At 72.0% G+C, this 55,840-nt stretch carries 52 protein-coding genes and 1 pseudogene; 23 read left to right on the top strand and 30 right to left on the bottom strand.

Annotation, left to right across the window (positions count from 1 at the left end; all coding sequences use genetic code 11):
- Positions 1-265: 265 nt before the first annotated feature.
- Together J2Z30_RS37150 and J2Z30_RS37145 are read left to right on the top strand one after the other, a co-directional pair.
- Positions 266-1,153: a radical SAM/SPASM domain-containing protein gene (locus tag J2Z30_RS37150; protein WP_308280217.1), complete on the top strand. Its 888-nt coding sequence runs from the start codon at positions 266-268 to the stop codon at positions 1,151-1,153.
- The gene (locus J2Z30_RS37145; protein WP_209469001.1) at positions 1,150-2,289 is read left to right on the top strand and encodes a methyltransferase domain-containing protein; all 1,140 of its coding nucleotides are present in this window, start codon (positions 1,150-1,152) and stop codon (positions 2,287-2,289) included. Before J2Z30_RS37150 ends, J2Z30_RS37145 begins: the two co-directional genes overlap by 4 nt.
- A 208-nt stretch (positions 2,290-2,497) precedes the next feature.
- Here J2Z30_RS37145 and J2Z30_RS37140 read toward each other — a convergent pair whose 3' ends face one another.
- Positions 2,498-2,713, bottom strand: a complete 216-nt coding sequence (locus J2Z30_RS37140) for a hypothetical protein (RefSeq protein WP_044568618.1) — start codon at positions 2,711-2,713, stop codon at positions 2,498-2,500.
- A 286-nt stretch (positions 2,714-2,999) separates the two neighbouring features.
- Positions 3,000-3,236, bottom strand: a complete 237-nt coding sequence (locus tag J2Z30_RS37135; RefSeq protein WP_037951761.1) for a DUF8836 family protein — start codon at positions 3,234-3,236, stop codon at positions 3,000-3,002.
- Between the two features lie 468 nt (positions 3,237-3,704).
- Between J2Z30_RS37135 and J2Z30_RS37130 the strand changes: the two genes are divergently transcribed.
- A complete protein-coding gene (locus J2Z30_RS37130; RefSeq protein ID WP_044568620.1) occupies positions 3,705-5,096 on the top strand; it encodes a serine/threonine-protein kinase in 1,392 nt (463 codons plus the stop codon).
- 109 nt (positions 5,097-5,205) lie between these two features.
- On the opposite strand, the gene J2Z30_RS37125 is transcribed toward J2Z30_RS37130, so the two are convergent.
- The 9 genes from J2Z30_RS37125 to J2Z30_RS37085 form a co-directional block, all read right to left on the bottom strand.
- Entirely contained in the window at positions 5,206-6,024 is an 819-nt protein-coding gene (locus J2Z30_RS37125; protein WP_044568621.1) for a TrmH family RNA methyltransferase, read from the bottom strand.
- 81 nt (positions 6,025-6,105) lie between these two features.
- Positions 6,106-7,326: a uroporphyrinogen-III C-methyltransferase gene (gene cobA / locus J2Z30_RS37120; RefSeq protein ID WP_044568622.1), complete on the bottom strand. Its 1,221-nt coding sequence runs from the start codon at positions 7,324-7,326 to the stop codon at positions 6,106-6,108.
- A gap of 107 nt (positions 7,327-7,433) precedes the next feature.
- Positions 7,434-11,741 (bottom strand): nicotinate-nucleotide--dimethylbenzimidazole phosphoribosyltransferase, encoded by a 4,308-nt coding sequence (cobT, locus tag J2Z30_RS37115; RefSeq protein WP_044568623.1) that lies wholly within the window; start codon positions 11,739-11,741, stop codon positions 7,434-7,436.
- Between the two features lie 280 nt (positions 11,742-12,021).
- Entirely contained in the window at positions 12,022-13,275 is a 1,254-nt protein-coding gene (gene cbiE / locus J2Z30_RS37110) for a precorrin-6y C5,15-methyltransferase (decarboxylating) subunit CbiE (protein WP_044568625.1), read from the bottom strand.
- A 297-nt stretch (positions 13,276-13,572) separates the two neighbouring features.
- Positions 13,573-14,220 (bottom strand): GNAT family N-acetyltransferase, encoded by a 648-nt coding sequence (locus tag J2Z30_RS37105; protein ID WP_044568626.1) that lies wholly within the window; start codon positions 14,218-14,220, stop codon positions 13,573-13,575.
- A gap of 198 nt (positions 14,221-14,418) precedes the next feature.
- Positions 14,419-15,243 carry a MetQ/NlpA family ABC transporter substrate-binding protein gene (locus J2Z30_RS37100; RefSeq protein WP_044568628.1) on the bottom strand — a complete coding sequence of 275 codons (825 nt, stop codon included), beginning with the start codon at positions 15,241-15,243 and terminating at the stop codon, positions 14,419-14,421.
- 90 nt (positions 15,244-15,333) lie between these two features.
- Complete coding sequence (locus tag J2Z30_RS37095) at positions 15,334-16,116, bottom strand: methionine ABC transporter permease (RefSeq protein ID WP_044568630.1); 783 nt, start codon at positions 16,114-16,116, stop codon at positions 15,334-15,336.
- Positions 16,113-17,168: a methionine ABC transporter ATP-binding protein gene (locus J2Z30_RS37090; protein ID WP_044568631.1), complete on the bottom strand. Its 1,056-nt coding sequence runs from the start codon at positions 17,166-17,168 to the stop codon at positions 16,113-16,115. The genes J2Z30_RS37095 and J2Z30_RS37090 overlap by 4 nt, the downstream gene beginning before the upstream one ends.
- Before the next feature lie 401 nt (positions 17,169-17,569).
- The gene (locus J2Z30_RS37085) at positions 17,570-18,217 is read right to left on the bottom strand and encodes an HAD-IA family hydrolase (protein ID WP_044568632.1); all 648 of its coding nucleotides are present in this window, start codon (positions 18,215-18,217) and stop codon (positions 17,570-17,572) included.
- Positions 18,218-18,366: 149 nt separating this feature from the next.
- Between J2Z30_RS37085 and J2Z30_RS37080 the strand changes: the two genes are divergently transcribed.
- A complete protein-coding gene (locus J2Z30_RS37080) occupies positions 18,367-18,735 on the top strand; it encodes a hypothetical protein (protein WP_044568633.1) in 369 nt (122 codons plus the stop codon).
- Positions 18,736-18,751: 16 nt separating this feature from the next.
- Positions 18,752-19,216 (top strand): hypothetical protein, encoded by a 465-nt coding sequence (locus J2Z30_RS37075; protein WP_044568634.1) that lies wholly within the window; start codon positions 18,752-18,754, stop codon positions 19,214-19,216.
- A 184-nt stretch (positions 19,217-19,400) separates the two neighbouring features.
- Here the strand turns inward: J2Z30_RS37075 and J2Z30_RS37070 are convergent, their stop codons facing one another.
- The 3 genes from J2Z30_RS37070 to J2Z30_RS37060 form a co-directional block, all read right to left on the bottom strand.
- Positions 19,401-19,904 (bottom strand): GNAT family N-acetyltransferase, encoded by a 504-nt coding sequence (locus tag J2Z30_RS37070; protein ID WP_044568635.1) that lies wholly within the window; start codon positions 19,902-19,904, stop codon positions 19,401-19,403.
- Between the two features lie 123 nt (positions 19,905-20,027).
- Positions 20,028-20,549, bottom strand: a complete 522-nt coding sequence (locus J2Z30_RS37065; protein ID WP_044568636.1) for a sigma-70 RNA polymerase sigma factor region 4 domain-containing protein — start codon at positions 20,547-20,549, stop codon at positions 20,028-20,030.
- Between the two features lie 147 nt (positions 20,550-20,696).
- Positions 20,697-21,860 carry a glycerophosphodiester phosphodiesterase gene (locus J2Z30_RS37060; RefSeq protein ID WP_044568637.1) on the bottom strand — a complete coding sequence of 388 codons (1,164 nt, stop codon included), beginning with the start codon at positions 21,858-21,860 and terminating at the stop codon, positions 20,697-20,699.
- Between the two features lie 262 nt (positions 21,861-22,122).
- Between J2Z30_RS37060 and J2Z30_RS37055 the strand changes: the two genes are divergently transcribed.
- On the top strand, positions 22,123-22,797 hold the full coding sequence (locus tag J2Z30_RS37055; RefSeq protein ID WP_020867138.1) for a lysophospholipid acyltransferase family protein: 675 nt from the start codon (positions 22,123-22,125) through the stop codon (positions 22,795-22,797).
- Positions 22,798-23,044: 247 nt separating this feature from the next.
- Positions 23,045-23,851, top strand: a complete 807-nt coding sequence (locus J2Z30_RS37050; RefSeq protein ID WP_044581146.1) for an alpha/beta fold hydrolase — start codon at positions 23,045-23,047, stop codon at positions 23,849-23,851.
- 299 nt (positions 23,852-24,150) lie between these two features.
- Here J2Z30_RS37050 and J2Z30_RS37045 read toward each other — a convergent pair whose 3' ends face one another.
- From J2Z30_RS37045 to J2Z30_RS37035, 3 genes are all read right to left on the bottom strand, one after another.
- Entirely contained in the window at positions 24,151-25,140 is a 990-nt protein-coding gene (locus J2Z30_RS37045; protein ID WP_044568638.1) for an aldo/keto reductase, read from the bottom strand.
- A 38-nt stretch (positions 25,141-25,178) separates the two neighbouring features.
- Positions 25,179-26,609, bottom strand: a complete 1,431-nt coding sequence (gene argH, locus J2Z30_RS37040; protein ID WP_044568639.1) for an argininosuccinate lyase — start codon at positions 26,607-26,609, stop codon at positions 25,179-25,181.
- A 113-nt stretch (positions 26,610-26,722) separates the two neighbouring features.
- Positions 26,723-27,919, bottom strand: a complete 1,197-nt coding sequence (locus J2Z30_RS37035; RefSeq protein WP_044568640.1) for an argininosuccinate synthase — start codon at positions 27,917-27,919, stop codon at positions 26,723-26,725.
- Between the two features lie 181 nt (positions 27,920-28,100).
- Here J2Z30_RS37035 and J2Z30_RS37030 point away from each other — a divergent pair, with 181 nt between their 5' ends.
- Together J2Z30_RS37030 and J2Z30_RS37025 are read left to right on the top strand one after the other, a co-directional pair.
- Entirely contained in the window at positions 28,101-28,718 is a 618-nt protein-coding gene (locus tag J2Z30_RS37030; protein WP_044568642.1) for a carboxymuconolactone decarboxylase family protein, read from the top strand.
- A complete protein-coding gene (locus J2Z30_RS37025) occupies positions 28,708-29,517 on the top strand; it encodes an SDR family NAD(P)-dependent oxidoreductase (RefSeq protein WP_044568643.1) in 810 nt (269 codons plus the stop codon). The genes J2Z30_RS37030 and J2Z30_RS37025 overlap by 11 nt, the downstream gene beginning before the upstream one ends.
- An 85-nt stretch (positions 29,518-29,602) precedes the next feature.
- Here J2Z30_RS37025 and J2Z30_RS37020 read toward each other — a convergent pair whose 3' ends face one another.
- Positions 29,603-30,271 carry a TetR/AcrR family transcriptional regulator gene (locus tag J2Z30_RS37020; RefSeq protein WP_044568644.1) on the bottom strand — a complete coding sequence of 223 codons (669 nt, stop codon included), beginning with the start codon at positions 30,269-30,271 and terminating at the stop codon, positions 29,603-29,605.
- 45 nt (positions 30,272-30,316) lie between these two features.
- On the bottom strand, positions 30,317-31,141 hold the full coding sequence (locus tag J2Z30_RS37015) for an SDR family NAD(P)-dependent oxidoreductase (RefSeq protein WP_044568645.1): 825 nt from the start codon (positions 31,139-31,141) through the stop codon (positions 30,317-30,319).
- Positions 31,142-31,303: 162 nt separating this feature from the next.
- Between J2Z30_RS37015 and J2Z30_RS37010 the strand changes: the two genes are divergently transcribed.
- Both J2Z30_RS37010 and J2Z30_RS37005 read left to right on the top strand, forming a co-directional pair.
- Positions 31,304-32,518 carry a PucR family transcriptional regulator gene (locus J2Z30_RS37010; RefSeq protein ID WP_052701279.1) on the top strand — a complete coding sequence of 405 codons (1,215 nt, stop codon included), beginning with the start codon at positions 31,304-31,306 and terminating at the stop codon, positions 32,516-32,518.
- 306 nt (positions 32,519-32,824) lie between these two features.
- Complete coding sequence (locus J2Z30_RS37005) at positions 32,825-34,249, top strand: MFS transporter (RefSeq protein WP_052701280.1); 1,425 nt, start codon at positions 32,825-32,827, stop codon at positions 34,247-34,249.
- Here J2Z30_RS37005 and J2Z30_RS37000 read toward each other — a convergent pair.
- A complete protein-coding gene (locus J2Z30_RS37000) occupies positions 34,209-34,778 on the bottom strand; it encodes a MarR family winged helix-turn-helix transcriptional regulator (RefSeq protein WP_044568646.1) in 570 nt (189 codons plus the stop codon). The genes J2Z30_RS37005 and J2Z30_RS37000 overlap by 41 nt on opposite strands.
- Positions 34,779-34,843: 65 nt before the next feature.
- On the opposite strand from J2Z30_RS37000, the gene J2Z30_RS36995 reads away from it, so the two are divergent.
- The 6 genes from J2Z30_RS36995 to J2Z30_RS36970 all read left to right on the top strand — a co-directional run bounded on the left by J2Z30_RS36995 (position 34,844) and on the right by J2Z30_RS36970 (position 39,655).
- Positions 34,844-35,560, top strand: coding sequence for an SDR family NAD(P)-dependent oxidoreductase (locus tag J2Z30_RS36995; RefSeq protein WP_044568647.1), 717 nt, complete (start codon positions 34,844-34,846; stop codon positions 35,558-35,560).
- A 79-nt stretch (positions 35,561-35,639) separates the two neighbouring features.
- Complete coding sequence (locus J2Z30_RS36990) at positions 35,640-35,885, top strand: hypothetical protein (protein ID WP_209469000.1); 246 nt, start codon at positions 35,640-35,642, stop codon at positions 35,883-35,885.
- A 113-nt stretch (positions 35,886-35,998) separates the two neighbouring features.
- Entirely contained in the window at positions 35,999-36,853 is an 855-nt protein-coding gene (locus tag J2Z30_RS36985; RefSeq protein ID WP_044568649.1) for an endonuclease/exonuclease/phosphatase family protein, read from the top strand.
- A 195-nt stretch (positions 36,854-37,048) separates the two neighbouring features.
- Entirely contained in the window at positions 37,049-38,377 is a 1,329-nt protein-coding gene (locus tag J2Z30_RS36980; protein WP_044581151.1) for a ferredoxin reductase family protein, read from the top strand.
- Between the two features lie 13 nt (positions 38,378-38,390).
- Complete coding sequence (locus tag J2Z30_RS36975; protein ID WP_044568650.1) at positions 38,391-38,867, top strand: FMN-binding protein; 477 nt, start codon at positions 38,391-38,393, stop codon at positions 38,865-38,867.
- 47 nt (positions 38,868-38,914) lie between these two features.
- Entirely contained in the window at positions 38,915-39,655 is a 741-nt protein-coding gene (locus tag J2Z30_RS36970) for an FAD:protein FMN transferase (RefSeq protein WP_044581152.1), read from the top strand.
- Positions 39,656-39,673: 18 nt separating this feature from the next.
- Here J2Z30_RS36970 and J2Z30_RS36965 read toward each other — a convergent pair whose 3' ends face one another.
- The gene (locus J2Z30_RS36965) at positions 39,674-40,072 is read right to left on the bottom strand and encodes a DUF488 domain-containing protein (protein ID WP_044568651.1); all 399 of its coding nucleotides are present in this window, start codon (positions 40,070-40,072) and stop codon (positions 39,674-39,676) included.
- A gap of 51 nt (positions 40,073-40,123) precedes the next feature.
- On the opposite strand from J2Z30_RS36965, the gene J2Z30_RS36960 reads away from it, so the two are divergent.
- Positions 40,124-40,714 (top strand): pyridoxamine 5'-phosphate oxidase family protein, encoded by a 591-nt coding sequence (locus J2Z30_RS36960; protein ID WP_044568652.1) that lies wholly within the window; start codon positions 40,124-40,126, stop codon positions 40,712-40,714.
- A 66-nt stretch (positions 40,715-40,780) separates the two neighbouring features.
- Positions 40,781-41,809 (top strand): bile acid:sodium symporter family protein, encoded by a 1,029-nt coding sequence (locus tag J2Z30_RS36955; protein WP_044581154.1) that lies wholly within the window; start codon positions 40,781-40,783, stop codon positions 41,807-41,809.
- Between the two features lie 120 nt (positions 41,810-41,929).
- Here the strand turns inward: J2Z30_RS36955 and J2Z30_RS36950 are convergent, their stop codons facing one another.
- The 6 genes from J2Z30_RS36950 to J2Z30_RS36925 all read right to left on the bottom strand — a co-directional run bounded on the left by J2Z30_RS36950 (position 41,930) and on the right by J2Z30_RS36925 (position 47,656).
- Entirely contained in the window at positions 41,930-42,481 is a 552-nt protein-coding gene (locus tag J2Z30_RS36950) for an arginine repressor (RefSeq protein ID WP_044568653.1), read from the bottom strand.
- 8 nt (positions 42,482-42,489) lie between these two features.
- Complete coding sequence (locus J2Z30_RS36945; RefSeq protein ID WP_044568655.1) at positions 42,490-43,692, bottom strand: acetylornithine transaminase; 1,203 nt, start codon at positions 43,690-43,692, stop codon at positions 42,490-42,492.
- Positions 43,689-44,642, bottom strand: a complete 954-nt coding sequence (gene argB / locus J2Z30_RS36940; RefSeq protein ID WP_044568657.1) for an acetylglutamate kinase — start codon at positions 44,640-44,642, stop codon at positions 43,689-43,691. Before argB ends, J2Z30_RS36945 begins: the two co-directional genes overlap by 4 nt.
- The gene (argJ, locus tag J2Z30_RS36935) at positions 44,639-45,793 is read right to left on the bottom strand and encodes a bifunctional glutamate N-acetyltransferase/amino-acid acetyltransferase ArgJ (protein WP_044568659.1); all 1,155 of its coding nucleotides are present in this window, start codon (positions 45,791-45,793) and stop codon (positions 44,639-44,641) included. The genes argB and argJ overlap by 4 nt, the downstream gene beginning before the upstream one ends.
- Positions 45,790-46,818, bottom strand: a complete 1,029-nt coding sequence (argC, locus tag J2Z30_RS36930; RefSeq protein WP_044568661.1) for an N-acetyl-gamma-glutamyl-phosphate reductase — start codon at positions 46,816-46,818, stop codon at positions 45,790-45,792. The genes argJ and argC overlap by 4 nt, the downstream gene beginning before the upstream one ends.
- 70 nt (positions 46,819-46,888) lie before the next feature.
- Positions 46,889-47,656 (bottom strand): SDR family NAD(P)-dependent oxidoreductase, encoded by a 768-nt coding sequence (locus J2Z30_RS36925; RefSeq protein ID WP_044568662.1) that lies wholly within the window; start codon positions 47,654-47,656, stop codon positions 46,889-46,891.
- A 107-nt stretch (positions 47,657-47,763) separates the two neighbouring features.
- Here J2Z30_RS36925 and J2Z30_RS36920 point away from each other — a divergent pair, with 107 nt between their 5' ends.
- A complete protein-coding gene (locus J2Z30_RS36920) occupies positions 47,764-48,351 on the top strand; it encodes a TetR/AcrR family transcriptional regulator (RefSeq protein ID WP_052701281.1) in 588 nt (195 codons plus the stop codon).
- Between the two features lie 6 nt (positions 48,352-48,357).
- Here J2Z30_RS36920 and J2Z30_RS36915 read toward each other — a convergent pair whose 3' ends face one another.
- The gene (locus tag J2Z30_RS36915) at positions 48,358-49,260 is read right to left on the bottom strand and encodes an NADP-dependent oxidoreductase (protein WP_044568663.1); all 903 of its coding nucleotides are present in this window, start codon (positions 49,258-49,260) and stop codon (positions 48,358-48,360) included.
- 70 nt (positions 49,261-49,330) lie between these two features.
- Between J2Z30_RS36915 and J2Z30_RS36910 the strand changes: the two genes are divergently transcribed.
- Together J2Z30_RS36910 and J2Z30_RS36905 are read left to right on the top strand one after the other, a co-directional pair.
- Positions 49,331-49,918 (top strand): TetR/AcrR family transcriptional regulator, encoded by a 588-nt coding sequence (locus J2Z30_RS36910; RefSeq protein ID WP_044568664.1) that lies wholly within the window; start codon positions 49,331-49,333, stop codon positions 49,916-49,918.
- Positions 49,919-50,092: 174 nt separating this feature from the next.
- Complete coding sequence (locus J2Z30_RS36905; RefSeq protein ID WP_078957271.1) at positions 50,093-51,283, top strand: PP2C family protein-serine/threonine phosphatase; 1,191 nt, start codon at positions 50,093-50,095, stop codon at positions 51,281-51,283.
- A gap of 106 nt (positions 51,284-51,389) precedes the next feature.
- On the opposite strand, the gene J2Z30_RS36900 is transcribed toward J2Z30_RS36905, so the two are convergent.
- Positions 51,390-53,609 (bottom strand): NADP-dependent isocitrate dehydrogenase, encoded by a 2,220-nt coding sequence (locus tag J2Z30_RS36900; protein WP_044568666.1) that lies wholly within the window; start codon positions 53,607-53,609, stop codon positions 51,390-51,392.
- Positions 53,610-53,747: 138 nt separating this feature from the next.
- Between J2Z30_RS36900 and J2Z30_RS51895 the strand changes: the two are divergent.
- Positions 53,748-54,211 (top strand): annotated as a pseudogene (locus J2Z30_RS51895) (GNAT family N-acetyltransferase).
- Positions 54,212-54,235: 24 nt separating this feature from the next.
- Here the strand turns inward: J2Z30_RS51895 and J2Z30_RS36890 are convergent.
- The gene (locus J2Z30_RS36890) at positions 54,236-54,808 is read right to left on the bottom strand and encodes a histidine phosphatase family protein (RefSeq protein WP_044568667.1); all 573 of its coding nucleotides are present in this window, start codon (positions 54,806-54,808) and stop codon (positions 54,236-54,238) included.
- Between the last annotated feature and the right edge of the window lie 1,032 nt (positions 54,809-55,840).

Raw genomic sequence — 55,840 nt, 5'->3', positions numbered from 1 at the left:
TCCGCCCGCCTCGGCACATACCCCCGCATCGCTTCCCCTCACCTTCCACTGTGCAGCGACCGCCCATGACCTAAGCGGCACTCGCGAGGTCCTACCCACCCACCCCGGCGAGGGCGGGCCGGCGCCGCCGGAAACCGGCGAGGCACGCCGCCCGTTGACCGCCGACCCCGCGTTTTTACCGGTTCCCCCGCGGCGCGGGGGCGGTGCACCACCCCAGGCGACTGCAGGGCCAGGGTCGCACCCGTCTACTCATGGAGGCACTCACGTGAGCACACCTACCGTGATCGGTATCCAATCCGTTGAGCTGGAGATCACCGGAACCTGCCAACTCCGGTGTACCCACTGCTGCACCGACAGCAGCCCGCAGGCACCCTCCGGGCGCATGACCCGCGACGACTGGTCGCACGTCATCGCGGACGTGGCTGAGCTGGGCATCCCCTTGGTCCAGTTCATCGGCGGCGAGCCGACCCTCTCGCCGCACCTGCCGCAGTTCATCGACGAAGCCCTCGATGCTGGCCTCGAAGTCGAGGTGTATTCGAACCTCACTCACGTACGGCCGTCGCTGTGGGACTCGTTCAGTCGTAAGGGCGTCTGCCTCGCCACGTCCTACTACAGCGACGACCGAGCCCAGCAAGAGGAGATCACCCGCACGCGCGGAAGCCTCGACCGCACCAGGGCGAACATCGTCGAAGCGGTCCGCCGCGGTATCCCCATGCGCGCCGGCATCGTCGAAGTAATCGAGGGGCAGCGCGTCGAGCAGGCCAAAGCGGAGCTGCACCGGTTCGGCATCAAAGAAATCCAGGTCGACCGCATGCGCAAGGTCGGCCGCGCGACCGAGCAGGACACGAGCATGCCGAACGCCGCTGAGCTGTGCGGGCACTGCTTCCGGCATCGCGTGTCCGTCTCCCCCGACGGGGCCGTGTCCGGCTGCATCCTCAGCCGCTTCATGGTCTCCGGCAACGTCCGCGAACAGCGTCTCGCCGAGATCCTGCACAGCGGCCGATGGGGCGAGATGATTGCAGCCGTGCCCGAGCCGCGCGCCGGCGCCTGTACCCCGGACGATTCGAACGACTGCGACCCCGCCCGTACGCCCGCCTGCAACCCCAAGCACTTCGCGCCCGCCCCGCCGCCCTCCCTTGGAGTCCACGCGTGAACTGGTCCACCCGCGCCGTCGCTCTGGCTGGCGCCGCAACACACCGGCACTCCCGATGGGCACCGGCCGTCGCCGCCACGCCACGGCACCTGTTCATCCCCCGATGGTGGAAGCGCGGTTCGGACGGCTGGGAACTGCACGACGGCCCCTCAGACCCGAATCGCTGGCTTGACGCGGCGTACCGCGACACCTCGCTCGTGACCCGTGTCGGTCCCTTACACGCCGACTACGCCACGGCGGCCGACCGGCCGCACGGTCGGCCGACGTCCTCGGCCACCCTGCCGAGCCTGGTCGTGGGCATGTTCCAGCACGCCCGCATCAATGACGGCGACCGGCTGCTCGACGTGGGCACGGGCAGCGGGTACGGGGTCGCCCTCGCTGCCCGCCGACTGAGCGACGAGCAGGTGACGAGCGTCGATGTCGACCTCTACCTGACCGAGATCGCCCGCAAGCGGATGAGCGAGGCTGGGGTCGCTCCCACGCTCGACACGATCGACGCGACCGGGGACCTGCCGTACGAGCCCGCGAGCTTTGACCGGATCGTCGCGACTGTATCCGTACGCACGATTCCCGAAAGCTGGCTCCGGGTGCTCCGCCCCGGCGGTCGGCTGGTGACCACGATCGCCGGTACCTCCCTTCTCGTCACGGCCGAGAAGGACACGGACGGGGGCGCGACCGGGCGCGTCGAGTGGGACCGCGCGGGGTTCATGCACGCGCGCCACGGTGACGACTACCCGCCCGGTGTGGCCGTTCGCCTCGCCAAGGCCGCGGAGCTGGACGGAGACGATGTCACCCGCGCTCCGTACCCCGTCGTCGATGTCACGAACGCGTGGGACCTCGCTTCCATGCTCGACGTCGAGGCGCCCGGTATCGAGCACGAGTACCGGGAGGACGGCGAGCAGCGTGTCGCGCTCATGGCACACGCCGACGGATCGTGGGCCCGGGCGACGGCGACCGGGAACGAGCGGCCCACCGTGCACCAGGGCGGCCCCCGCCGGCTGTGGGACGCCCTCGATAAGGTCCGCGACTACTGGCTCAGCAACGGCGAGCTACCGGTGCGAGGGGCCCGGGTGGACATCATGCCCGACGGTCGTACGTTCCTCGGCCGCGGAAAGTGGTCTGCCGAACTGAGCTGATCCCGGCGGAGGCCGTAGCCCCGGTGCCGCGTCGCGTGAAGCCGCGTAAGGGGTCCTTACAGCGGCGGCCCGAATGAGGCCCAAAAGGCGCGATGCCCGGACAGCTCCCCAGCTGTCCGGGCATTCGTGCCGTCCGCCGCACCCCCGTCCCCACGGGGTTAATGGCCGGAAGTCCCCGGTCCGGGCCGCTCTCCCGGACCCGGGGCGCTCAGCGCCCCAGCATTCCCGCCACGGACGACGCTTGTGTGACGACGGCATCCCAGCCGCCGAAGGTGATGGTCAGGAGGATGGCCATCGGCAGCACCATCGCCGCCGCGACCAGAGGATGGCGGGTGCCGGTCTGCGGGCCGCCGAACGCGTCCACCACCGCGCTCACGGACCTGCGACGTGTTCCGATGACCGTGCGTCCAGCCGTGTCCGCCATCGTCCCTCCTCCGTCACATCTGGGGGCGGCGAGCGTCTGACCTCGGGGGACGAGTGCTGCGCCCGCCGCTTGACGACAACATTAGGCGCGCGGCCCGGTCCTCGGCGTCATGCCTTCGTACCGATTGCCGGGCCTCCCGGAGGATGACCCCGGGAGGCGTTGACTACTCCCCTGGGTGGAGATGCGGCCTCACGCCTTGGGGTCTTCCCGGAGGGGACCGCGGAAGGGATCCTTCCGGGGGCCCTCCGGAGCCCGCGGAGTGTGCCCCTCCGAGCCCCTGCGGGCTCTACTCACCCTCGCCCTCCTCGCTCCGCGGCACCGGCTGCTCGACCAGGGCCAGGACCCGGTTGGCCATGAAGCGGGCAGTCCGCACCACCGACCCATTACGGGTGACTTCGCTCACTTCCACCACCCCCCGCCGGACCGCCGTCTCGACCCTCCGCCCCGCCCTGGTGGCCACCACTTCATATGTCCGCGTCGTGTCCCCCGCGTCCACGACTATCTCCACACGATCACCCTTCACGGTCTCAATCCCCCTTCTGAGACGGCCTTTTGAGATCACGCAGCAGCGGGCCCGAGCGCGGATTGCCACGATTCCGGCCCACTTCTCCAGGATCCCAGGCACCACTGACAATCCATGGGCCGACGCATGCGCGGCCTCTCAGCGCGAGGGGCCGTCAATCCGTAAGCTGTGCACGTCAGACGGACGGCAACGGAACCACAGCGGCGAACCGGCGGCAGTTCGACGGCAAACGGCAAGCAGACGGCAGCGGATGGGGCTCCCCACCAGGGGTTAGGGCCTGTCCGGAGTTGTGATCTGGATCAGGGAGCGGGGCGTGGTGCGTGCGATCGCAAGGCGCCGGAAGGCCCTCGTAGCGGAGCTACTAGGGCATTTCGGCAACGCCGCGAGCGTGCGTGCCACGCCCCGCGAGCCCAGATCACGACTCCAGACAGGCCCTAGGGGCCTCCCCACCGGAGGTAGGGGACGGACATGGCGATGATGCGGCTCCGGCGCGAGGACCCGCGTGTCGTCGGCTCCTTCCGCCTCCACCGGCGGCTCGGCGCGGGCGGCATGGGGGTGGTCTACCTCGGCTCCGACCGGCGCGGGCAGCGGGTCGCCCTGAAGGTGATCCGGCCGGACCTCGCAGAGGACCGGGAGTTCCGGTCCCGGTTCGCCCGGGAGGTCTCCGCCGCGCGGCGGATCCGGGGCGGCTGCACGGCCCGGCTGGTCGCCGCCGACCTGGAGGCCGACCGCCCCTGGTTCGCCACCCAGTACGTACCGGGCCCGTCCCTCCACGACAAGGTGAACGAGGAGGGCCCGCTGCCCGCCGCCCAGGTCGCGTCGATCGGGTCGGCGCTGGCGGAGGGGCTGTTGGCGGTCCATGAGGCGGGGGTCGTCCACCGCGATCTCAAGCCCTCCAACATCCTGCTCTCGCCCAAGGGCCCGCGCATCATCGACTTCGGCATCGCCTGGGCGACCGGGGCCAGCACCCTCACCCACGTGGGCACGGCGGTCGGCTCGCCCGGCTTTCTCGCGCCCGAGCAGGTGCGGGGCGCGGCGGTGACCCCGGCGACCGACGTCTTCGCGCTGGGCGCCACGCTCGCGTACGCCTCGACGGCGGACTCGCCGTTCGGGCACGGCAGTTCCGAGGTGATGCTGTACCGGGTGGTCCATGAGGAGCCGCAGCTGCTGGGCGTCCCCGACGCCCTGGCGCCGCTGCTCCACGCCTGCCTGGCCAAGGATCCGGAGGACCGGCCGAGCACCCTGCAACTGTCGCTGCGGCTGAAGGAGATCGCCGCGCGCGAGGCGCACGGCCACGGCTCCGGCTCCGGTGCCGGTGCCGGTGCCGGTGCCGGTGCCGGTGCCGGGGGCTACGGCGGCGGGCAGGGCCGTCCCCCGGCGCGGCGCCCCGAGGCGTATGCCGACCAGCACACGGAGCGGCGCTCCGGCGGTACGCCCGCGCCGCGGAGCGGGCCCCCGTCGCAGCGGCCGGGGGCCAGTACGGGCGGGGGTTCGGGACGGCCCTCGGGGCGGAACACGCCCGCGCGCCCGGCGCAGCGCCGGGGTGGCCCGAGGCCACCCGCGCGTACGGGGCGCCCGGCCCAGACCGTGCGCACCTCGCCGAACGGACGCCGCCCCAGCGGGCCCAACCGCCGGCTGCTGCGGCAGCGGCTGACCGTGTTCGTCGTGGTGACGCTGCTGGTGGCGCTGGGGATCGCGGCGGCGCAGGGCTGTCAGGGTCCGGCGAACGGCCTGGGCTCGCCGCCGAAGCCGACGGGGGCGGTCTCGTCGGCGGCGCCGGGCTCGGTGGCGGACTCTGGGGCGGACTCGGTGGCGGGCTCTGGGGCGGGCTCGGTGGCGGCCGAACCTGACGGTCGCTAGGGCGCGTCGGACGGATCGTGACGCCTGTGGCGGGCTCCTTTCCCCTCCCCGCCCCTTCCCGAAACTGGGGCTCCGCCCCAGACCCCGGGGTCCCAGGGGCGAAGTCCGGTCAGAGCCCGGGTCTGCCCGAGGTGACCGCGTAGAAGGCGACCGCCGCCGCCGCGCCCACGTTGAGGGAGTCCACGCCGTGGGCCATGGGGATCCGGACCCACTCGTCCGCGGCCATCAGCGCCTGGGTGGAGAGCCCGTCGCCCTCCGCGCCCAGCATCAGCGCGACCCGCTCCAGGCGGTGCGGGGCCGCGTCGTCGATGGTGGTGGCCTTCTCGTCGGGGGTCAGTGCGAGGATCTTGAAGCCCGCCTCCCGGACCGCCTCCAGTCCGCGCGGCCAGCTCTCCAGGCGGGCGTACGGCACCGAGAAGACGGCGCCCATGGAGACCTTGACCGAGCGCCGGTAGAGGGGGTCGGCGCAGTCCGGGGAGAGGAGCACGGCGTCCATGCCGAGGGCCGCCGCGCTGCGGAAGATGGCGCCGGTGTTGGTGTGGTCGTTGACGGACTCCATGATGGCGACGCGCCGCGCGTCCGCCAGGATCGTCTCCGCGTCCGGCAGCGGCTTGCGCTGCATGGAGGCGAGGGCGCCGCGGTGGACGTGGTAGCCCGTCACGCGTTCGGCCAGTTCGGGACTGACGGCGTAGACGGGGGCGGGGACGTCCTCGATCACGTCCCGCATCACATCGACCCATTTGGACGACAGCAGCATCGAGCGCATCTCGTAACCGGCGACCCGGGCGCGCCGGATCACCTTCTCGCCCTCGGCGATGAACAGGCCCTCGGCCGGCTCCCGCTTGCGTCGTAGCTCCACATCGGTCAGACCCGTGTAGTCGCTCAGCCGCGGGTCGTCCGGATCATCGACGGTGATGAGATCAGCCACTTAAGTGATACTGCCTTGTCCTGGATGCGGTGCCAATGAGCCCGACGTGAATAAGTTACCGGCGGTTACGTCCCGATGACGTCACCGGTGGTCACGGGACGAGAGGGCGACGACCTCACCGATCACCACGACCGCCGGGGGCCGTACGCCCTCGGCGGCGACCTTCTCCCCGACGGTGGCGAGGGTCGCGTCCACCCGGCGCTGGACCGGGGTGGTGCCCTCCTGGACCACGGCGACGGGGGTGTCGGCGGCGCGGCCGTGGGCGACGAGGGCCGCGGCGATGGCGCCGATCTTCTCGACGGCCATGAGCAGCACCAGCGTGCCGCGCAGCCGCGCCAGCGCCGCCCAGTCCACCAGGGAGCTGGGGTCGTCGGGCGCGACATGGCCGCTGACCACCGTGAACTCATGCGCGACGCCCCGGTGGGTCACCGGGATCCCGGCCGCGCCCGGGACGCTGATGGAGCTGGAGATGCCGGGCACGACGGTGCACGGGATCCCGGCCTCGGCGAGCGCCTCCGCCTCCTCCATGCCGCGCCCGAAGACGAAGGGGTCGCCGCCCTTGAGGCGGACCACCGACTTGCCCGCCCTGGCGTGCTCGATCAGCGCGTTGTTGATCGCTTCCTGGGCCATGAAGCGGCCGTACGGGATCTTCGCCGCGTCGATCACCTCGACATGCGGCGGCAGTTCATCGAGCAGATCGCGCGGGCCGAGGCGGTCGGCCACCACCACGTCCGCCTCGGCGAGCAGGCGGCGGCCGCGCACGGTGATCAGGTCCGGATCGCCGGGGCCGCCGCCCACCAGCGCCACACGGGGGCCGCGGGAGCGGTGGCGGGGCGCGGCGAGGGTGCCGTCGCGCAGCCCCTCCACCACGGCGTCCCGTACGGCGGCGGAACGGCGCGGGTCCTGTCCGGTGAGGACGGCGATGGTGACGCCCTCGCTGCGCCCGGTGGCCGGGGTCCAGGCGGAGGCGGCCGCGGCGTCGTCGCTGCGCACGCACCAGATGCGGCGCGCCTCGGCCTCGGCGGACGCGGCGGCGTTGGCCTCCGGGTCGTCGGTGGTGATCAGGACGTACCAGGCGCCCTCGAAGTCGCCCTCCTGGTAGCGGCGGCGCTCCCAGCGCACCTCCCCCGCCTCGGCCATGGCCTCGACGGAGGCCGTGGCGGACGGCGAGATCAGCAGGATGTCCGCACCGGCCGCTATCAGCGCGGGCAGCCGGCGCTGGGCGACCTGACCCGCCCCGAGGACGACGACACGCCGCCCGGAAAGGCGCAGCCCGACCGGGTATGCGAAGTTTTCGGACATGGCGGTGCGGCTCTCCTCGTGCGAAGCAACGGCCGCTGCGGCGCTGGAGCGGCTGATCGTCTGTGGGGCGGGGCCCCCGCCGATACCCTACGCGGCGGGGGCACGCATCAGTTCTTCTCCGTGACCCCTGCGGAGTCGAACGTGGCCACCTCGTGCATCGCCCGTGCGGCGCTCTGCACCACCGGGAGGGCGAGCAGCGCCCCGGTGCCCTCACCGAGCCGCAGATCCAGGTCGACCAGCGGCCGCAGGCCCAGCTTGTTCAGGGCCGCCACATGGCCCGGCTCGGCGCTGCGGTGGCCCGCGATGCAGGCCGCCAGCACCTCGGGCGCGATGGCGCGGGCGACCAGCGCGGCGGCGCCCGCGCTCACCCCGTCCAGGATCACGGGCGTACGCAGCGAGGCGCCGCCCAGCAGCAGCCCGGCGATCGCGGCGTGCTCCAGGCCGCCGATCGCCGACAGGACTCCGATGGGGTCGGCCGGATCGGGCTGGTGCAGCTCAAGCCCGCGCCGTACGACATCGATCTTGCGCGCGTGCATCTCGTCGTTGATGCCCGTGCCGCGCCCGGTCACCTCGGCCGGGTCGGCGCCGGTGTAGATGGAGACCAGGGCGGCCGACACGGTGGTGTTGGCGATCCCCATCTCCCCGGTGAGCAGCGCCTTGTTCCCGGCGGCCACCAGGTCGCGGGCGGTCTCGATGCCCACCTCGATGGCGCGCAGCACCTCCTCGCGGGTGAGCGCGGGGCCGACGGTGAAGTCCCCGGTGCCCGCCCGCACCTTGCGCGGCAGCAGCCCGGGGGTGCTGGGCAGATCGCTCGCCACGCCGACGTCCACGACGCACACCTCGGCGCCCACCTGACCGGCGAAGGCGTTGCAGACCGCGCCGCCGCCCAGGAAGTTGGCCACCATCTGGCTGGTGACCTCCTGCGGCCAGGCGGTGACGCCCTGTGCGTGCACCCCGTGGTCGCCCGCGAAGATCGCGACGGCCGCGGGCTCCGGGATCGGCGGCGGGCACTGCCGGGACAGCCCGCTCAGCTGGGCGGAGATGATCTCCAGCATGCCGAGCGCGCCGGACGGCTTGGTCATCCGCTTCTGCCGCTCCCACGCCTCGCCGAGCGCCTTGGCGTCCAGCGGGCGGATGCCGCGCAGGGTCTCCTGGAGCAGATTGTGCGGGTCCCCGCCGGGCAGGGTGCGGCGGCCGTACGACTCCTCGTGGACCACCCAGGACAGCGGGCGGCGCTTGGACCACCCGGCCTTCATCAGCTCCGGCTCCTCCGGGAACTCGTCGACGTACCCGACGCACAGATACGCCACGACCTCCAGATGCTCGGGCAGCCCGAGTTCCCGCACCATCTCGCGCTCGTCGAAGAAGCTGACCCAGCCGACGCCGAGGCCCTCGGCGCGGGCGGCGAGCCACAGGTTCTCCACCGCGAGCGCGGAGGAGTACGGCGCCATCTGCGGCTGGGTGTGCCGGCCGAGGGTGTGGCGGCCGCCACGGGTGGGGTCGGCGGTCACGACGATGTTGACCGGGGTCTCGAGGATGGCCTCGATCTTCAGTTCCTTGAACTGCTTGGCCCGGCCCTTGGGGAGCGACTTGGCGTACGCGTCCCGCTGGCGCACGGCCAGCTCGTGCATGGCCCGCCGGGTCTCCTCCGAGCGGATCACGACGAAGTCCCACGGCTGGGAGTGCCCCACGCTGGGCGCGGTGTGCGCGGCTTCGAGGACGCGCAGCAGGACTTCGTGCGGGATGGGGTCGGGCCGGAAGCCGTTACGGATGTCCCGGCGCTCGCGCATCACGCGGTGCACGGCGGCGCGCTCGGCGTCGTCGTACCCCTCGGCGCGGGGGCCGATGGGGATGGGGACCGCCTCGGGCTCGAATTCCGGCTCCGGCTCGGTTTCCGGCTCCGGCTCGGTTTCCGACTCCGGCTCGGTTTCCGACTCCGGCTCGGTTTCCGACTCGGGCTCGGTTTCCGACTCGGGCTCCGGCTCCGCCGCTGGTTCGAGGGCCGCCTCGGGGTTGGCGTCCTCGGGGGCCGTCCCGGGTTCCGATTCCGGCTCGGGCTCCGGCTCGGGGGCGACGGCCTCGGCGTCGGTGGCTTCGGAGGCGGTGGTCTCGGAGGCGTCGGCTTCGGCGGCGGCCTCGGGCTCCGTGGCTTCGGGCTCCGTGGCTTCGGGTTCGGCGGCTTCCGCGTCCGTGGTCTCCGGTTCGGCGGGCTCGGCCTCGGGCTCGGTCTCGGCCTCGGTGGGTTCCATCGCGCCGGCCTCGGGCTCGATGGCTTCCGGGGCGTCGGATTCCGGGGTACCGGCCTCCGGCTCCGTGGCGTCCTGCTCCGTGGCCTGGGTTTCGGGCTCGGTGTGCTCGGGCTCGGTGGCCGCGCCTTCGGGGGCCGTATCGGGGGCCGCCGCCTCGGGCTCGGCGGGCTGGGCCTCCGTCCCTGCTTCAGCCTCCGCCGTGGACTCGGTGGCCTCCGTATCGGCCTCCGGCACCGCCTCGGCCGCCGCTTCCGCCTCCGGCCCGGCGGGCGCCGCCCCGGCCTCGGCGGTCTCGGGCGCCTCCGCCTCGGGCGCTTCACTCGCGGCGGCCTCGGCGTCCGGGGTGTCTACCGCTTCGGCCCCGGGAGCCTGCTCCTCCGGTGACGGCTCCTCAGCCACGGCCTCGGCCGCCGCCTCCGGGAGCTCCGACTCGGCGGCGGGCTCGGGCTCCGGCACGGCCGCCGTCTGCTCAAGCGCCTCGGCCGCCGTCTGCTCCTCGGCGGGCTCCTCCGGCGTCACGGCCTCGGCCTCAGCATCGGCCTCCGGTACGGCCTCAGCCTGCGGCTCGGCGGGCGCCTCTTGCTGGGACACCTCGTCGGCGGACTCCTCGGGCTGAAGCGTCTCGTCGGCCACTATCGAGTGACCCGGGTCCACGGCGGGCTGCTCCACCGTTTCGGCGGGCTGCTCCGGGAGTTGCTGAGCGACCTCCTGGGCGGGGGGCTCGGCGGCGGGAGCGGGCGGCACCTCGATCGCGATCGGCTCATGGGCCAGCTGCGCCGGAATCTCCGGTGCGGCCTCCGTGACCGGAGCCGGGACGGGCTGGGCCTCGGGCAATTCGGTGACCGGCTCGGTCTGGACCTGGGCCGGGATGTCGACGACCTGCTCCTCGGCCACGGCGGCCTGCGGGGCGGGCTCCACGACGGGCGCCCCGGCCTGGGCCGGGATGGTCGCACCCGTCTGGTGCGGATCTACGGCAGCCGGGTCCACGACCACCGGGTCCACATACCCCTGGTCCACATACCCCTGGTCCATCACGACCGGCTGCGCCTCCGGCGCCACCGCCTCGGGCCGGGCGAACTGCTCGGGAGCGGGCTCCGCTTCGGGCACCTCCGTGACCTGCGGCTCCTCGGCCGGAACCCCCGACTCCACGGGAACTCCCTGCCGCGCCGGCGGTGTGGAGTCCCACGCGTCCCCCGGCGGCGGGGCGTCGACGAGCTGCGAGAGGTCCGCGAGCTGGGGCCCGGGGAGCCGACCCGGGTCTTCGGGCTGCGGGGTGAAGTACTGCGGCCCGGCGGCGTACTGGGGCGCGGTGGAGTAGTCCGCCACCGGCGGCTGCTCGGGCATGACGGGCTGCTGCTCGGGCATGACCGGCTGCTGCTCGGGGACGACGAACAGCTCAGGCCCGGCGAACGGCTGCTCAGCCATGACGAACTGCTCGGGCCCGGCGAACGGCTGCTCGGTCATCCCGCCCTGCTCGGGCGCCGGGACACCCTGCTGCGCCCCCGCCCCGTACTCCGGCTGCTGCTCGGGCAGCAGCTCGGGCTGGGACGCGACCTGGTGCGGCACCTGCGGCTGCTGCTCGGGCGCGAGCTGCGGGTCCGGGACCTCCGGGACGGCCTGCTGCTCGGGCGAGACCTGATGCTCCTGCGGCTGGGGCTCCGGCTGGCGTACGGGCGCGGCGTGCCGACCCGCCGCCGGACCCCGGTCGGCGAGCGAACGCACCACGCCGTTGGAGGTGTCGGGTACCGGCGGGCCCATGTGGAGCGGCCGCCGGGCGGGGGCGGTGGGCGCCGCGTAAGCGGCCGGGGCGGGGGCCTGCTGCGGTAGGGACTGGTCCGCCACGGGCAGTGGCTCGACCATCTGGGCCTCGGCGTACGCGGCGGGGTCGAGCACGCCCGCCTCGTACGCCCCGGTCTGGTACTGGGCCTGCTGCTCGCTCCAGGCACCCTGGGCGCCCGGCATCAGCAGCAGGTCGTCCTCCTCGCCCACGTGTTCGGAGCCGTCGGGGAAGGTGTAGGCGGCGCCGGGAGGGACACCGGGCTGCGGCTGTTCGATGTAACCGGCGTCGGCGGGCGGGGCATGGACATCCGCCGGGTGCGGGTGTCCGAGTCGTCCGCCTGCGTTCTCCGGCAGTCCCTCGCCCGGGACCTGGCCGGTGTCGGTCATGCGTACCCCTCGCCCATCGCTAGTGCTCCTTCCAACCGCCTACCGCCGAGAGCAAGCCCCCTGAGCAAGAACGAGCATGCGCCGTGCGCGGCACGTAGACACGCCCGAGGCTTGCCTACCGCGGCCCCACCAAGGGAGGGGCACATTCCGGCCTTTGGCCAATAAAGCACCGAACGCCGGGCAGCGGTATAGGCAGTACAACGATCCGCCAGCCTACCCCGGGCGATGCCCGGAGCAGGTCACCGGGGCGAAGCTCGGGGCGAACGTCACAAGGACAAAATCACTGGTGCGGGCGGTGGCCGCACAGCATGAAGGCGACCGCGCGCTCCCGTTCGGTCCAGCCCCGCGTGTCCAGTTCGACGGATTGCGACAGCACGCATTCGACGGCGTAGCCGCCGTCCTCCAGCGCCGCGCCGATGGCCTCCGCCTCGTCCCGGGTCACGGCCTGCGTGACGATGCGCTCGGGGCGGCGCGCGGCGCACGCGGCGACCACGGGCGCGCCCCCGCCGCCGATCCGCACCACGTCCGGCTCCGGCAGGTCCTCCAGCACCTCGGGCGCGACGCCCTGGACCACCTGGAGCTGTACGGCGAAGCGGCGGGCCAGGGTGGCGGTGCGCTCGCAGGCGTCGGGATCGCGGTCGACGGCGATGACGGCGGCGCCGAACCCGGCGGTCTCGACGGCCGCCGCACCGCTGCCCGCTCCGATGTCCCAGACCAGGTCGCCCAGGCGGGGGCCGACGCGGGCGAGTTGGAGGGCGCGCAGCTGCGGGGACTCGCTCTCGCTCAGCGCGGTCCCGTACGCGGGGCCGGGCAGCGCCCAGCCGCGGACAGTGCCCGGGTAGCCGGGCTCGCGTCCGGCGATCCAGCCGCCGCCCTGGAGGGCACCACGCCCGGCACCGGCCGGCGAACCGCCGCGGACGGGCGCTGTGCCGGAGCCGCCGATGACGATGACGACGTTGGGGTCGCGCCAGGTGTGGTCGGCGACCTTGTCGGAGGTCAGCACGGTGACCTGCTCGCGCTCGGTGCCCAGGGCCTCGCAGATGACGAAGGTGCGGTGCACCGGGCCGAGCAGCAGCGCGAGTTCGGCGGGCCCCGCACCGGGCGAGGTGAGGACGGCGACCTTGGTGTGGGCGCGGCAGACGTTGACCGCGCGGCGCAGATCGCGGCTGTGGGCGACGACGACCTGGGCGTCGTCCCAGGGCATCCCGGCCCGCGCGAAGGCGGTGGCGACGGAGGAGACGGCGGGGACGACCTCGACCTCGAGCCCGTGCTCGGGGGCGCGCAGGGCGCGGACGACGCCGAAGAAGCCGGGGTCGCCGTCGGCCAGGACCACGGCGGAGCCGCGGTGCTGGGCGATCCTGCGGGCCGCGAGGTCCACGCTGCCGAGCCGGATCCGCTCGGCGCCGGGCGGGACCTCGGGCAGCGCCAGGTGATGGGCGGCGCCGGCCACGAGGGTGGCCGCGCCGAGGGCGGAGCGGGCCGCGTCCGTGAGCGGGGTGCCGTCCCAACCGATCACCGTGACGCGGTCGGCCATCGTCCTTGTTCTCCCCTATGTGTGGCGGGTCGGGTCTGTCGGGTGCGTCGCGGTGGGGTGCGGATGCGTCGCGGTGTGGTGCCCGCGGGGGTCCACGGGCGGGTCGCGGCCGGTGCGCCGCGGATGCGCGGGGCACGGCCCCGGACGCCGCCGAGGCGCGGGTGCTCGGCGCGGACAGAGAGTACCCCGGCTGGTCCGGACCGCCGGAGCGGGGGCGGGCGCTGGGGTGGTGCGCCGAGGGCGCGGACGGCGCGAATGCGCCGGATGTCCGCCCCGGCCGGGGTGCGGTCGGAGGTGTCAGCCCCAGTCGGAGTAGGTGGGGTAGACGCCGAAGCCGTCGGGCCCGGAGATCCGGTCGGGAGTGCCGTCGAGGTCCTCGGCGAGCAGGCTCCAGACGATGAGGTCGGTGCGCAGATCGGTCCAGCCGCCGTCCTCCGTCTGGGTGCGGGCTATCCAGGCGTGGCGCAATACGCCCTCGCTGATGCAGCCGACCTTCTGGGCGACCTGCTGGGCGGCGGTGTTGCCCGCGGCGGTGCGCAGCTCCAGGCGCTCGAACTTCTGGTCCTGGAACAGCCAGCGGGCCACGGCCAGCACCGACTCCGAGGCGTAGCCCTCACCGCGCGCCCAGTGGGCGACGATATAGCTGACCTCGGTGGCCAGCAGCCGCCAGTCGGTATTCCGCAGATGCACGATGCCGACGAGCCGCTGGGTGAGGAATTCGGCGACCGCGAAGACGATTCCGCGGCCGGTGGTCCGTTCCGCCGGGGCGAGTCGCAGCGCCTGGTCGCGGGCGTCGGCGAGCCTGTACGGATAGGGCGCCCGGGTCCAGGCGATGACGCTTTCGTCATTCATCATGTCCGCGAGCGCGGGTATGTCCGCTTCCTCGAACGGGCGCAGCACCAGCCGTTCCGTGCTGATGGAGATGTCCGGGAAGGTGGATGTCATGCGCCGCTCCGTAACCGGGGGTGGTTGTCTGGGCCGTGGAAAGGCCCAGCATGCAGCATCACGCAGGGGAAATGCAGCACGGGGGGTGAATCGGAAGGCTCCGCATCCGGTTCTGGTCCGGATGCGGAGCCTCGGGGGATCCGCCGGCGGGCGGGAAACGTTGGCGAATTCGTTGCGGTGGTGACGGTGTGCCGCGGATCAGAAGGACGGCAGTACGGAGCCCTGGTACTTGTCCTTGATGAACTTCTTCACCTCGGGGGAGGTGAGGAGCTTGGCCAGCTTCTTGACGCGCGGGTCGTCCTCGTTGCCCTTCTTCACGGCCAGGAAGTTGCCGTACGGGTTGTTCTTGGGCGATTCGAGGACGATGGCGTCCTTGGCGGGCTTGAGGTTCGCCTCGATGGCGTAGTTGCCGTTGATGACCGCGGCGTCCACGTCGTCGAGCGACCGCGGCAGCTGGGCGGCCTCCAGCTCCTTGAACTTCAGGCCCTTGGGGTTGGCGGTGATGTCCTTGGGGGTGGCCTCGTTGCCGACGCCGCTCTTGAGCTTGACGATCCCGTTGGCGTCCAGCAGCTTCAGCGCGCGGGCCTCGTTGACCGTGTCGCTCGGGACGGCCACGGTGGCGCCCTTCTTGAGCTCACCGGCCTTCTTCACCTTGTGCGAGTAGAGGCCGAGCGGTTCGAGGTGCACGGTGACGACGGGCACGATGTCGGTGCCCTTCTTCTTGTTGAAGTCGTCGAGGAACGGCTGGTTCTGGAAGTAGTTGGCACCGACCGAGCCGTCCTGGGTGGAGAGGTTCGGCGTGTTGTAGTCGGTGAACTCCTTCACCTCGAGCTTGAGGCCCGCCTTGTCGGCCAGGTGGTCCTTGACGTAGTTGAGGATCTCCGCGTGCGGGACGGGGCTCGCGGCGACGACCAGCGCGCCGTTCTTGTCGTCCGACGAACCCGGGGCGCCGCACGCGGCGGCACCGAGGGCGAGCGCTCCGGCGGCGAGGACGGTGGTGACGGTCTTGGTGGTGTTACGCACGAAAAGTGCCTTTCTTCGGGGGCGCACGAATCCGCCGCGGGTGCGGAAGCGGATTTCGGGCGGGGCGGTACGGGGTGAAGGGGTGGGGGCTCAGGGGACCTTGGTGGGCTCCACGGTCTCGATCTCGGCGGGCGCGGCCCGCCGCTCCGGCGCGGGCTTCCCGGCCCGGGACGCGCCGCCGCGCAGCAGCACCAGCCGCGGGGCGACCGAGGAGCGGCCGCGGTGCGACAGGCCGCGGGCGGCGAGGTCGCCCGCGAACTGGATGACGGCGATGACCACCGCGAGGATGGCGACGGTGATCCACATCAGCTTGGTCTCGAACCGCAGATAGCCGTAGCGGACGGCGAGGTCACCGAGGCCACCGGCGCCGACCGTGCCGGCCATCGCGGAGTACCCGATGAGCGCGACGATCGTGGTGGTCGCGCTGGAGATCAGCGACGGCAGCGACTCGGGCAGCAGCACCTTGCGGACGACCGTCCAGGTGGAGCCGCCCATCGACTGCACGGCCTCCACCAGCCCGCCGTCCACCTCGCGCACCGAGGTCTCCACGAGCCGGGCGTAGAAGGGGATGGCGCCGATGGCCAGGGGCACGATGGCGGCCTCGGGACCGATGGTGGTGCCGACGATCGCGCGGGTGAAGGAGATCAGGGCGACCATCAGGATGATGAACGGCATCGAGCGGGCGATGTTGACGACCTGCCCGACGACCTTGTTCACCACGACGTTTCGGAGCACTCCGCCGCGGTCGGTGAGGACCAGCAGCACGCCGAGCGGCAGTCCGCCGGCGACGGCGATCAGCGCCGACCAGCCCACCATGTAGAGGGTGTCCCAACACGCCTGCTCCAGCAGGGGCTCCATCTCGGACCAGGTCACTTGGCGCCCTCCTTGAGCAGCGGGGTCGGGTTCGCGCGCGGGCCGTCGGCGATGGCCGCCACATCGACCTGGAGGCCCTGCTCCCGCAGGAAGCCGATCGGGACGACGTTCTCCTCGAACCGGCCGGGCAGCTCGATCCGCATCCGCCCGACCTGGTGGCCGCCGACGGTGTCCATGGCGGCGCCGAGGATCGAGATGTCGATGTTGTACGTACGGGACAGCTGGGAGATGACCGGCTTGGTGGCCGCCTCGCCCTGGAAGGTGACGTCCACGACCGTGCGGTCCTCGCCCGAGGGCACCCCGCCGACCGGGAAGAGCTCCTGGGCCAGCTCGGAGCCGGGCGTGGCCAGCAACTCGCTGACCTTGCCGGACTCCACGATCCGCCCGTCGCGCATCAGCGCGGCCGAGTCGCAGATCCTCTTGACGACGTCCATCTCGTGGGTGATGAGCAGCACGGTCAGGCCCAGCTGCTCATTGAGGTCGCGCAGCAGCTGGAGGATCGAGCGGGTGGTCTCGGGGTCGAGCGCGGAGGTCGCCTCGTCCGAGAGCAGCACCTTGGGGTCGCCGGCGAGCGCGCGGGCGATGCCGACGCGCTGCTTCTGGCCGCCGGAGAGCTGCGCGGGGTACGCCTTCGCCTTGTCGGCGAGGCCCACCAGCTCCAGCAGCTCCAGGGCCTTGCGGGTGCGCTCCTTGCCGGAGACGCCGAGGATCTCCAGGGGCAGCTCGACGTTGTCCCGCACGGTGCGCGAGGAGAGCAGGTTGAAGTGCTGGAACACCATGCCGACACGGCTGCGCGCCTGGCGCAGCGCGGACCCCGCACGGTGGCCGCGCCCGGCGAGTGCGGTGAGGTCCTGGCCGGCCACGCTGACCGTGCCGGAGGTGGGGCGCTCCAGGAGGTTGACACAGCGGATGAGGGTGGACTTCCCGGCGCCGCTCTGGCCGACGACGCCGTACACCTCACCCTCGCGGACATGCAGATCGACGCCGTCGAGGGCGGTGACCTCGCGGCCTCGTGAGCGGTAGACCTTGGTCAGGTCCGTGGTGGTGATCACAGGGTTTCCGTCACTGTTGAGTGCACGGCGGTTGGTGCCGCCGGGCACGGCTCGTTCATTTCGGAACGCGGCAGGGTGGACCCGAGGGCATGCCCGGTGTGTGGGCGCGGTTCGGGTTCCGGTGACGCGGGGCGGCGCGGTCCGGCGCGATGGACGCACGGATCCGGCTCAGCGGGTCTCGCTTCGGGGCGCGAGGCTCAGCAGGGGCCCTCAGCGGTCACACATTCGACACCGACAACGAGCACCGGGCGTGGGGATCGCCTCGGTCGCAGGGATGCGGCAGCTCGTCGTGGTCATGGCTGCAAGTAAAACAGACACCGGTGCGGACCTATCAAGCATGTCCGCATAACGGACGGCGCCGCTCGGTCCGTGGACGGGCGGCGGGGCGGCCGGGACCCGGTTCAGACCCGGCAGGTGATCTCCACTCCCCCGTCGGAGACCTGTACGGACACGGCCGACAGGTCCTCGACCACGACATCGGCGACCAGCTCGGCCCGGTCGGTCGTTGTGGCCAATGCCACGGTCCGCATCCCGGCCGCGCGGCCCGCCGCGAGCCCGGCCGGGGCGTCCTCGAAGACCACACAGCGTGCCGGGTCGACTCCGAGCCGCTCGGCGGCCAGCAGGAACGGCTCGGGGTGGGGCTTGCCGCGGGTGATGTCATCGGCGCTGATCAGCGTCCCGGGCCGGATCGCCACCTCCGCCAGGCGGGCCTCGGCCAGCTCGCGGTAGGCGGAGGTGACCACGGCCCAGCGCCCGGCGGGCAGCCCCGCCAGCAGCTCGGCGGCGCCGGGGAGCAGCTTCACCCCGCCCGGTACGTCCTCCAGCTCCAGCTCGTCGATGCGCGCACGGGCCCGCGGGGCGCGGTCGGCGGGGAGCAGCTCGGCGATGATGTCGTCGGCCGGGCGGCCGTGCAGCTCGACCCGGGCGAAGTCCTCCGCCGCAATCCCCTGCTCCCCGGCCCAGCGGGTCCAGCAGCGCAGGACCGAATCCAGGGACGAGACGAGGGTTCCGTCGTTGTCGAACAACAGCGCGTCAGCGGAGATCTTCATGAGCCGCAGCGTACGTGGGGGGTGGCGGAGGCCCTCGGGCGCGGGGCCGAGCGCAGTGCGGCGGGCCGGGCCGATTACCCTCGTCCCATGCTTGTCACTCCCTGTGTGCGCCGCCGTCGGGTGCGCCGCCGCACCGCGCGGAGGTCCCGTTGATCGACGCGCTGACGGTCGCGCTCGGTGTGACCGCGCTCCTCCTCGCCGCGTGGTGCGGCTTCGCCGCCTACCGGGACCAGCCGACCAAGGACTGGCACTTCATCGGCATGGCCGTGGTGGCCCTGCTGGCGGTCGTGCAGCTGGTCATAGGAGTGGTGCGGCTGGCGGGCGGGGACGACCCCCAGCAGGGTGTGGCCATCTTCGTGGCGTATCTCATCGGCTCGGCGCTCGCGGTGCCGATCGCGGCGTTCATGTCGCTGACCGAGCGGACCCGCTGGGGGTCGGCGACGGTCTCCGCGGCGGCCGTGGTGCTGGCCGTGCTCGAGGTGCGGCTCTACGACATCTGGGGAGGCGTCGGTGGCTGAATCACGGGAGGCGTCGATGACCGAGGACCCGGCGGCCGGGAAAGCGGCCGGGAAGGCAGGGAAGACGGCCGGGAAGGCGGAATCCGCTGCGCGCACCGGGCTCGGTCAGGGCCCGGGGCGGCTGCTGGTGATGCTCTACGGGGTGTTCACGGTGGCCGCCGCGTCCCGCTCGATCTACCAGCTGATCGCGCAGTACCAGGAGGCCCCGCTCGCCTACATCCTCTCGGCGGTCTCCGCCGCGGTGTACGCGTTCATCACGGTCTCGCTGGTGCGCGGCGGCGAAGGCGCCCGTAAGGCGGCGATCGTCTGCTGTGCGCTGGAGCTGCTGGGGGTGCTGACCGTGGGCACCTGGACCCTCGCCGATCCGTCGGCCTTCCCGGACCAGACGGTGTGGTCCGACTACGGGATGGGCTATCTGTTCATCCCGATCTTCCTGCCGGTCACGGGCCTGCTGTGGCTCAGGAAGGCCCGCCGGGGCTGACCCCGGCGGGCCCTGGGCCGCGTCCGCCCACGGTCTAAGCAGGTCGGAGGAAGTCCGCTATGGTTCGGCAGCGCCCCGAAGGGGCGCGGGGCTGCATCGATATGTGGCTCCGCCACGGGGCGCGACCGGCCACGACGGCGCCGCGGATGACCGACGACGCATCGCGGCACATCCAGCGGAGTGCTTAGGCGCTGGCGGCGTACGCGGTGGCCGTGGCGTCCTTCTCCAGGGTGACCAGGCTCAGCCGGCGGTTGACCTCCTCGGTGCCCACCTGGGCGTAGCCGTAGCGGCGGTACAGCCGCAGATTGCCCTCGCTGCGGTGGCCGGTGAACAGGCGGTACCGCTTGGCGGCCCGGTCCTCGGAGAGCCGCTCCTCGATCGCCGCGAGCAGCCGCCCGCCCAGGCCGTGCCGCTGCATCCGGGGGTGGACGATCAGCTTGGCGATGGCGGCGGTCCCCTTGTCGTCGACGACTCCGCGGACCGAGCCGACGACCTCCGCGCCGAGCCGGGCGACGAGCACACAGCCCTCGCTCAGTTCGGCGCGCAGGTCGTCGAGCGACTGCGTCAGCGGTTCGATCGAGAAGTCGCCGTAGAGCTCCGCCTCGCCCTGGTAGCACAGATACTGCAGCTTCAGAATCTGCTCGGCGTCGTCCGCGGTCGCCGCGGAGATGGTCACGCTCATGCCCATGTGCGCATGCCTCCCCTATGTCGTCAGTCCACCGGTCGCGGTGAGGGTAGGAGTGCGACCGGGGGTTCATGGCCTGGGTGGAAGCGCCGCGTGGTCGGCGTCCGCCTCCGAGGCGCCGGTTGTCTATCGCTCCTTTCCCCACGGTTCAGGAGCCGCAACCTCCGCCGTGAGCATTCTGCGCAGGCAACCCAGACATCGGGAACGTACCGGGCCCAGACTGCCCTGTGACATTCCCAACTGACCGGCGATTTCGCGATACGTGGGATCCGCGCGGGAGAGCATCGCCGCGAGCAGTGCGGGGCAGCGTCCGGGCAGCCGCCGCACCGCCGCGCGCAGCGTCCGGCGGGTCTCCGCGGCCAGCACGGCGTGTTCGGCCGGACGGGGCTCGGGGCCGCTGGGCGGTCCGCCGGCCACCGGGTCGTACGGCACCTCGCGGCGCGCCCGGCGCCTGGCCCCGCGCACCTCGGCCCGGACGGCGCAGCGCAGCCAGCGGGCGGGGTGGGGCGGCGGTCCGGTGTCCCGGGTGTGTTCCAGCAGCCGCAGCCAGACGGCCTGTTCGAGTTCGGCGGGCTCGACGCCGACGCCGTGTGCCTCGGCCGCCGCTTCGGCGGCCAGCAACGGGCCCAGCTGCTTCACAAGGTCCATGCCGGGCGGGACGAGGCCCGGTCACGGGGTGGTTGCCGGGTGACCGAGGTCTCACCCGACCGGGGAAGCGGCGGGGCCGCGCCTTGACGCTCGCGCGCCCCGCCGCTCGACGCTCGCGCGCCCCCGCCGCCGCCTCTCACGGGCGGATCACTTGCGGAAGTCCGCCGCCGCGAGCAGCGCAGTGTCCGCGTTGTCGGAGAAGATGCCGTCGATTCCGGTCGCGAAATATGCCTTGAACGCCCCGAAAGCGTCACCGTAGGCGTTGGGGTCGCTGCCGCGGCGGAAGTCGGCCGGGAGGAAGGTGTTCTCGTTGCGCATGGTGTACGGGTGCAGGACCAGCCCCGCCGCGTGCGCGTCCTTCACCACGCTGGTCGGCGTCCCCAGCTTGCCGTCCGGCGTCCGGGGGATGATGACCGACAGATCGGGGCCGATGCCCTGGGCGTAGCTCGCGATCCACTTGAGCCCCTCGGGCTTGACCAGGTCCGCGACCGTCCGCGGGTCGTTCGCCTCGACGAAGTCCCAGGGCCGGCTGTCGATGGTGGACAGCAGCACGACGGACGGGGTGTCCACCAGCTTGCGCAGCCGCTGGATGCTGCTCGGCTCGAAGGACTGGAGGAACAGCGCCGAGTCCTCGCGGTGGCGGCCGTAGCGGCGGAGCAGCTTGGCCACCCGCTCCTCGAGACCGAGACCGAGCTTGCGGAAGTAGGTGGGGTGCTTGGTCTCCACGTACAGCCAGATCCGGCGGCCGCGCTCGCGGCCCTCGCGCTCGGCCCACTGGAGCACCTCTTCGAAGGTGGGCACCTCCCAGCGGCCGTCGTAGAGGGTGTTGCGCTGGCGGTTGCCCGGGATGCGCTCCTTGGCGCGCAGCGTCTTCAGCTCGGCGAGGGTGAAGTCCTCGGTGAACCAGCCGGTGAGCTTGGTGCCGTCGACCGTCTTGGTGGTCTTGCGGTCGGCGAACTCCGGGTGGGCGGAGACGTCCGTGGTGGCCGTGATGTCGTTCTCGTGGCGGCAGACCAGATGGCCGTCCTTGGTGGGGACCACGTCCTGCTCGATGATGTCCGCGCCCATGTCCAGGGCGAGCTGGTACGAGCCGATAGTGTGCTCGGGCCGGTAGCCGCTGGCGCCGCGGTGGCCGATCACGGTGGGAACCGGCAGCTCATGGCCCCGGCCGGACGTTCCCGCGGCCGCGCCCGGCGCGGTCCGCGGCTCCGCGGCCGTAGCCGTGCCCGCACCGCTCAGCGCCATCGCTCCCGCGCCGAGGGCCGCGGCCCCCAGCAGGGCGCGCCGTCCGGGCTTCTGCTCCCGCTCCATGCAGCACTCCTTGATGTGGTGTTCAACACCTGTCAAATCCCGTCAGAGAACGGCCTGATGGTAGGCGTGGGCGGCTTTCCTACGGGAGACGTCGGGCGAAACGCGTGGGGAACGGGGGGCAACACCGCGTACCAGGTGGGTGAACCTGGTGTGCGCCGGAGCGCGACCGGCGAGTATCGTCCTCATCGGCGCTCGGGTGCGGTACGAGGTTGACGAACCGTACGCGGTTGCGTCCCAGACCTTGACCCCGACCGGAGGGCCCGTGTCCCGATTCGCGTTTCTGAAGGCAGTACTCGGTCCGCTGATGCGCCTGATGTTCCGCCCACGGGTCGAGGGGGCCGAGGGCATTCCGGGCTCGGGCCCGGTGATCCTCGCCGGGAACCATCTCACCTTCATCGACTCGATGATCCTGCCGCTGGTCTGTGACCGTCAGGTCTTCTTCATCGGCAAGGACGAGTACGTCACGGGCAAGGGCCTCAAGGGCCGGCTGATGGCCTGGTTCTTCACCGGCGTCGGCATGATCCCGGTGGACCGGGACGGCGGCCGCGGCGGTGTCGCGGCGCTGATGACGGGGCGCCGGGTGCTGGAGGAGGGCAGGGTCTTCGGCATCTACCCGGAGGGCACCCGCTCCCCCGACGGCCGCCTCTACCGTGGCCGCACCGGCATCGCCCGCCTCGCCCTGATGACCGGCGCGCCCGTGGTGCCGTTCGCGATGATCGGGACCGACCGGATCCAGCCGGGCGGCAAGGGGCTGCCGCGGCCGGGCAAGGTCGAGGTCCGCTTCGGCGAGCCGCTGGAGTTCACCCGCTACGAGGGCATGGACCGCGACCGCTATGTGCTGCGGGCCGTGACCGACGAGGTGATGAGCGAGGTCATGCGGCTGTCGGGGCAGGAGTACGTGGACATCTACGCCACGAAGGCGAAGTCGGCCGCATGACGGCTGACGGCTGACGGCTGACGGCTGACGGCTGACAGCTGACGTTTCGGGCGAACCGCGGCGGTCCGGGGTTTCCGGGCCGCCGCACTTGTGTGCCCCCGCCAGATTTGGCCGAAAACGCCGCCTCGCGGTCCGGCGAGCCGACGCTCCGGCCGGTGTCACGGGTCACCAGATTTACGGAAGATCTGATTCCGCTACCCGCTGGTCACCACCGGGCACGACCACTATGGTGCCGCGGGTGACCACGATGACCGTGCCCTCCCCCGACTTCGTGATGCTGCGCGGTCGGCGGTTCGCCGTGACCGATTTCGGCGGACCGGGCGACCCGGTCCTGGCCCTGCACGGCCACTTCGGCCGGGGCCGGATGTACGCGCCGCTGGCCGCCGCCCTCGCCCCGGAACGGCGGGTGATCGCGCTCGATCAGCGGGGGCACGGGCTGACCGGCGGCGGTGGCCCCTTCACGCTGGACGAGTATGTGGCCGACGCCGCCGCGCTGCTGCGGGAGCTGGGTCTCGGCCCGGTCCCGGTCGTCGCCCACTCCACGGGCGCGGTCGGCGCGTACGCGCTGGCCGCCCGCCATCCGGATCTGGTGAGCGCGCTGGTCGTCGAGGACATCGGCGCGGTGACGGACCGTCCGGTGGTCAGCCATCCGGTGCTCGATGTCTCCGGGTGGCCGACCTGGGCCGTGGACCGGGAGAAGCTGCGCGCCGCCATCGAGTCCCGGGGCATCCCGGACGCCTCGTACTTCCTGGACAGCGCCGAGCCGGACCCGCAATCGGGCGGCTGGCGGCTGCTGTTCGAGCCCAGCCATATGATGGCGTCCCAGCAGGCCATGTGCGGTGACTTCTGGGACGACTGGCTGGGCTCCTCCTGCCCCGCGCTGCTGATGCGCGGCGAGCACAGCTCGCTGCTGCCGCCGGGCCACGCCCACGAGATGGCCACCCGCCGACCCAACACGCGGCTCCGCGAGTTCGCCGGGTGCGGTCACTGGATCCATGACGACGCGCCGCGGCCGTACACCCGCGCTGTCCGTTCGTTCCTGAGCCTGCTGTAGCGGGGGTCCGGGGGTACGTGTACGCCTGCGGCGGGCCGTTCCCCTACCCGCCCCTTCCCGAAACTGGGGCTCCGCCCCAGACCCCGCTCCTCAAACTCCCCCAGCTACCGCTGGGAGGTGCCCCCTGGAGGGGCTGGAATGCCACACGCCGGAGGGCTGGAAGGCGAGGCTCCGCCCCGAAGGGGCGCGGGGCTGTATCGATGTGCGGCTCCGCCGCGTGGGCGCGACCAGCCACGACGGCGCCGCAGACGTCGACGGCATCTCGGGGCACTCCCAGCAGAGCGCTCAGCCGGGCAGCGTCACGCCCAGGGCAGCCCCGCGCGGTGCCGCCAGTACGTCTCCGGGGGCTCGGCCAGTTCCGCCAGCCGGGCCAACCGCGGCTCGTCCAGGCGGAGATCCGCGGCGGCCAGGTTGGAGCGCAGCTGGTCCGTCGTGGCGGCGCCGGAGAGGACGACCGTCACCCAGGGGCGGTGCGCCACCGCGGCCAGGGCGACGGCGTCCGGAGTGGCGCCCGTCTCCCCGGCCACCTGGCGCAGGGGCTCCGGAAGCCGCTCGGCCGCCTCGGTGAGCCGGCCGTTGGCCACGGCTTCCTTGACGATGACCGCCCGGCCCGCCTCATGGGCCTCGGCCAGCGCCGCCCCGGCCGAGGGCTCCAGCAGGTTGTAGGTGGACTGGACGGTACGGAAGAGCGGACGGCCGTCGACCTCCACGGCCAGCGCGGCACGGATCGCCTCGGCCTGGCGCGGACCGCTGGTGGAGACGCCGACCGTCACGCCCTCCGCGGCGAGCCCGGCCAGCCGCGCGTGCAGCACGGGGTCGGTGAGGGCGGGGCTGTCGGGGGTCACCGAGTGGATCTGGTAGAGGTCCAGCCGGTCGCCGAGCAGCGCGTCGGTCAGCTCGCGCTGCCGGTCGAAGGTCTCGACGCCATGGTCCTTGACCTCATGGGTCTCGGCGTCCGTACGCCACTCGGCGACATACGTATAGCCCCACTTGGAGCCGACGACCACGTCCCGGGCGGCGTCCGGGCGGTCCCGCAGCCAGTCGGCGAGGAACTCCTCGGCCCGGCCGTAGGAGCGCGCCGCGTCCAGATAGCGCACCCCGGCGGCGTACGCGGCGTCCAGCAGCTCATGGCTGCGGCGCCGCATCACCTCGACCGGGCGCTCGGCCGGGAGGTCACGGTCCCGGCCGAGGTTGATGTAGGCGGGGCGGCCGACCGCGGCCAGGCCGAGCCCGATCCGGGCCACCCCCGTCCCGGGGGCCGCGATCTCCACGAGACGTTCGACGCTCATACTCCGTGTCCCCACCTCTCCCTTTCGGTCTGTCGCCGTCAGCGCTTGGCGCCCGCCCACGCGTACTGGGCGGCCAGATCCTCCTTGACCTCCGCAAGCTGGGCCCGCACCGCCACGGGGGCGGTGCCGCCGCGGCCGCCGCGCGCGGCCAGCGCGCCCTGCACATTGAGGACGCTCCGGACCTCCGGCGTCAGATGCGGCGAGATCTTGGCGAACTGTTCGTCGGTGAGCTGGTCGAGCTCGATGCCCGTCCGCTCGCACTCCTTGACGCATTCCCCCGCGACCTCGTGCGCCACCCGGAACGGCACGCCCTGCCGCACCAGCCATTCGGCGATGTCGGTGGCGAGCGAGAACCCGGCCGGGGCCAGCTCCTCCATGCGCTCGCGGTTGACGGTCAGCGTGGCCATCATCCCGGTGAAGGCCGGGAGCAGCACCTCCAGCTGGTCGCAGGAGTCGAAGACCGGCTCCTTGTCCTCCTGGAGGTCGCGGTTGTACGCGAGCGGCAGGGCCTTGAGGGTGGCCAGCAGCCCGGTGAGGTTGCCGATCAGCCGACCGGACTTGCCGCGCGCAAGCTCCGCGATGTCCGGGTTCTTCTTCTGCGGCATGATCGAGGAGCCGGTGGAGAAGGCGTCGTGGAGGGTCACGAAGGAGAACTCCTTCGTGTTCCAGAGGATGATCTCCTCCGCGATCCGCGACAGATCGACGCCGATCATCGCGGTGATGAACGCGAACTCGGCGACGAAGTCACGGGAGGCCGTGCCGTCGAGCGAGTTGGCGGACGAGCCCCGCTCGAAGCCGAGGTCGGCCGCGACCGCCTGCGGGTCGAGACCCAGCGAGGACCCGGCCAGCGCGCCCGAGCCGTACGGCGAAACGGCGGTGCGCTCGTCCCACTGCCGCAGCCGCTCCGCGTCCCGCGACAGCGCCTGGACATGGGCGAGGACATGGTGGGCGAAGAGCACCGGCTGGGCGTGCTGGAGGTGCGTACGGCCGGGCATCGCGACGTCCGGGTGCGCCTCCGCGAGCCCCACCAGGGCCTGCTGGAGGTCGGCGATCAGCCCGCCGACGATCCGGGCGTGGTCCCGCAGATACATCCGGAAGAGGGTGGCGATCTGGTCGTTGCGGGACCGGCCGGCCCGCAGCTTGCCGCCGAGGTCCGGGCCCAGCCGCTCCAGCAGACCGCGCTCCAGGGCGGTGTGGACGTCCTCGTCGGCGATGGTGCCGGTGAAGTCGCCGGAGGCGACATCGGCCTCCAGCCGGTCCAGGCCCGCCAGCATCCGCTCCAGCTCATCGGCGGTGAGCAGCCCCGCCGTGTGCAGCACCCGGGCGTGGGCGCGGGATCCGGCGATGTCGTACGGCGCCAGGCGCCAGTCGAAGTGCACGGAGGCGCTGAGCTTCTCCAGTGCCTCGGACGGGCCGTCGGCGAAGCGGCCGCCCCAGAGCCGGACGTCGCCGCTGTTGCCGTTGCTCACGCTGTTGCTCCTGTCGGCTGTGGGTGTGCGACCGCCTCCCCGCCGCGGGGCGGGGAGGCGGCTCGTGATGCGTCGCGTACGTCGGATACGCGGGCTTGACGCCGGTACGCAGGCTACTGCCGCAGATCCCGCTTCGCGGCGATCTTGCTGGACATCCCGAAGATCTCGATGAAGCCCTTGGACAGCGACTGGTCGAACGTGTCGCCGGTGTCGTAGGTCGCCAGGTGGAAGTCGTACAGCGAGGTGTGCGACTTCCGTCCGGTGACGACGGCCCGGCCGCCGTGCAGGGTCATCCGGATCTCGCCGGACACGTGCTCGTTCGCCTCGGCGATGAATCCGTCCAGGGCCCGCTTGAGCGGCGAGAACCACAGACCGTCGTAGACCAGCTCGCCCCAGCGCTGCTCGACCTGCCGCTTGTAGCGGGCCAGCTCGCGCTCGACGGTGACGGCCTCCAGCTCCTGGTGGGCGGTGATCAGCGCGATGGCGCCGGGCGCCTCGTAGACCTCCCGCGACTTGATGCCCACCAGCCGGTCCTCGACCATGTCGATCCGGCCGACGCCCTGGGCGCCCGCCCGCTCGTTCAGCCGCTGGATGGCCTGGAGCACGGTGACGCGCTCACCGTCGATCGCGACGGGGACGCCCTTGTCGAAGGTGACGATCACCTCGTCGGCCTCGCGCGGGGCGGCCGGGTCGGCGGTGTACTCGTAGACGTCCTCGATCGGCGCGTTCCAGATGTCCTCCAGGAAGCCGGTCTCCACGGCCCGCCCGAAGACGTTCTGGTCGATCGAGTACGGGGACTTCTTGGTGGTCGCGATCGGCAGACCCTTGGCCTCGCAGAAGGCGATCGCCTTGTCCCGGGTCATCGCGTAGTCCCGGACCGGCGCGATGCAGGTCAGATCGGGGGCGAGGGAGGAGATACCGGCCTCGAACCGCACCTGGTCGTTCCCCTTGCCGGTGCAGCCGTGGGCGACGGTCCCGGCGCCGTGCTTACGGGCGGCGGCCACCAGGTGCTTCACGATGGTGGGCCGGGACAGCGCGGAGACCAGCGGGTAGCGGTCCATGTACAGCGCGTTGGCCTTGATCGCCGGAAGGCAGTACTCCTCGGCGAACTCGTCCTTGGCGTCCGCGACCTCCGCCTCGACCGCGCCGCAGGCGAGCGCGCGCTTGCGGATGACGTCCAGGTCCTCACCGCCCTGGCCGACGTCCACGGCGACGGCGATGACCTCGGCATCCGTCTCCTCGGCGATCCAGCCGATGGCGACGGAGGTGTCCAGGCCGCCCGAGTAGGCGAGTACGACGCGCTCGGTCACGGGTGCCTCCTTACGATCCATACGTTTCTCTGCATGAGTATGCATTGGGCCGTATGTTTCGTCAATGTGGCAGGTGGAGCGGCCCTCGCGCCCCCGCACCGCCGTCGCGATGAAGATTTGCCCCCACTTTCACTTGCCGAGCGTTCAGCCAGTTCCTATCGTGGCATTTCAGGAGGTCTTCATGCCCGAAAACGTTCAGGTACCGCACAGCGACACCAGCGGCGGCCGCCCCCGGCTCCAGCCGCTGTTCGAGGACGACTGGGATGCGAGGACGGGCGAGCTGCTCGCCGACGCTCCACGCGATCCCCGGGGGCGGGTGGGCAACGTCTTCACCACCCTGGCCCGCCATCCCGAGCTCTATGAGGCGTTCATGCCTTTCGGGCTCCAGCTGCTCCGCAAGGGCCGGCTGCCGGGAAGGATCCGCGAACTGCTGATCCTTCGCACCTCGCACAACACCGGCGCCTCGTACGAGTGGGGACGCCACGTCCCGCTGGCCAAGGCCGCGGGCCTCACGGACACCGACATCGCCCGCGTCCCCCAGGGCCCGGACACCCCCGGGTGGACGGACCTCGACCGGCAGCTGATCCGGGCGGCCGACGAACTGCACGGCGACGCCCGGCTGTCCGACACCACCTGGGAGGCTCTCGCCGGACACTTCGACGAGGCGGAGCTGATAGAGATCACCATGCTGGTGGGGCAGTACCACATGGTGGCGTTCTTCCTGAACAGCGCCGGTGTGGAACTGGACCCGGGTTTCGACGCGACCGGATTCGCGGAAGGAGCCGCGCATGCCGGCTGAGACGCGGGCGGCCGGCTCCGCGGCCCGGCGGCTGGACGGCCGCAGGGTGCTGGTGATCGGCGCGGGCACCCGTCCCGACGACGACCCGGAGTCGCCGGTCGGAAACGGCCGGGCCATCGCGGTACTCGCCGCCCGTGAGGGCGGGAGCGTGGCCTGCGCCGATGTGGCGGCCGAGGCCGCCGGTGTGACGGCCGGACTGGTCTCCGCCGAAGGCGTCAAGGGCATCGCGGTGGTGGGCGATGCCACGGACCCGGAGCAGTCGGCCGCGGTGGTCGATGAGGCGGTCCGCTCACTGGGCGGACTCGACGGGCTCGTGGTCAACGTCGGGATCGGCCTCGGCACCGGGTTGGCGGGCTCCGCCCCCGAGGACTGGGACCGGGTTCTCTCCCTCAATCTGCGGGCGCCGTTCCTGGCCGCCAAGTACGGGGTTCCGGCCCTGGCGGACGGCGGCTCGATCGTCTTCATCGGGTCGACGGCCGGGCTGCGTGCCGCCACCAACTCCCCCGCCTACGACAGTTCCAAGGCCGGGCTGTTCGGACTCGTCCGCCACGTCGCGAAGGAGGCGTCGGTCCGTGGGATACGCGCCAACCTCGTCGTCCCGGGGCTGATCGACACACCGATCGGGCGCCAGGCGTCGGCCAGGCGGGCCTCACGGACCGCCTCGTTCGAGCGGATCCCGCTCGGACGTCAGGGCAACGCGTGGGAGGTGGCGGAGGCCGTGACGTTCCTGCTCTCCGAGCGCGCTTCCTACATCACGGGCCAGAGCCTGGTGGTGGACGGCGGACTCAACGCGGTCTGACCGGCGGTACCGGGCCACCGATGCCCGGTCGGCCCACTCCTCGGTGCGGGCCCCCGCCATGCCACGGTGCGGGCCCGCGCCCCGCTCAGCCGGTGTCCCGCCCGGCCGCCAGCCCGCGTACGAGCGTCCCATGGGCGGCCCGGCCGATCTCCACCAGAAGGGTGCGCGCCGGATCCAGCTGGTACTGGAGCAGTACCCCGCGGGCGATGCTCTCCACGAGGAACGCCTGCGCGACGGCATCGACATCCGGGCGGACGCTTCCGTCCGCGATGCCCCGGCGGATGTCGTCCTCGACGGCGGTGCGGACCAGGTTGAGATGTCCCGCCATCCGGCTCTGCATCCCGCCGGAATCGCCGGGGCCGCCGAGCGCCTCGACGAAGAGCACCAGCAGAGCCCGCGCCCGTACCCCCGGAGCGGGCTCCGCCAGACGGACGAAGAAATGGTCGACTTTGGCCAGCACGGCTTCGAGACCACTCATCCGGTCGTATCCGGGCAGTGCCCGGAGCCGGTCGATGAACCCCTCGCGGATGTCGGTGACCACGGCTTCCACAAGCCCGGCCTTGGAGGTGAAGTGGTAGTTGACCATCCCTCGGCTGACACCGGCGCGGTCCCCGACCTCCTTGACCGTGAGCCCCCGGTAGCCCTCTTCCGCGAGGATCTCCAGCGCCGCGTCCAAAAGCTTGCGCCGGGAGGCCTCCCGCTGGTCATCGCGCCTGGTCGGGCGGCGCCCGGCCGCCGCGGTGGATTCGCTCATGGGGAGCTCAGTATGCCATCCGGGCGGCCGGAGGACGGGCGGGAGTCAGCGTTCCGCGGGGGACCTCAGGTTCGGCGAGAACTCCCGGCGGCCCGCGGTGGCGCCCGCGTCCACCGGCAGCACCACTCCGGTGATCCACGCGGCACGGCGGCCGGCCAGAAAGGCGACCGCCTCCCCGACGTCCCAGCCGCTGCCCTCGGTGCCCAGCAGCGATCGTCCGCGGCGGGTCTCCCGGACCGCTTCGGTCATCCCGGGCCTGGTGGCGACCATCGGCGTGTACACCATGCCGGGGGCCACCGCGTTGACCCTGATCCCCTCCGCTCCGTGGTGGGCCGCCATCGCACGGGTCAGGGGGACGATCGCCCCCTTGGTGACCGGATAGGCGATGTTGGGATGCCCACCGTGGAGCCCGGCCACCGATGACACATGGACGATCGACCCGCCACCGGCCCGTCGCATCGGCGGAACGCAGTACTTCGACATCAGCATCATCGAGGTGAGATTCGTGCGATGGCACCGCTCCCAGTCCGCCGGATCGACATCGACGACATCCCCGGCGGGCCCCCCGACACCCACGTTGTTGACCAGGATGTTCACCTCTCCCCAGCGCTCGAGCACCCGGGCCACACAGGAGGAGCACGACGCGGGGTCGGCCACGTCGGCCTCGACGACCAGGCTCGTTCCGCCCGCCGCCTCGATCATGGACCGGGTCGTCTCGGCCCAGCCGGCCACGTTGTCCACCAATGCCACTCGCGCGCCCCGGCGGGCCAGCAGCACCGCGGCCGCGCGGCCGTTGCCGATGCCGTCACCCCGTGAGCCCGCCCCGGTCACGATGGCGACCTGGCCCTCCAGTCCGGTTGTCTCCGCCACGACGTCTCTCCTTCGTCATCCGTCTCCACGGGCGCTTCCGCCCGGCCTGCGGTCACTCTGCGAGCCACGCGGACCTCTGTCGACGGAGCAGCCGCACAGGGCGACCGGCGCCGTATTGTGCGTTTCTCCAACCCCGTGGCCTGCCGCCGGAGGTGACCGACCATGACCGGACCGCCGAACGGCGCGGAGGCGCTGGAAGCCGTGATCACCGGTATGCGGGCCCGGGAGAACGCGCTCCGTGACCGGATGCACGCGGAGTTGTTCGACCGCGTGCCGTCCTACCGCGCGGTCCCCCGTGAGCTGCTCGACGAGGTCTGGGCCAGGCACTTCGAACGCGTCCTGGGGGTGCTGCGCGACGGCCGGGTGCCCCCTTCCCGGGAGATCGACGAAGCGGAGGTGGCCCGTGATCGCGTGGCCCGCGGGGTGTCCTTGAGCGACGGTCTGCGCGCCTTCCGCCGGGCGCTGGGCGCGATGCGGGATCTGTTCCTCGCGGAGGCGACCCGCCTGGGGCTGGATCCGCTCGTCGTCGTCGACCGCACCAGGGCCCTGTGGGAGCTCGCGGACAAGGAAAGCGCGCGGATCGCCCTGGTCCACCGGGAGGCGGACATCTCCGCGGCGCTCTTCGACGCGCAGCGGCGGGCGGCCTTCCTGCGGGGGTTGCTGTTCGGAACGCTGAGCGCGGCGGAGGTCCACAGCGGCGCGGCCATCTACGGCCTCGATCCCGCACGGGCCTATCGGGCCATCAGGGCCCGGCCGGACACCGGCCCCGGGGTGGACACCGGCCCCGGGTTGGACACCGGCCCCGGGTTGGCACGGCTGGCACGTTCGCTGGACACGCTCTGCCGGTCCCACGGCCGAACCGCGATGATCGCGGTGATGGACGAGGCGGTCGCGGGAGTCGTCGAGGCCAAGCCCGTCGTCGGCGATCTCGCGGTGACGGCGGGCCTGGGCTCGCCGACCGCGCTGGGGCAGGTTCACCGTTCGTTCCGGACCGCGGGCCGGCTTCTCGACGCCGCCGGGGCGTACGGGCTGCGCGGCGTACACGACCTGGGGGACCTGTCCTGGCGAGTGGCCGTCGCCTCGGAACCCGAACTCTCCGAGCTGCTTTTCGACCGGCACCTGCGGCCGCTGGCCGCCGAGGGTGAGTTCGGCGGGCTCGTCGAGGAGTCCGTACGGGCCTATTTCGCACTGGGCCGGCACATCGGCGCGGCGGCCGAGCACCTGCACGTCCACGTCAACACCCTGCGTTACCGCCTCCGGCGCTTCGAGGAACTGACCGGGGCCCGCCTCGACTCACCGGACACCGTGGTCGAGATCAGCTGGGCACTCGCGGCTCGCGACGTACGGTCCGGCGCACCGCCCTCCGCGTTGGACTGACGCACAACGGGCGGGTTCCCAGCGTTGTCGGAGGACACATCGACCCTTCGGCGACGCCACTTCATAGTGGGTGCACCTCGCCGACACACGGGCGGCCTCGACGTCGACATACGACCCGGACGACACGAAGGACCGCCGGAACGCCGCCTTACCGCACGGGCCGCCCCACAGCCCGCGGAACAGATCATCAGGAGCTCGTGAGCGAGCCTGCCCCGCCCCACCCCTCGGCTTCGGGCGACTCCCTTCGACCGCATTCCCGGTGTCGCGCTCACCACCGCGCTCCTGCCACCCAACCGAAGGGACAACATGAACGCGCAGAATGGGGTCGAGCCCGAGTCCCGTGGCCGGAGCGACCGGCTTCCGCCGACCCCGCGGGCCCCGCGGAAGCGAGAGGTCCGGCAGTCGTCCGGGAAGAGTCTCTTCTCCGTCCTCCTCGGCAACTGCCTCGAATGGTACGACTGGGGAATCTTCACCGTCTTCGCGGCCACCTTCGCCCCGGAGTTCTTCCCCGGCGACGACCCGGTCGCGTCCTTGCTCGGAACGCTGGCGATATACGCGGTGGGGTTCTTCTTCCGGCCGCTCGGGGGTCTCGTCCTGGGAGCCTTCACCGATCGCCACGGGCGGCGGGCCGGCATGATCGTCGCGATGCTGCTCATGGCCGGGGGCTCGGCGCTGATCGCGGTATCGCCCAGCTACGAGGCGGTGGGAGTGCTCGCCCCGGCCATCATGCTCATCGCCCGTGCCCTGCAAGGCATCTCGACGGGCGGCGAGGCCGGTGCCAGCTATACCTACCTCGCCGAAGCGGCGCCGAACGGGCGCCGCGGCCTCTTCGGGAGCCTCGGGTATGTCTCGGCGACCGTGGGCGTGCTGCTGGCCAACACGGTCGGTCTGTGGGTGCACTCCCACCTCGCCGAGGACGCGGTGTCGGCGTGGGGCTGGCGTCTCGGGTTCGCGCTCGGCGCGGTGCTGGGCCTGTGGGGGATCTATCTGCGCCGGGCGCTTCCGGAGACCGAGGCGTTCGAGAGCGCCCGTGCGAGCCGGGCAGCGGCCGGGGCGCCCACCCTTCCCGCGATGTTCGACATCCTGACGCGATATCCGCTCGTCGCATGGAAAATCTTCGGCCTGACCGCGGGATCCTCGGTGTGGTACTACCTCTTCGCGTCGTACCTGCCCGAATACGCGGCCCACCGCGGGCTGGACCACGGCTCCGCCCTGACCGCGAGCATCATTTCCCAGGCCGTTCTCATCTGTGCCCTGCCACTCCTGGGGGCGCTTTCGGACCGGGTGGGACACCGGCTGCACCTGGTGGCGTTCGCGACGATCGCCACCCTCGCCGCGGTGCCCCTGCTCGCCCTGCTGCGCCCCACCTTCGGATCACTGGTGCTGGTGCAGAGCACCGGACTGGTGATCTTCGCCGTCTGTGGGGCGGCCGTCGGATCGACCATGGCCGAGCAATTGCCCACCGAGGTCCGCGCGGCCGGTCTCGGTCTGCCCTACGCGCTGTCCGTGGCGATCTTCGGAGGCACGGCCCCGTTCGCCATCGAATGGCTCAACTCGCGACAGCTGTCCGGGGTATTCCCCTGGTACGTCGCCGCCCTGTGCGCCATCACCCTCGTATCGGCCGTCGCCCTGCGCGAACGTCGCCACCAGGACCTGCGCGACATCCCCACCGGCGAAGCCGACGCCCCGGTCACCGCTCCGTACGCCGCCGGACGTCCGCCATCAGCTTGACCAGCAGCCCGGCGAGCACCGTGCGCTCCTGATCCGACAGGCCGCGCACCAGCCTGGCCTCGCGGCCGAGCACGGTGTCGACGGACCGCTCGATGAGGGCGTGCCCCTCGGCCGTCAGGCACACCAGGACGGTGCGGCGGCCGGTGGTCCCGGGCCTGCGCAGGACGAGGCCGTCCCGCTCGGCTCGGGCGACGCGCTGCGAGATCGCTCCGGCGGTCACCAGGGTCCGGCGGGCGATCTCGCGCGTGCTCAGGGCGTAGGGCGGGCCGGAGCGGCGGACGACGGACAGCAGATCGAGGGTGGCCGCGTCGATCCCCGCCGCGCGCAGCGCCCGGTCGCGGTCGTCGGCGAAGAGCTTTCCCAGCCACCAGATGGGGGTGACGATCTCGATCGACTCCGTGGGGGCGCCCGGACGTTCCCGCTGCCAGGCCGTGGCGATGTCCGCGGCGGAGTGGACGGCCCCGGGCTCCTCCGATGAGTTACGGGCGCCGGGCTCCGGGACATCGAGGGCGGGATCGGGGTCGGCCATGGGTGCGTTCTCCTGTCGCCATGAGTTACGTTTAGACCTAAACGTAGCTGAGTACAGGAGGACTTGTGAGCCGGACCGTGCTCGTCACCGGTGGTACGAGCGGCATCGGCCGCGCCATCGCGGAGGTGTTCATCGCCGACCAGGCGGAGGTCTTCATCACCGGCCGCCACCCCGACACCGTCGAACAGACCGCCAAGGAGACGGGGGCGCACGGCGTCGTCTGTGACGCCGGCTCCCCCGAGCGGGTCGCCGCTCTCGCCGACCGGTTCGGCGAGCTGGACGTCCTGGTCAACGCGGCCGGCGGGCTGCCCGATGCGGCGCCCGACGGCCTCCCGCCCCTGGACGCGCTGCTCGCCCAGTGGCACAGCAGCCTGTCCCAGAACCTGCTCACCGCGGTACTGACCACCGCCTCGGTCCAGGAGAAGCTGACCGGCGGCGGCTCCGTCATCAGCATCGGGTCCATCGGCGCCGAGCGCCGGGGCGGCTCCTACGGCGCGGCGAAGGCCGCACTGGCCGCATGGAACGCCTCGACGTCCGCCGAGCTCGCGCCGAAGGGCGTCACCTGCAATGTCATCTCCGCGGGCTTCATCGCCGGTACCAACTTCTTCCAGGGCCAGATGACCGACGAACGCCGCGACGCGCTCGTGGCGGAGACCCACAACAAGCGTGCGGGCACGGCCTCGGACATCGCCCGGACCGCCTTCTTCCTGGCCTCGCCCGGCGCGCGGCACATCACCGGCCAGACCATTCACGTCAACGGAGGCGCTTTCACCACGCGGTAGCACCTGCCCATTCGGCCGCCGGGCTGAGACCATGGCGGGGCGGGGAGCGCAGCTGCGGACCGAGGGGGAGTCGGGACCGGTGCAGAAGAAGCAGATGATGGTGCTCGGCGTATTCGTGGTCGGGGTCCTGTGGATCAACAACCACGGTGACGGCAACACCCGCGACGGCAAATCGCCGAATCCGCATCAGACGGCCCGGTATCCGGTCCACTTCGAGAGGGACGACGGGAAGAAGGACGGGAAGAAGGGCGACGGGAAGGGCACCAAGAAGCAGCCCAAACCGCGCTCAACGGTGTCCTACCCGATCAAGTTCCACCATCGGTGATATCCGTACGGGCGCGGACGGCGGACCACTCCGGCCGAGACGACTCCCGCCCGCCCAAGGCCGTTCACGGCGCCGTGGGAAGGCGTTCGGAACCGGAACGCACGCTGACCGCCATGACCCACCTGAACCCTGCCCCCAGCCGCCGCCGGTTCCTCGCCGCGGCGGCCGGCCTCGGCGTCACCGCCGCCGGGACGTCCGGGGTGGCGGTCGCCGCCACCGGCCCGCGGCCGCTGCGCGTGGCCACGTTCAACATCCACCACGGCGCGAGTCCCGCCGACGTACTGGACCTGGACCGGGTGGCCCGGGTGATCCAGGCCATGCGGGTGGACGTCGTCGGCCTGCAGGAGGTCGACCGGTTCTGGAAGCGCAGCGGCTTCGTCGACCAGCCCGCCCGGCTGGGCGAGCGGCTGGGGATGCGGCACGCCTTCGGCGCCAACCTCGACTTGGACCCCGAGGAGCCCGGCCGGCCGCGCCGTCAGTACGGCACCGCGGTGCTCTCCAACTGGCCGATCCGGTCCTGGACCAACACCCATCTGCCGCTCGTCCCCGGCCATGAGCAGCGCGGTCTGCTCCGGGCCACGCTGGACGTGCGCGGCGGCTGCGTCGAGTTCGCGGTGACGCACCTGCAGCACGACGACAACCAGGAGCGCGAGCGGCAGTCCGCCCGGATCGTCGAGCTCCTCGGGTCCTCCCCCGAGCGCACCATCCTGGTCGGCGACCTGAACGCCACGGCCGGGACCCCGGAGATCCGGACCCTGACCGACGTGCTGGGCGATGTGTGGCCCCAGGCCGGCACCGGCGACGGCTTCACCTACGACTCCCTCGACCCGCACGCCCGTATCGACTTCCTCCTCCCCTCCCACGACCTGCGCCCGCTCACCGCCCAGGTGTTCACCGCGGACCCGGAGGCGTCGGACCACCTGCCGCTGGTGAGCGATCTGCTGCTGCCCGTGCGCCACCGCCGGTGACGCCCGAAGCCTGTGAATCCTGAGCCGGACCTGTGAACCACGGCCGAAATCTGTGAGCCACGGCCGAAACCTGTGAATCCCGGCGGCCTTTGAGTCATCCCGCGCCCGGGGCCGTATTCCCTTGCGCCGGAGCCCAAGGGAAGGGGACAGGCCGTGACGACGCTACTGAACAGCCGGGCCGGGCGGCGGCAGGCCATGCGCCGCATCCAGCCTCGCCGTTCGCATGCCGTGCCGTTGATCCTGCTCAGCCTGGCAGGTGCGGCGGCGGTGCTGTCGCTGTGGTGGCAGAACACTCCGAACGTCGAGGGCACCGCGCAGTGGCTGACCCACGCCGGGCGGCTCAGCGGGCTGCTCGGCGGCTATGTCCTCGCCCTCGTCGTCCTCCAGATGGCGCGCGTTCCGGCGCTGGAGCGGCGGGTGGGCTCTGACCGGGTCGCGCGGTGGCACGCGTTGAGCGGGCGGTACGCGCTGTGTCTGATCGTGGCGCATGTCGGGCTGATCATCGCGGGCTACGCGGAGCAGGCGGGCACCGGCCTCGTCGACCAGTCCGTCACCGTGGTCATGGACTACCCGGACATGATCAAGGCGGCGGTCGGCACCGCGATGCTGGTGGTGATCGGGCTGATCTCGGCGGGAATGGTGCGCCGCCGGATGCCGTACGAGGTGTGGTACTACCTGCATCTGTTCACCTATCTGGCGGTCTTCCTGACGTTCTGGCACCAGCTCGCGACCGGCGCGGAGTTCGTCGGGAACAAGACCGCGGAGACCGCCTGGTACGCGCTGTACGGCACGGTCACCGCGCTGGTGGTCTGGTACCGGCTGCTGGTGCCGCTGCGGCTGAATCTGCGGCACCGGATGCGGGTGGAGGCCGTCGTACCGGAGGCGCCCGGAGTGGTGTCGGTGCTGATCAAGGGGCGCAAGCTACACCGGATCGGGGCGCAGGCCGGGCAGTTCTTCCGATGGCGGTTCCTGGCCCCGGGGATGCGCTGGGGCTCCCATCCGTACTCGCTCTCCGCGCCGCCCCGGCCGGAGCTGCTGCGGATCACGGTGAAGGCGGTGGGCGGCCACAGCACGGGGCTGGCCTCGCTGGAGCCGGGGACGCGGGTGTGGGCGGAGGGTCCTTACGGGGCGATGACCGCGGCGCGGCGCAGCCGCGGCAAGGTGCTGATGATCGCGGGCGGTGCCGGGATCACCCCGATCCGGGCGCTGTTCGAGACGCTGCCGGGCAAGGGCAGCGACCTCACCCTGCTCTACCGGGCCCGCAGCGTCGGGGACCTGGCGCTGTGGAACGAGCTGAAGCAGATCGCGACCGAGCGCGGGGCCCGGCTGCTGTACGCGGTGAACGGCCCGGACGGCGCCCGGCCGGAGATCACCGCGGAGCGGCTGGGCCATCTGCTCCCCGATATCGAGGACCACGACGTCTATCTGTGCGGCCCACCGGGCCTGGCCGAGCACGCGTACGGGGCGCTGCGTGAGGCCGGGGTTCCGGATCGCCGGATCCACCACGAATCCTTCGAGCTGTGACCGAGGTGAAGCCATGAAGAGGAAGCATCCGCTGCGCCGCATCGTCGTGGGAACGGCCGCCACCGTCTCCGGTGTGGTGCTGCTGCTCGCGCTGAAGCAGCCGGGTTCGGGGGGCGGCCAGACCGTCGCCGAGAACCAGCCGGGGCAGGCGCCCCCGGTCGCGGCCACGGCGCAGCCGGGCGAGGCCGGGGCGGGGGCCGGGACGGGTGCGGGCGGCGCCCGTACGGTCACCGGCGACGCCGTGCAGACGCAGTACGGCCCGGTCCAGGTGAGCCTCACCGTCAACGGCGGAAAGATCACCGGCGCGCAGGCGGTCAAGACGCCGGACTCCGGGCCGCGCAGCGATCAGATCGCCAAGGACTCCATCCCGAAACTCAACCAGCAGGCGGTGTCCGCGGCGAAGGTGGACACGGTCTCCGGGGCCACCTACACCAGCGAGGGCTACGCCAAGTCCCTGCAGAGCGCGCTCGACAAGGCGGGTGCCAAGTGACGTACCCAATGGACGAACCCGAGCCGCTGCGCCATGTCGAGCACGTCATGGGCACGGTCTTCTCCTTCGACATCCGCGAGGTCGCGCCCGCCGACCGGCCCCGGGTGCAGGCCGCGCTGGACGGGGCCGTGGTGGGGCTGCACCGGGTGGACGAGCTGTTCTCCACCTATCGCCGGGACAGCCAGATCAGCCGGCTGGGGCGCGGTGAGCTGACGCTGTCGCGCTGCGATCCCGAGGTCCGGGACGTGCTGCGGATGTGCGAGGACGCCGAGCACCGCAGCGGTGGCTGGTTCACCGCCCGCTACGCCGGTGGCCGGCTCGACCCCACGGGCCTGGTCAAGGGCTGGGCGGTGGAGCGCGCCGCCCGGATGCTGGTCTCCTCGGGCGCCGGGTCGGTGTGTGTGAACGGCGGCGGCGACGTCCAGGTGCACGGCGGCCCCTGGCGGGTGGGCATCGCCGATCCGCTGCGCCGGGGCGAGCTGGCGGCGATCGTGGAGGCCCGCGGCGAACTGGCGGTGGCCACCTCGGGCCCGGCCGAGCGGGGCTGCCACATCCTGGACCCCCACACCGGCCGCCCCCCGGCGCAGGGCCTGGCCTCGGTCACCGTGATCGCCACCAGCCTGGCCGACGCGGACGCCGTGGCCACCGCGGCCTGCGCCATGGGCGCCGAGCGCGCCCGCCCCTGGCTGGGACGGCTCCCCGACGCCGAGGCTTATCTCGTCACCGCGGACGGCGCCACCTGGCACACCAGCGGCTTCGCCCGCCATTCGGCGGAGCTATGCGTGTAAGGCCCGTCTCGGCGGCGCTCACTCCTGGTCGCGGATCGCCTCGGCCAGCACCTGGACATGGCCGTGGTCGAGGTCCTTCACGGCCGTGAGGAGGGTCAGGGGGCCGGGGGCGGTCAGCTCGCGGAGGTGGGCGACGGCCTCGCGGCGCTCGGGGGTGGTGAGCTCGGCGCGGTAGCGGCTGGTGAACTCCGGGAAGAGGTCCGGGTCATGGCCGTACCAGCGGCGCAGCTCGGTGGACGGGGCGGCGTCCTTGGCCCATTCGTCCAGCTGGGCGTCGGCCTTGGCGAGGCCGCGCGGCCAGACGCGGTCCACCAGGACACGGGTGCCGTCGTCCGGGTCGGGGGCGTCGTACACCCGGCGGATCCGGATCGCGGGCCCGGTCGCGGACGCTCGCGCGGAGGCTTTCTTGGTGGCCATACGCCCATGGAAACATCGACCCGGCGATCACCCGCAGGGATAATGCGCCACATGGGAAAGGTGTACAAACGTATCGACGGCAGACTCCGCACCTTCATCGAAGAGCAGAAGATGTTCTTCACCGCCACCGCCCCGCTGGCCGGGGACGGCACGGTGAATCTCTCCCCGAAGGGGCTGGTCGGATCCTTCGCCGTGGTCGACGAACTGACCGTGGCCTATCTGGACTTCGCGGGCAGCAACGCGGAGACCATCGCCCATCTGCGGGAGAACGGCAGGATCACCCTGATGTGGTGCGCCTTCACCGGCCCGCCGAACATCGTGCGCGTGCACGGCCGGGGCGAGCCGGTGTTCCGTGACGATCCACGCTTCTCCGTGCTGCTGAAGCACTTCCCGGACATCGATGTCGACGACCACGGGCTGCGGGCGATCATCGTGGTGACGGCCGAGCTGATCCGGGACACCTGCGGTTACGCGGTTCCGTATCTGGACTACCGCGAGGACCGCCCGCTGCACGCCTCCCGCTTCCGGCGGGAGGACGACGAATCGCTGGACCGCTACTTCCACAGGAAGGAGCACATCGCCAGCAGCATCGACGGTCTGCCGGGGCTTCCGCTGCCGCTGCCGCCACTGAGTTCCACATAGTGGGTGTAGCGACCACATAACGAGACGGTGTTGCGGAAGCCGCCTCCGGAAGCGTTCCATCACGCGGTGCGATCCGAATCGAAGAGCTCCGCGGACAACTCCCCGACAACGGCGGGGCAGGCGCCCTCGCCGTCACCGGAGCCCGCTGCCGTCGACCGGGCGGCCCGGCGGGCCGTCACCGTCTTCCCCCTCCTTGTCCTCGCCGCCGGCGCGGCGGGCCTCGCCACGCCCGGCACCTTCAGCGGCTGGGCGCCGAACGTGCCCTATCTGCTCGGCGTGGTCATGTTCTGCATGGGGCTGACCATGACCCCACGGGACTTCTCCGGTGTGGCCAAGCGTCCGTGGGCGGTGGCGCTCGGGCTGGTCGCGCACTATGTGATCATGCCGGGGCTGGGGTGGCTGATCGCCAACCTCCTCGGTCTCTCCCCGCAGTTGGCGGCCGGTGTCATCCTGGTCGGCTGTGCGCCGAGCGGAACGGCATCCAATGTGGTGACCTATCTGGCGCGCGGCGACGTGGCGCTTTCGGTGTCGGTCGCCACCGTCTCCACGGTGCTCGCGCCGCTGGTCACCCCGCCGCTGACGCTGCTGCTTGCCGGGGAGTTCCTGCCGGTGGACGCGGAGTCGATGGTCACCGACATCCTCAAGACCGTGCTGCTGCCGGTGGTCGGGGGACTGGTCCTACGGCTGGTCGCCGGGCGGTTCATCCAGCGGGTGCTGGGGCTGCTGCCCTGGCTGTCGGCGGTCACCATCGGCGTGATCGTGGCCATCGTGGTGGCCGCCAGCGCGGACGCCATCAAGTCGGCGGCGGCGCTGGTGCTGCTCGCCGTGGTGCTCCACAACGGGCTCGGCCTGGCGCTGGGGTACGGGGCCGGCAAGCTGGCCCGGCTGGGCGCGCCCGCCAGCCGGGCCATGGCCTTCGAGGTCGGCATGCAGAACTCCGGACTCGCCGCCTCCCTGGCCGCCGCCCACTTCAGCCCGCTGGCAGCGCTCCCGGCCGCGGTGTTCTCCGTCTGGCACAACGTCTCGGGGGCCGTGGTGGCGGCCTGGATGTCGTACCGAGCCCGCGGGGCGGAGAAGCGGGCGGCCGACGGCTGAGCTGAGCGTTCCACTGGGAGTGCCCTGACCTGCCGTCGAACGTCCGCGGCACCGTCGTGGCTGGTCGCGCCCGCGCGGCGGAGCCGCATATCGACACAGTCCCGCGCCCCTAAGGGCGCCTCAGCGCTCCTTCTGGGCCAGCCTCAGCAGATGGTCGGCGAGCGCCTGGCCGCCGAGCGGGTCGCGGCTGATCAGCAGGAGCGTGTCGTCGCCCGCGATGGTGCCGAGGATGTCGTGCAGCTCCGCCGAGTCGATGGCCGAGGCGAGGAACTGGGCGGCGCCCGGCGGAGTGCGCAGCACCACGAGGTTGGCCGACGCCTCCGCCGAGATCAGCAGCTCACCCGCCAGCCGGGCCATCCGCGCCTCGCTCGCCGACTCGCCGAGCGGGGCGCGTGGCGTGCGGTCGCCGCCCTCGCTCGGCACCGCGTAGATCAGCTCACCGCCGGTGTTGCGGATCTTCACCGCGCCCAGCTCGTCCAGGTCCCGGGAGAGCGTCGCCTGGGTGACGGAGAGCCCGTCGTCCGCGAGCAGCTTGGCGAGCTGGCTCTGGGAGCGCACGGCCTGCCGGTTCAGGATGTCCACGATCCGGCGGTGGCGTGCGGTGCGGGTCTGCGGCACGGCCGGTCCGCCGTGGCCCGCGTCCTGCGCGTCGGTGTGCTGCGCCTCGGTCATCGGTGTCGTCAGTCTCCGGCTCGTCGTTCCCCGTCTCCCTCATGTGCGGCGTCCAGGACGGCGGGCAGCTCCCGGAGGAAGGTGTCCACCTCGCCGTCGGAGATGACGAGCGGCGGGGCGAGCCGGACCACATCCGGCGCGACCGCGTTCACCAGGAGTCCCGCGTCCTGAGCCGCCTTCTGCACCTGCGGCGCGAGGGACTCTGTGAGCACGATACCGAGCAGCAGCCCGGCGCCGCGGACCCGGGCGACCGATGCGTGGTCGAGCGACTCGATTCCGTTGCGCAGCCGCTCCCCCGCCCGCTTGACCCGGTCCAGGAGGCCGTCGGCGGCGATGGTGTCGAGGACGGCGAGACCGGCCGCGCAGGAGACGGGGTTGCCGCCGAAGGTGGATCCGTGCTGACCCGGGGTCAGCAGATCGGCCGCGGGCCCGAAGGCGAGGGTGGCGCCGATGGGCAGCCCGGCGCCGAGCCCCTTGGCGAGGGTGACGACATCGGGCTCGACGCCCTGCGCCTGGTGCTCGAACCAGTGCCCGGTCCGCCCGATCCCGGTCTGGATCTCGTCGAGCACCAGCAGGGTGCCGGTGGCCCGGGTGATCTCCCGCGCCGCCGCCAGATAGCCGGCCGGCGGCACGATGACGCCGTTCTCGCCCTGGATGGGCTCCAGGATGACGAGGGCGGTCTCGGTGGTGACGGCCGCGCGCAGCGCCTCCACGTCCCCGTACGGCACATGCGTCACATCGCCGGGCAGCGGAAGGAAGGGCTCCTGCTTGGCGGGCTGGCCGGTCAGGGCCAGCGCGCCCATGGTGCGGCCGTGGAAGCCGCCGTCGGTGGCCACCATGTGGGTGCGCCCGGTGCGCCGCCCGATCTTGAAGGCGGCCTCGACCGCCTCCGCGCCGGAGTTGGAGAAGTACACGCGTCCGGAGCGGCCGAAGAGCTGGAGCAGCCGCTCGGCGAGCGCCACCGGGGGCTCGGCCACGAAGAGGTTGGAGACATGGCCGAGGGTGGCGACCTGGTCGGACACCGCCCGGACGACGGCGGGGTGGGCATGGCCGAGGGAGTTGACGGCGATACCGCCGACGAAGTCGAGGTACTCCTTGCCGTCCGCGTCCCAGACCTTGGTGCCCTCGCCGTGGGTGAGCGGGAGGCGGGGGGTGCCGTAGTTGTCCATGAGCGCCCCCTCCCAGCGCCGCTTCAGCTCCGCGTTGCTCACTGGTCCTCCCCCTTGTCGCCCTTGCTGTCCCGGTCGTCCTTGCCGATCGCGGTCCCGTCCGGCAGGACCATCGTGCCGATGCCCTCGTCGGTGAAGATCTCCAGCAGGATGGAGTGCGGTACGCGCCCGTCGAGCACACGGGCGGTGGTCACCCCGTGGCGCACGGCGTACAGACAGCCCTCCATCTTCGGCACCATGCCGCTGGCCAGCTCCGGGAGCAGCTTCTCCAGCTGGCTCGCGGTGAGCTTGCTGATCACCTCGTCGCTGTTGGGCCAGTCGGCGTAGAGGCCCTCGACGTCGGTGAGCACCATCAGCGTCTCGGCGCCCAGCGCGACGGCGAGGGCGGCCGCGGCCGTGTCGGCGTTGACGTTGTAGACATGGCCGTCGTCGGCGCTGCGGGCGATGGAGGAGACGACCGGGATCCGGCCGTCGTCCAGCAGGGCCCGCACCGCGCCGGTGTCCATCTCGGTGATCTGGCCGACCCGGCCGATGTCCACCTGCTCGCCGTCGATCTCGGCGAAGTGCTTGGTGGCGGACATCAGATGGGCGTCCTCGCCGGTCATGCCGACGGCCAGCGGGCCGTGCCGGTTGAGCAGCCCGACCAGTTCGCGCTGGACCTGTCCGGCCAGCACCATCCGTACGACGTCCATGGCGTCGTCGGTGGTGACCCGCAGCCCGGCCTTGAACTCGCTCACCAGACCGTGCCGGTCCAGCTGTGCGCTGATCTGGGGGCCGCCGCCGTGGACGACGACCGGGCGCAGGCCCGCGTGGCGCAGGAAGACGACGTCCTGAGCGAAGGCGGCCTTCAGCTCGTCGTCGACCATGGCGTTGCCGCCGAACTTGACCACCACGGTCTTGCCGTGGTGCCGGGTCAGCCAGGGCAGCGCCTCGATGAGGATGCGGGCCTTGGGCAGGGCGGTGTGCTTACGGGTGGCGGTCGGCCGGCTCATGAGGCGTAGGCGCTGTTCTCGTGGACGTAGTCGGCGGTCAGGTCGTTGGCCCAGATGACCGCCGAGGCGCCGCCCGCGGCCAGGTCGGCGGTGATGCGGACCTCGCGGTAGCGCATGTCGACCAGCTCCCGGTCCTCGCCCACCGAGCCGTTCTTGCACACCCAGACGTCGTTGATCGCGACATTGAGCTGGTCCGGTTCGAAGGCGGCCGAGGTGGTGCCGATGGCGGAGAGCACCCGCCCCCAGTTGGGGTCCTCGCCGTGGACGGCGCACTTGAGGAGGTTGTTGCGGGCGATGGAGCGGCCCACCTCCACCGCGTCGTCCTCGGTGGCCGCGCCCACGACCTCGATCCGGATGTCCTTGGAGGCGCCCTCGGCGTCCCCGATCAGCTGGCGGGCGAGATCGGCGCAGACCTCGCGGACCGCCTCGGCGAACTCCGCGGCATCGGGGGCGACACCGGAGGCGCCGGAGGCCATCAGCAGCACCATGTCGTTGGTGGACATGCAGCCGTCGGAGTCGATCCGGTCGAAGGTGGTGCGGGTGGCCGCGCGCAGCGCGGTGTCCAGCCCCGGGGGGTCCACATCGGCGTCGGTGGTGAGGACGACGAGCATGGTGGCCAGGCCCGGGGCCAGCATCCCGGCGCCCTTGGCCATACCGCCCACGGTCCAGCCGGCGGGGCTCTGTACGACGGCCGTCTTGTGGACGGTGTCGGTGGTCTTGATGGCGATCGCGGCCTTCTCGCCGCCGTGCGGGGAGAGCGCCTCGGCGGCCTTGCCGACTCCGGACAGCACCGCGTCCATGGGCAGCCGGACGCCGATGAGCCCGGTGGAGGCCACGGCGACCTCGCCCGCGCTGTGGCCGAGGGCCTCCGCGGCCCTCTCGGCGGTGGCGTGGGTGTCCTGGAAGCCCAGCGGGCCGGTGCAGGCGTTGGCGCCACCGGAGTTGAGAACGACGGCCGAGACCTGACCGCCCTTGATGACCTGCTCGGACCACAGGACGGGGGCGGCCTTGACGCGGTTGGAGGTGAAGACGGCCGCGGCGGAGAGGCGCGGGCCGGTGTTCACCACGAGTGCGAGGTCGGGGTTTCCGTTCTCCTTGATCCCTGCCGCGACGCCGGAGGCCGTGAAGCCCTGGGCTGCCGTAACGCTCATGGAGCGACTCCGATCGTGGAAAGTCCCAGCTCCTCGGGGAGGCCGAGGGCGATGTTCATGCTCTGCACCGCGCCGCCCGCGGTGCCCTTGGTGAGGTTGTCGATGGCGCTGATCACGAGGGCGCGGCCGGCCGCCTCGTCATGGGCGACCTGGAGCAGCGCGGCGTTGGATCCGTAAACGGCGGCGGTGGAGGGCCACTGGCCCTCGGGGAGGAGGGTGACGAACGGCTCGTCCCGCAGCGCCTTGTCGTACGCGGCGCGCAGGCTCTCCCCGGTGACTCCGGGCCTGGCCTTGGCGCTGGAGGTGGCGAGGATGCCGCGGGGCATCGGGGCGAGGGTCGGGGTGAAGGAGACCGACACCCGCTCCCCCGCCGCGGCGGACAGGTTCTGGATCATCTCGGGGGTGTGCCGGTGGCCGCCGCCGACGCCGTACGGGCTCATCGAGCCCATGACCTCGCTGCCCAGCAGATGCGGCTTGGGCGCCTTGCCCGCGCCCGAGGTCCCGGAGGCGGCGACGATGACCGCCTCGGGCTCCAGCAGCCCGGCCGCGTACGCCGGGAAGAGCGCGAGGGAGACGGCGGTGGGGTAGCAGCCCGGCACCGCGATGCGCTTGGTGCCCTCCAGCGCGGCGCGGGCGCCGGGCAGTTCGGGCAGGCCGTAGGGCCAGGTGCCGGCGTGCGGCGAACCGTAGAACCGCTCCCAGTCCGCCGCGTCCTTCAGCCGGAAGTCGGCGCCGCAGTCGATGACCAGGACCTGGTCGCCGAGCTGTTCGGCCACGGCGGCGGACTGCCCGTGCGGCAGCGCCAGGAAGACCACGTCATGCCCGGCCAGCGCCTCGGCGGAGGTGGCCTCGAGCACCCGCCCGGCCAGCGGGAGCAGATGGGGCTGCAGCCCGGCGAGGGGCTGCCCGGCGTTGGAGTTGCCGGTCAGGGTGCCGATCTCCACCTCCGGGTGGGCGAGCAGCAGCCGCAGCAGTTCCCCGCCCGCGTATCCGCTCGCGCCCGCCACCGCAGCACGTATGGCCATCGCCGTCGTCCTCCCTAGATGATGGCATGACTATACGTTCCACGACAGCTTTATGCAACGAGAGCCCTCGTCACCGAAGAGCGAGGCCCCCGTCCACCTGGAGGACGGCACCGGTCGTCCAGGACGACTGGTCGGAGGCAAGGTAGAGGGCCGCGTTCGCGATCTCTTCCATGCGGCCGATGCGTCCGATGGGGTAGGCGCGCCGCACATACCGCTCGTAGTCGGTGCGTTGCTCGGGTGCCATCGGGCCGAGGTACTGACGGTCGAAGGTGGGTGTGGCCACGGAACCGGGAGCAATGGCGTTGACCCGCACACCGCTGGGGCCCAGCTCGTTGGCGAGGGCGCGGGTGAGGGACTCGATGGCCCCCCTGGTCGCCGAGTACATGCTGGAGGGGCGGTCGGCGACCATGGTGTTGGCCCAGTAGCTGGACATGTTGATGACGGTGCCCTGCGCCGCGACAAGAGAGGTCAGCAGGAGCTGAATGAGGCGGAAGGGCGCGGTGAGATTCAAGGTCACCATGGTCTCCACGTCGTCGAGCGTGACGTCGGCCAGCGGTTTCATGCGGGCCAGGCCGACGTTGTTGACGAGGATGTCGATATCGACATCGAGCCGAGCGATCGCATCGGGCATCGCCGGCACGTCGGCCAGGTCCACGGCAAGAGTATGCACCGTGACCTGCTCGCCGCTCAGTTCGTGAGCCGCCTTCGCCAGCTTGTCCGGATCGCGGGCAAGCAGCACCAGGTCGGCCCCCTCCGCGGCGAATGCCGTGGCGATCGCACGGCCGAGCCCTTCGCTGCCTCCCGTGATCAGCGCCGTGCGCCCGTCAAGCTTTCCCATGCCTCTACCCCTCGCGGTCTCTCGGCCATAAAACGGAGAACCCCTCTCCGTTTGCAACATAGCACAAACGGAGAGGGGCTAACCGTTTCCGGGGGTAGGCTGGCTGCATGCCCGATGCAGAAACCCCCGCGCGCGCCGACGCCCTGCGCAACCGCGAACTTCTGATCAAGGTCGCCCGGCACGCGGTGGCCGAGTTGGGCCTGGGGGTGTCGGTGAACGAGATCGTGCGACGTGCCGGACTGGGTCAAGCGACGTTCTACCGTCGCTTCGCCTCCCGCGAGGAACTGCTCTCGGCCGTGCTCGGTGACGTACTCGACGAAGTCCTCGACGGCCTCCGACAAGCCGCCGAAGCGGACCCCGCGCAGGGGCTGCGAGACGCGCTGCGCCTTCTCGTGGAGCACCAGGCACGCCACCGCGGCCTCTTCGAGCTCCTCAACGACCATCCAGGAGCGGCGGCAGAAGTCCATGCCGACAGCCAGGCGCGAGTACGCGAGCAACTCCGCCGCATCGGCGAGCGCGCCCAGGAAGCGGGAGCCATGCACCCTGACGCGCGATGGCAGGACCTACCCTTCCTCGCGGGCTCACTCGCGGCGACATCCCCTTCCTGCCTCGGCATCGACGCCGACGACAACCTGACCGACCGATTGCTCGGCACGGTGCTCGCCGGCCTTCGAACGGGAACTGCCCGCGTCTGAGCCCGATCACCCCACTCCAATGATCATGACCCGGCGTCCGCGCGTATGACCGGCTTGGCTGTCGACGTGCGCCGCCGCGGCCTCGGCGAGCGGATATGACTTCTCGACCGGGATGTGGAGCTTCCCCCGCGAGATGAGGTCGACGGCCTCGGCAAGCGCTTCCGGCACGCTCCCGGCCACGCCGGAGAATCGGACACCGAGCTCCGGCGCGCCGAGATCGGCGATGGAGATCACCTTCCGCGGATCCCCGGTCAGCTCGACGAGCTCGCGGATCACCCCCGAACCGGCCAGATCGAGCGCCGCGTCGACCCGGCCGAGCCGCCGCACCCGCTCGACCCAGCCCTCGCCGTACGTCGTGGGGACGGCCCCCAGGCTCCGCAGATAGTCCTGGTTCGCGGCCCCGGCCGTGCCGATCACCGTGATGCCGCGGTCGCGGGCGATCTGCAGCACCGCCGATCCGACGCCCCCGGACGCACCGCTGACCAGCAGCGTCTGCCCGGACCGCACACCGACCTCGCGGATGACGCGCAGCGCGGTCTCCACCACGGAGGGGTACCCGGCCGCCTCCTCGAACGTCAGCCCCTCGGGCATCCGGACCCAGGCCGACAGCACGGCGAATTCGGCGTAGGTGCTCGAGCCCTCGCCGAACACATGGTCTCCGGCCTCGACCCCTTCGACACCCTCGCCGACCTCGTCCACCACCCCGGAGGCGTCCAGCCCGACTCCGGAGGGCAGCTCGACCGGATGGGCCCCCAGGACCTGGCCTTCACGGATCCGCCAGTCGACGGGGTTCACGCCCGCCGCCCGCACGGCGATACGCACCTGGCCGGGGCCCGCGTGGGGCTCCTCGGCGGCTATGAGTTGCAGAACGTCCGGACCGCCGAACTCGGCGAAGCTCACTCTCTTCATGCCGCCGACCGTAACACTAACGGTTAGGGTTTAAAAACGGTTCTGGTTTTGCATCTGATAGCGTGAGACCATGACCGTGCCGCCCGGACGCCGTGAGCGCAAGAAGGCCGCGACCCGTCAGAAGATCGCTGATGCCGCCCTGCGGCTCTTCCTGGAACGCGGGTACGACGCGGTGGGCATCCGTGACGTGGCCGCCGAGGCCGATGTGGCCGTCACCACGCTCTTCTCCCACTTCGCCTCGAAAGAGGCCCTGGTGTTCGAGCAGGACCAGGACTTCGAGCAACGCCTCACACAGGCGGTCACCGGCCGGGCGCCGCACGAACCGCTCCTCCCCACGCTGCGCCGCGAGATCCATGCCCTGGTGCGCCATTGCACAGCGGACGGCGCCGCCCCGGTCTGGCACATGATCGACGCATCGCCCGCCCTGCGGGAGTACGAGGAGTCGATGCGGCTGCGCCATGCGGAGTCGCTGGCCACGGCCATCGCCGCCGACCCCGGCCGGTCACAGACCACGACGGCCTGCCGGACGATCGCGAGGTTCGTGATCGACGCCTATGCGCTGGCCCGTGAGGCGGCCGATCCGGAGGCCGCGGTGGACGAGATCTTCCGGATGATCGAGGCGGCCTGGGAGACCGCCTCACCTTCTCCACTTATGTGACTCGTTCTCGACGTACGTGACTCGACGTACGTGAGGAACCGTTCCGCGCGACACTGAAGGGGGTGCCGGGCCGCGATCCGCGGCCTCGGACGAGAGGGAGCGGTCGTGACGGACCGGAGTCGGGAGTCGGGCAGCAGGCGGTTGCTCGGCGAGCTGCTGGCCGCCAGCCATCTGATGCCGCTGGAGATGCTGCCGGCCGCCGTGGCCGAGCACGCGGCGTGCGCCGGTATCGACCAGGTGGTGATCTACCTCGCCGATGTGCGGCGGCGCGTGCTGCGCCGGCTGACCGCGGAGGCCACCGAGAGGCCTGCGGGCGGGGAACCGGAGGAGCTGAAGGTCGAGGGCACCGTGCCGGGCCGGGCCTACCAGTACGGGGAGGTGCTGCCCGCGGCCCCCGCCGAGCCGGGCCGCCACCAGTGGTGGGTGCCGCTGCTGGACGGCACCGAGCGGATCGGTCTGCTGCGCGTCACCACGGCCACCGACGACGCACGGGCCCGCGAGGACATGAAACTGCTCTCCGCCCTCGTGGCGCTCATCGTGGTCAGCAAGCGCGACTACAGCGACGCCTTCGCCCGGCTGGTGGGCAGCGAGGCGATGACCATCGCGGCCGAAATGCAGTGGCGCCTGATGCCACAGACCAGCTACGCGGACGGCCGGGTGGCCATCTCTGCCGTCATGGAGCCGGCGCTCGAGATCAGCGGGGACGCCTACGACTACGCCACCGACGGGCCGACGGTGGTCCTGGCGGTCTTCGACGCGATGGGGCACGACACCGCCGCCGGGCTGACCGCCAACCTCGCCCTGGGAGCGTGCCGCAACGCCCGTCGGCGGCGCGTCGGCCTGCTGCAGACCGGCCGGCGGATCGACGAGGTGCTCGTCGAGCAGTTCCACGGGGCCCGCTACACCACCGGCATCCTGGCCGAGCTGGACACCCGGAGCGGGGAGCTGCACTGGGTCACCTACGGCCACCACCCGCCGCTGGTCATCCGCGGCGGCCGCTGGACCACCCATCTGCGATGCCCGCCGGGCCTTCCCCTGGGCATGGGCCTGGGGCTGGAGGCCACGCTGTGCCGGGAGCAGCTCCAGCCCGGCGACCGTCTCGTGTTCTACACCGACGGCATCACCGAGGCGCGGCGCCCCGGCGGCCGCGAGTTCGGCCTGACCCGGTTCGTCGACTTCCTCGTCCGGCAGCACGCCGACGGGCTGCCCGTCCCGGAGACCCTGCGCCGCCTGATCCGCGCCGTCATGGCCCACCACGACGGCCATCTCCAGGACGATGCCACCGTCCTGCTCTGCGAATGGCTGGGCCCCGTGCCCGGCCCCACCGATCAGGCCGCCGCCCTGATGGGCCTCCCCTCCACGTAGCCACCCGTACGAGACGGGAGAAGGGGACCGCCCCGGCCGGGCGAGTGCCGGACGGGGCGGTGCGGTGCGGTGCGGTGCGGTGTGGTGCGGTGGTGCGTCAGGCGGGTCAGCCGAGGGTGGCGAGGGCCTGGTTGAGGGTCGCGGACGGGCGCATGACGGCCGCGGCCTTGGCGGTGTCGGGCTGGTAGTAGCCGCCGATGTCGGCCGGGGAGCCCTGCACCGCGAGCAGCTCGTCGACGATCGTCCGCTCCTGGGTGGAGAGCGTGTCGGCGAGCTGGGCGAACGCCTTGGCCAGGTCGGCGTCGTCGGTCTGCTGGGCCAGCTCCTGGGCCCAGTACAGGGCCAGGTAGAAGTGGCTGCCGCGGTTGTCGATACCGCCGACGCGACGGCTGGGCGACTTGTTCTCGGCCAGGAAGGTGCCGGTCGCCCGGTCGAGGGTGTCGGCGAGGACCTGGGCCCGCGCGTTGCCCGTCTTCTGCGCGAGGTGCTCGAAGCTGACCGCGAGGGCCAGGAACTCGCCCAGGCTGTCCCAGCGCAGGTAGTTCTCCTTGACCAGCTGCTGGACGTGCTTGGGCGCCGAGCCGCCCGCGCCGGTCTCGAACAGACCGCCGCCGTTGATCAGCGGGACGACCGAGAGCATCTTGGCGCTGGTGCCCAGCTCCAGGATCGGGAACAGGTCGGTCAGGTAGTCACGCAGGACGTTGCCGGTGACCGAGATCGTGTTCTCGCCGCGGCGGATCCGCTCGAGGGAGAGCTTGATCGCCTCGACCGGGGCCAGGATCCTGATGTCCAGGCCCTCGGTGTCGTGCTCCGGCAGATACGCCTTGACCTTCTCGATGAGGTTGGCGTCGTGGGCGCGGCCCTCGTCCAGCCAGAAGACGGCCGGGTCGCCGGTGGCGCGGGCGCGGGTGACGGCCAGCTTGACCCAGTCCTGGATCGGCACGTCCTTGGTCTGGCACATCCGGAAGATGTCACCGGCGCCGACGACCTGCTCGAGGACCGCGTTGCCCGCCCCGTCCAGGACGCGGACGGTGCCGGTGGTGGGGATCTCGAAGGTCTTGTCGTGGCTGCCGTACTCCTCGGCCTTCTGCGCCATCAGGCCGACGTTGGGCACCGAGCCCATGGTGGCCGGGTCGAAGGCGCCGTGGGCGCGGCAGTCGTCGATGACGGCCTGGTAGATCCCGGCGTAGCTGCTGTCCGGGATCACCGCGAGGGTGTCGTGCTCCCCGCCGTCCGGGCCCCACATGTGGCCGGAGGTGCGGATCATGGCCGGCATGGAGGCGTCGACGATGACGTCGGACGGCACATGCAGGTTGGTGATGCCGCGGTCGGAGTCGACCATGGCCAGCTCCGGGCCCTCGGCGAGCTCGGCGTCGAAGGACGCCTTGATCGCCGCACCCTCGGGCAGGGCCTCCAGGCCCTTCAGGATGCCGCCCAGACCGTCGTTCGGGGTCAGACCGGCGGCGGCGAGGGTCTCACCGTGCTCGGCGAAGGTCTTGGGGAAGAAGGCGCGTACGCCGTGGCCGAAGACGATCGGGTCGGAGACCTTCATCATCGTGGCCTTCAGGTGCAGCGAGAACAGCACGCCCTCCGCCTTGGCGCGGGCCACCTGCGCCGAGAGGAACTCGCGCAGCGCCGCGACGCGCATCACGGAGGCGTCCACGACCTCGCCCGCCAGCACCGGTACGGACTCGCGCAGCACGGTGGTGGAGCCGTCGTCGCCCGCCAGCTCAATGCGCAGCGAGCCGTCCTCCGGGATCACCACGGACTTTTCGGTGGAGCGGAAGTCGTCGGTGTCCATGTGGGACACATTGGTCTTGGAATCGGCCGTCCAGGCGCCCATGCGGTGCGGGTTGGCCCTGGCGTAGTTCTTCACCGAGGCGGGGGCGCGGCGGTCGGAGTTGCCCTCGCGCAGCACCGGGTTCACCGCGGAGCCCTTGACCTTGTCGTAACGGGCGCGGATCTCCCGCTCCTCGTCGGTCTTCGGGTCGTCCGGGTAGTCCGGCAGTGCGTAGCCCTGCTGCTGCAGCTCGGCGACCGCGGCCTTCAGCTGCGGGATCGAGGCCGAGATGTTCGGCAGCTTGATGATGTTGGCCTCGGGGGTCTTGGCAAGGTCACCCAGCTCGGCGAGGGCGTCGGGGATGCGCTGGCCCTCTTCCAGGTGCTCGGGGAACTGGGCGATGATCCGGCCCGCCAGGGAGATGTCCCGGCTCTCCACGCCGACCCCGGCCGTGGAGGCATACGCCTCGATCACCGGCAGGAACGAGTACGTCGCGAGGGCAGGGGCCTCGTCCGTGTGCGTATAGATGATGGTCGAGTCAGTCACCGGGTGCTCCGCTCCACGTCTGCAACATTGCTCGACATCAAGATATCTGGTGCCGAGTGCTTTCCCGAAAGGGCCCTGGGCAGAGAGCCGCGCCCTGGTCACGGCCCGCGCCCCGATGGGATCGTCCGGTCCGTGCCGATGACCCTGCGGGGCGCGCGGGTGGTGCCGCGCCCCACCGTCCCTTCCGATGTTCCCTCCCTGGTGACGGCGGTGCGCGAGGATCTGGCCGAGCCCGGCGCCGAGCAGCTGACCATCGAGTGCGAGGGTGCGGTGATCGGCTTCGTCCAGTGGTCGGCCGAGGCCGATCAGGACTACCTCCCGCTACGTATCGACATCATCCAGACATCTATGTGGACCCGGCGGTGCGCGGGCGGGGGCTGGGCACCGACTCCGTACGCACCCTGGCCCGCCATCTGATCACCGACCACGGCCACCACCGGGTCGTGATCGACCCGGCGGCCGGCAGCGCCGCCGCGATCCGCTGCTACGGCAAGGTCGGCTTCCGGCCCGTCGGCGTCATGCGGTCCTATGAGCGCGGAGCCGACGGTACGTGGCACGACGGCCTGCTGATGGATCTGCCGGCCGAGGAGCTCACACCGTGAGCGGGGACCCGGGGAGCGTTCGTGTCACGTACCGTCCACGCGCAACCGCCACTCGCCCGCCCGGCCGGTGAGGGTGACCGTGGAGAGCGGACGGATGTCGACGTTCCAGTAGCAGTGCGGCGGCGCCTTGATCGCGTACATCAGGGCGGCGCGGACCACCCCGGGGTCGGCCACGGCCACCATCTTTGCGTGGTCCTCGGCCGGGCGGGTGTCCAGCCAGCCGCCGATCCGCATGATGAACGCGTGCAGCGACTCCCCGCCGTGCGGTACGGAGCGCGGATCGCCGAGCCAGGCGTCCACCTCCGTGGGTTCGCGCGCCATCACATCGGCGAGGGAGCGGCCCGCCCAGCGGCCCATGTCGCAATCGCGCAGCGCGAGTTGGACCAGTGGCGTGAAGCCCAGCGCGTCGCCGGTCTCCCGGCTGCGGGTCGACGGCGAGCAGTAGCGCAGCTCCGCCGCGGCCAGCGGCAGCAGCCCGGGGGCCGCGCGCTCGGCGGCGAGCCGGCCCTCCGAATCCAGCGGCCGGTCGTCACCGAAACGCTCCCCCAGCCGGGAGGAGCTGCGGCCGGCGGCGACCAGCGTCAGCCGAAACGTCATCCCGGCATCGTAAGGTCACGGCCGCGGCTCCAGGGCCCGTACCCAGGAGAAGAGCAGGGCCTTCCCGTGTGCGCGCCCGAAGGGGCGCGGGGCTGTGTCGATGTGCGACTCCACCACGTGGGCGCGACCGGCCACGACGGCGCCGCAGCCGATCGACGGCAGACCAGGGCATTCGCGGCGGAGCGCTTACGGGGTGCCCGGCGGATCTTTCCCCTCCCCGCCCCTTCCCGTTACCAGTGGCTCTGCCCCTGGACCCCGTGGCCTGCGGCCTGGGGCGAAGCCCCGCCACGCGGCGGACCCGCATATCGATGCCGCGGAAAGGGGCGGAGCCCCGGGCCGAGATCTGAGGCGCAGCCCCGGGCCGAGACCTGAGGCGCAACCCCGGCCCGGGGTCTGGGGGGCAGCCCCGGGCCGAGACCTGAGGCGCAACCCCGGCCCGGGGTCTGGGGCGCAGCCCCGGCCAGGGGCCTGAGGCGCAGCCCCGGGCCGAGACCTGGAGCGCAACCCCACTCCGGGGTCTGCGGCGCAACCCGGCCCGGGACCTGAGGCGAGCCCCGGACTGGGGTCTGGGGCGCAGCCCCGCGCCGAGACCTGAAGCGCAACCCGGCCCGGGACCTGAGGCGCAACCCGGCCCGGGACCTGAGGCGCAACCCGGCCCAAGACCTGAGGCGCAACCCGGCCCGGGACCTGAGGCGCAACCCGGCCCGAGACCTGAGGCGCAGCCCCGGACTGAGGTCTGGGGCGCAGCCCCGCGCCGAGACCTGAAGCGCAACCCGGCCCGGGACCTGAGGCGCAGCCCGGCCCAAGACCTGAGGCGCAACCCCGGGCCGGGGTCTCGGGGCGCAGCCCCGGTTTCGGGGTCTCGGGGCGCAGCCCCGGTTTCGGGGTCTCGGGGCGCAGCCCCGGTTTCGGGGTCTCGGGGCGCAGCCCCGGTTTCGGGGTCTGAGGCGCAGCCCCGGTTTCGGGGTCTGAGGCCCAACCCCAGCCCGAGACCTGAGGCGCAACCCCGGGCCGGGATCTGGGGCGCAGCCC

It is taken from the genome of Streptomyces iranensis, assembly GCF_017874715.1.
Taxonomy (GTDB): domain Bacteria; phylum Actinomycetota; class Actinomycetes; order Streptomycetales; family Streptomycetaceae; genus Streptomyces; species Streptomyces iranensis.
The sequence above is the reverse complement of the archived record's forward strand: the minus strand, read 5'-3'. Positions and strand labels throughout refer to the sequence as shown.

What these genes read in the sequence shown, in the direction of transcription:
- J2Z30_RS36965 (WP_044568651.1), bottom strand. Translation starts at nt 40,072, where the DNA reads ATGGCCACCAAGAAAGCCTCCGCGCGAGCGTCCGCGACCGGGCCCGCG.
- J2Z30_RS37025 (WP_044568643.1), top strand. Translation starts at nt 28,708, where the DNA reads ATGCCGGCTGAGACGCGGGCGGCCGGCTCCGCGGCCCGGCGGCTGGAC.
- J2Z30_RS37000 (WP_044568646.1), bottom strand. Translation starts at nt 34,778, where the DNA reads ATGGCCGACCCCGATCCCGCCCTCGATGTCCCGGAGCCCGGCGCCCGT.
- J2Z30_RS37070 (WP_044568635.1), bottom strand. Translation starts at nt 19,904, where the DNA reads ATGGGCATGAGCGTGACCATCTCCGCGGCGACCGCGGACGACGCCGAG.
- J2Z30_RS36950 (WP_044568653.1), bottom strand. Translation starts at nt 42,481, where the DNA reads ATGACCGAGGCGCAGCACACCGACGCGCAGGACGCGGGCCACGGCGGA.
- J2Z30_RS37105 (WP_044568626.1), bottom strand. Translation starts at nt 14,220, where the DNA reads ATGACATCCACCTTCCCGGACATCTCCATCAGCACGGAACGGCTGGTG.
- J2Z30_RS36925 (WP_044568662.1), bottom strand. Translation starts at nt 47,656, where the DNA reads ATGGGAAAGCTTGACGGGCGCACGGCGCTGATCACGGGAGGCAGCGAA.
- argB (WP_044568657.1), bottom strand. Translation starts at nt 44,642, where the DNA reads ATGAGCCGGCCGACCGCCACCCGTAAGCACACCGCCCTGCCCAAGGCC.
- J2Z30_RS36905 (WP_078957271.1), top strand. Translation starts at nt 50,093, where the DNA reads ATGCCGCTGGAGATGCTGCCGGCCGCCGTGGCCGAGCACGCGGCGTGC.
- cobA (WP_044568622.1), bottom strand. Translation starts at nt 7,326, where the DNA reads ATGTCCGAAAACTTCGCATACCCGGTCGGGCTGCGCCTTTCCGGGCGG.
- J2Z30_RS37020 (WP_044568644.1), bottom strand. Translation starts at nt 30,271, where the DNA reads ATGAGCGAATCCACCGCGGCGGCCGGGCGCCGCCCGACCAGGCGCGAT.
- J2Z30_RS36980 (WP_044581151.1), top strand. Translation starts at nt 37,049, where the DNA reads ATGCGCCGCATCCAGCCTCGCCGTTCGCATGCCGTGCCGTTGATCCTG.
- J2Z30_RS36975 (WP_044568650.1), top strand. Translation starts at nt 38,391, where the DNA reads ATGAAGAGGAAGCATCCGCTGCGCCGCATCGTCGTGGGAACGGCCGCC.
- J2Z30_RS37085 (WP_044568632.1), bottom strand. Translation starts at nt 18,217, where the DNA reads ATGAAGATCTCCGCTGACGCGCTGTTGTTCGACAACGACGGAACCCTC.
- cbiE (WP_044568625.1), bottom strand. Translation starts at nt 13,275, where the DNA reads ATGGCCGACCGCGTCACGGTGATCGGTTGGGACGGCACCCCGCTCACG.
- J2Z30_RS37030 (WP_044568642.1), top strand. Translation starts at nt 28,101, where the DNA reads ATGCCCGAAAACGTTCAGGTACCGCACAGCGACACCAGCGGCGGCCGC.
- J2Z30_RS36985 (WP_044568649.1), top strand. Translation starts at nt 35,999, where the DNA reads ATGACCCACCTGAACCCTGCCCCCAGCCGCCGCCGGTTCCTCGCCGCG.
- J2Z30_RS37140 (WP_044568618.1), bottom strand. Translation starts at nt 2,713, where the DNA reads ATGGCGGACACGGCTGGACGCACGGTCATCGGAACACGTCGCAGGTCC.
- J2Z30_RS36915 (WP_044568663.1), bottom strand. Translation starts at nt 49,260, where the DNA reads ATGAAGAGAGTGAGCTTCGCCGAGTTCGGCGGTCCGGACGTTCTGCAA.
- J2Z30_RS36960 (WP_044568652.1), top strand. Translation starts at nt 40,124, where the DNA reads ATGGGAAAGGTGTACAAACGTATCGACGGCAGACTCCGCACCTTCATC.
- argJ (WP_044568659.1), bottom strand. Translation starts at nt 45,793, where the DNA reads ATGAGCGTTACGGCAGCCCAGGGCTTCACGGCCTCCGGCGTCGCGGCA.
- J2Z30_RS36890 (WP_044568667.1), bottom strand. Translation starts at nt 54,808, where the DNA reads ATGACGTTTCGGCTGACGCTGGTCGCCGCCGGCCGCAGCTCCTCCCGG.
- argC (WP_044568661.1), bottom strand. Translation starts at nt 46,818, where the DNA reads ATGGCCATACGTGCTGCGGTGGCGGGCGCGAGCGGATACGCGGGCGGG.
- J2Z30_RS37045 (WP_044568638.1), bottom strand. Translation starts at nt 25,140, where the DNA reads ATGAGCGTCGAACGTCTCGTGGAGATCGCGGCCCCCGGGACGGGGGTG.
- J2Z30_RS37050 (WP_044581146.1), top strand. Translation starts at nt 23,045, where the DNA reads ATGACCGTGCCCTCCCCCGACTTCGTGATGCTGCGCGGTCGGCGGTTC.
- J2Z30_RS37075 (WP_044568634.1), top strand. Translation starts at nt 18,752, where the DNA reads ATGACCGAGGACCCGGCGGCCGGGAAAGCGGCCGGGAAGGCAGGGAAG.
- cobT (WP_044568623.1), bottom strand. Translation starts at nt 11,741, where the DNA reads ATGACCGACACCGGCCAGGTCCCGGGCGAGGGACTGCCGGAGAACGCA.
- J2Z30_RS36910 (WP_044568664.1), top strand. Translation starts at nt 49,331, where the DNA reads ATGACCGTGCCGCCCGGACGCCGTGAGCGCAAGAAGGCCGCGACCCGT.
- J2Z30_RS37010 (WP_052701279.1), top strand. Translation starts at nt 31,304, where the DNA reads ATGACCGGACCGCCGAACGGCGCGGAGGCGCTGGAAGCCGTGATCACC.
- J2Z30_RS37130 (WP_044568620.1), top strand. Translation starts at nt 3,705, where the DNA reads ATGGCGATGATGCGGCTCCGGCGCGAGGACCCGCGTGTCGTCGGCTCC.
- J2Z30_RS36920 (WP_052701281.1), top strand. Translation starts at nt 47,764, where the DNA reads ATGCCCGATGCAGAAACCCCCGCGCGCGCCGACGCCCTGCGCAACCGC.
- J2Z30_RS37005 (WP_052701280.1), top strand. Translation starts at nt 32,825, where the DNA reads ATGAACGCGCAGAATGGGGTCGAGCCCGAGTCCCGTGGCCGGAGCGAC.
- J2Z30_RS36970 (WP_044581152.1), top strand. Translation starts at nt 38,915, where the DNA reads ATGGGCACGGTCTTCTCCTTCGACATCCGCGAGGTCGCGCCCGCCGAC.
- J2Z30_RS37065 (WP_044568636.1), bottom strand. Translation starts at nt 20,549, where the DNA reads ATGGACCTTGTGAAGCAGCTGGGCCCGTTGCTGGCCGCCGAAGCGGCG.
- J2Z30_RS37060 (WP_044568637.1), bottom strand. Translation starts at nt 21,860, where the DNA reads ATGGAGCGGGAGCAGAAGCCCGGACGGCGCGCCCTGCTGGGGGCCGCG.